Source organism: Streptomyces sp. NPDC006283, from assembly GCF_040613325.1.
GTDB lineage: Bacteria > Actinomycetota > Actinomycetes > Streptomycetales > Streptomycetaceae > Streptomyces.
The window spans coordinates 57,370-97,754 of record NZ_JBEXRZ010000004.1; the positions used below are offsets into that span (position 1 = coordinate 57,370).

General features: G+C 71.5%; 34 protein-coding genes and 1 pseudogene. 20 read left to right on the forward strand and 15 right to left on the reverse strand.

Annotated features, from left to right (window positions below; genetic code table 11):
* Positions 1 to 108 precede the first annotated feature (108 nt).
* The 3 genes from ABZ070_RS01915 (at position 109) to larB (ending at position 3,061) form a co-directional block, all read left to right on the forward strand.
* Positions 109 to 1,413 carry a lactate racemase domain-containing protein gene (locus tag ABZ070_RS01915; RefSeq protein WP_356628845.1) on the forward strand — a complete coding sequence of 435 codons (1,305 nt, stop codon included), beginning with the start codon at positions 109 to 111 and terminating at the stop codon, positions 1,411 to 1,413.
* 72 nt (positions 1,414 to 1,485) lie between these two features.
* Positions 1,486 to 2,361, forward strand: a complete 876-nt coding sequence (gene larE, locus ABZ070_RS01920; protein ID WP_356628847.1) for an ATP-dependent sacrificial sulfur transferase LarE — start codon at positions 1,486 to 1,488, stop codon at positions 2,359 to 2,361.
* A complete protein-coding gene (larB, locus tag ABZ070_RS01925) occupies positions 2,354 to 3,061 on the forward strand; it encodes a nickel pincer cofactor biosynthesis protein LarB (RefSeq protein WP_356628848.1) in 708 nt (235 codons plus the stop codon). Before larE ends, larB begins: the two co-directional genes overlap by 8 nt.
* A gap of 34 nt (positions 3,062 to 3,095) precedes the next feature.
* Here larB and larC read toward each other — a convergent pair whose 3' ends face one another.
* Together larC and ABZ070_RS01935 are read right to left on the reverse strand one after the other, a co-directional pair.
* On the reverse strand, positions 3,096 to 4,334 hold the full coding sequence (gene larC, locus ABZ070_RS01930) for a nickel pincer cofactor biosynthesis protein LarC (RefSeq protein WP_356628850.1): 1,239 nt from the start codon (positions 4,332 to 4,334) through the stop codon (positions 3,096 to 3,098).
* Positions 4,335 to 4,469: 135 nt separating this feature from the next.
* A pseudogene (locus ABZ070_RS01935) lies at positions 4,470 to 4,658 on the reverse strand (hypothetical protein); the annotation flags it as partial.
* 234 nt (positions 4,659 to 4,892) lie between these two features.
* On the opposite strand from ABZ070_RS01935, the gene ABZ070_RS01940 reads away from it, so the two are divergent.
* A complete protein-coding gene (locus ABZ070_RS01940) occupies positions 4,893 to 6,296 on the forward strand; it encodes an MFS transporter (RefSeq protein ID WP_356628852.1) in 1,404 nt (467 codons plus the stop codon).
* 284 nt (positions 6,297 to 6,580) lie between these two features.
* Here ABZ070_RS01940 and ABZ070_RS01945 read toward each other — a convergent pair whose 3' ends face one another.
* The 6 genes from ABZ070_RS01945 to ABZ070_RS01970 all read right to left on the reverse strand — a co-directional run bounded on the left by ABZ070_RS01945 (position 6,581) and on the right by ABZ070_RS01970 (position 13,290).
* Complete coding sequence (locus ABZ070_RS01945) at positions 6,581 to 8,509, reverse strand: GAF domain-containing protein (protein ID WP_356628854.1); 1,929 nt, start codon at positions 8,507 to 8,509, stop codon at positions 6,581 to 6,583.
* A gap of 56 nt (positions 8,510 to 8,565) precedes the next feature.
* Entirely contained in the window at positions 8,566 to 9,387 is an 822-nt protein-coding gene (locus ABZ070_RS01950; RefSeq protein WP_356628856.1) for a 3-hydroxybutyrate dehydrogenase, read from the reverse strand.
* 61 nt (positions 9,388 to 9,448) lie between these two features.
* Positions 9,449 to 9,931, reverse strand: coding sequence for an NUDIX domain-containing protein (locus ABZ070_RS01955; RefSeq protein ID WP_356628858.1), 483 nt, complete (start codon positions 9,929 to 9,931; stop codon positions 9,449 to 9,451).
* A gap of 195 nt (positions 9,932 to 10,126) precedes the next feature.
* Positions 10,127 to 11,761, reverse strand: a complete 1,635-nt coding sequence (lnt, locus tag ABZ070_RS01960; protein WP_356628860.1) for an apolipoprotein N-acyltransferase — start codon at positions 11,759 to 11,761, stop codon at positions 10,127 to 10,129.
* An 87-nt stretch (positions 11,762 to 11,848) separates the two neighbouring features.
* Positions 11,849 to 12,409, reverse strand: a complete 561-nt coding sequence (locus ABZ070_RS01965; RefSeq protein ID WP_356628862.1) for a hypothetical protein — start codon at positions 12,407 to 12,409, stop codon at positions 11,849 to 11,851.
* Between the two features lie 83 nt (positions 12,410 to 12,492).
* Positions 12,493 to 13,290, reverse strand: coding sequence for an aspartate/glutamate racemase family protein (locus ABZ070_RS01970; RefSeq protein WP_356628864.1), 798 nt, complete (start codon positions 13,288 to 13,290; stop codon positions 12,493 to 12,495).
* A 58-nt stretch (positions 13,291 to 13,348) separates the two neighbouring features.
* Between ABZ070_RS01970 and ABZ070_RS01975 the strand changes: the two genes are divergently transcribed.
* Positions 13,349 to 14,617 carry a glycosyltransferase gene (locus ABZ070_RS01975; protein WP_356628866.1) on the forward strand — a complete coding sequence of 423 codons (1,269 nt, stop codon included), beginning with the start codon at positions 13,349 to 13,351 and terminating at the stop codon, positions 14,615 to 14,617.
* Positions 14,618 to 14,620: 3 nt separating this feature from the next.
* On the opposite strand, the gene ABZ070_RS01980 is transcribed toward ABZ070_RS01975, so the two are convergent.
* Positions 14,621 to 15,889 (reverse strand): TerD family protein, encoded by a 1,269-nt coding sequence (locus tag ABZ070_RS01980; RefSeq protein WP_356628868.1) that lies wholly within the window; start codon positions 15,887 to 15,889, stop codon positions 14,621 to 14,623.
* Between the two features lie 251 nt (positions 15,890 to 16,140).
* Between ABZ070_RS01980 and ABZ070_RS01985 the strand changes: the two genes are divergently transcribed.
* The 3 genes from ABZ070_RS01985 (at position 16,141) to ABZ070_RS01995 (ending at position 20,135) form a co-directional block, all read left to right on the forward strand.
* Positions 16,141 to 16,593, forward strand: coding sequence for a DUF6643 family protein (locus ABZ070_RS01985; protein WP_356628870.1), 453 nt, complete (start codon positions 16,141 to 16,143; stop codon positions 16,591 to 16,593).
* Between the two features lie 370 nt (positions 16,594 to 16,963).
* Positions 16,964 to 17,557 (forward strand): hypothetical protein, encoded by a 594-nt coding sequence (locus tag ABZ070_RS01990; protein WP_356628872.1) that lies wholly within the window; start codon positions 16,964 to 16,966, stop codon positions 17,555 to 17,557.
* 163 nt (positions 17,558 to 17,720) lie between these two features.
* Positions 17,721 to 20,135, forward strand: coding sequence for a right-handed parallel beta-helix repeat-containing protein (locus ABZ070_RS01995; protein ID WP_356628874.1), 2,415 nt, complete (start codon positions 17,721 to 17,723; stop codon positions 20,133 to 20,135).
* Here ABZ070_RS01995 and ABZ070_RS02000 read toward each other — a convergent pair.
* The gene (locus ABZ070_RS02000) at positions 20,105 to 22,624 is read right to left on the reverse strand and encodes a hypothetical protein (protein WP_356628876.1); all 2,520 of its coding nucleotides are present in this window, start codon (positions 22,622 to 22,624) and stop codon (positions 20,105 to 20,107) included. The two genes, ABZ070_RS01995 and ABZ070_RS02000, sit on opposite strands and share 31 nt — an antisense overlap.
* Positions 22,625 to 22,843: 219 nt before the next feature.
* On the opposite strand from ABZ070_RS02000, the gene ABZ070_RS02005 reads away from it, so the two are divergent.
* The 3 genes from ABZ070_RS02005 to ABZ070_RS02015 all read left to right on the forward strand — a co-directional run bounded on the left by ABZ070_RS02005 (position 22,844) and on the right by ABZ070_RS02015 (position 24,688).
* Positions 22,844 to 23,686 (forward strand): DeoR/GlpR family DNA-binding transcription regulator, encoded by an 843-nt coding sequence (locus ABZ070_RS02005; RefSeq protein ID WP_356628878.1) that lies wholly within the window; start codon positions 22,844 to 22,846, stop codon positions 23,684 to 23,686.
* Entirely contained in the window at positions 23,683 to 24,132 is a 450-nt protein-coding gene (locus ABZ070_RS02010; RefSeq protein ID WP_356628880.1) for an SRPBCC family protein, read from the forward strand. The genes ABZ070_RS02005 and ABZ070_RS02010 overlap by 4 nt, the downstream gene beginning before the upstream one ends.
* A 73-nt stretch (positions 24,133 to 24,205) precedes the next feature.
* Positions 24,206 to 24,688, forward strand: coding sequence for an SRPBCC family protein (locus tag ABZ070_RS02015; RefSeq protein WP_356628882.1), 483 nt, complete (start codon positions 24,206 to 24,208; stop codon positions 24,686 to 24,688).
* Positions 24,689 to 24,735: 47 nt separating this feature from the next.
* Here ABZ070_RS02015 and ABZ070_RS02020 read toward each other — a convergent pair whose 3' ends face one another.
* Complete coding sequence (locus tag ABZ070_RS02020) at positions 24,736 to 25,872, reverse strand: PLP-dependent cysteine synthase family protein (RefSeq protein WP_356628884.1); 1,137 nt, start codon at positions 25,870 to 25,872, stop codon at positions 24,736 to 24,738.
* A 180-nt stretch (positions 25,873 to 26,052) separates the two neighbouring features.
* Between ABZ070_RS02020 and ABZ070_RS02025 the strand changes: the two genes are divergently transcribed.
* Both ABZ070_RS02025 and ABZ070_RS02030 read left to right on the forward strand, forming a co-directional pair.
* Complete coding sequence (locus tag ABZ070_RS02025; RefSeq protein WP_356628886.1) at positions 26,053 to 26,376, forward strand: hypothetical protein; 324 nt, start codon at positions 26,053 to 26,055, stop codon at positions 26,374 to 26,376.
* 182 nt (positions 26,377 to 26,558) lie between these two features.
* A complete protein-coding gene (locus tag ABZ070_RS02030; protein WP_356628888.1) occupies positions 26,559 to 27,095 on the forward strand; it encodes an ATP-binding protein in 537 nt (178 codons plus the stop codon).
* 60 nt (positions 27,096 to 27,155) lie between these two features.
* Here ABZ070_RS02030 and ABZ070_RS02035 read toward each other — a convergent pair whose 3' ends face one another.
* Entirely contained in the window at positions 27,156 to 27,440 is a 285-nt protein-coding gene (locus ABZ070_RS02035) for an SHOCT domain-containing protein (RefSeq protein ID WP_356628890.1), read from the reverse strand.
* Between the two features lie 166 nt (positions 27,441 to 27,606).
* On the opposite strand from ABZ070_RS02035, the gene ABZ070_RS02040 reads away from it, so the two are divergent.
* On the forward strand, positions 27,607 to 28,188 hold the full coding sequence (locus ABZ070_RS02040; RefSeq protein WP_356628892.1) for a TetR/AcrR family transcriptional regulator: 582 nt from the start codon (positions 27,607 to 27,609) through the stop codon (positions 28,186 to 28,188).
* A 14-nt stretch (positions 28,189 to 28,202) separates the two neighbouring features.
* Entirely contained in the window at positions 28,203 to 28,784 is a 582-nt protein-coding gene (locus ABZ070_RS02045; RefSeq protein WP_356628894.1) for a DUF4865 family protein, read from the forward strand.
* A 41-nt stretch (positions 28,785 to 28,825) separates the two neighbouring features.
* On the opposite strand, the gene zwf is transcribed toward ABZ070_RS02045, so the two are convergent.
* Genes zwf through tkt form a run of 3 tightly spaced genes read right to left on the reverse strand, consistent with a single transcriptional unit; the run spans position 28,826 to position 33,413 of the window.
* On the reverse strand, positions 28,826 to 30,292 hold the full coding sequence (zwf, locus tag ABZ070_RS02050; RefSeq protein ID WP_356628896.1) for a glucose-6-phosphate dehydrogenase: 1,467 nt from the start codon (positions 30,290 to 30,292) through the stop codon (positions 28,826 to 28,828).
* Complete coding sequence (gene gnd / locus ABZ070_RS02055; RefSeq protein ID WP_356628912.1) at positions 30,289 to 31,302, reverse strand: phosphogluconate dehydrogenase (NAD(+)-dependent, decarboxylating); 1,014 nt, start codon at positions 31,300 to 31,302, stop codon at positions 30,289 to 30,291. Before gnd ends, zwf begins: the two co-directional genes overlap by 4 nt.
* 20 nt (positions 31,303 to 31,322) lie before the next feature.
* Positions 31,323 to 33,413: a transketolase gene (tkt, locus tag ABZ070_RS02060; RefSeq protein ID WP_356628898.1), complete on the reverse strand. Its 2,091-nt coding sequence runs from the start codon at positions 33,411 to 33,413 to the stop codon at positions 31,323 to 31,325.
* 143 nt (positions 33,414 to 33,556) lie between these two features.
* Here tkt and ABZ070_RS02065 point away from each other — a divergent pair, with 143 nt between their 5' ends.
* The 5 genes from ABZ070_RS02065 to ABZ070_RS02085 all read left to right on the forward strand — a co-directional run bounded on the left by ABZ070_RS02065 (position 33,557) and on the right by ABZ070_RS02085 (position 40,266).
* Complete coding sequence (locus tag ABZ070_RS02065; protein WP_356628900.1) at positions 33,557 to 34,300, forward strand: beta-phosphoglucomutase family hydrolase; 744 nt, start codon at positions 33,557 to 33,559, stop codon at positions 34,298 to 34,300.
* Positions 34,297 to 36,690, forward strand: coding sequence for a glycosyl hydrolase family 65 protein (locus ABZ070_RS02070; protein WP_356628902.1), 2,394 nt, complete (start codon positions 34,297 to 34,299; stop codon positions 36,688 to 36,690). Before ABZ070_RS02065 ends, ABZ070_RS02070 begins: the two co-directional genes overlap by 4 nt.
* Positions 36,691 to 36,794: 104 nt before the next feature.
* On the forward strand, positions 36,795 to 37,220 hold the full coding sequence (locus ABZ070_RS02075) for a helix-turn-helix transcriptional regulator (RefSeq protein WP_356628904.1): 426 nt from the start codon (positions 36,795 to 36,797) through the stop codon (positions 37,218 to 37,220).
* 5 nt (positions 37,221 to 37,225) lie between these two features.
* A complete protein-coding gene (locus ABZ070_RS02080) occupies positions 37,226 to 37,642 on the forward strand; it encodes a VOC family protein (RefSeq protein WP_356628906.1) in 417 nt (138 codons plus the stop codon).
* Between the two features lie 218 nt (positions 37,643 to 37,860).
* A complete protein-coding gene (locus tag ABZ070_RS02085; RefSeq protein WP_356628908.1) occupies positions 37,861 to 40,266 on the forward strand; it encodes an excinuclease ABC subunit UvrA in 2,406 nt (801 codons plus the stop codon).
* Positions 40,267 to 40,385 lie beyond the last annotated feature (119 nt).

The window sequence follows — 40,385 nt, forward strand, 5'->3', positions numbered from 1 at the left end:
AAGGCACGTGGAAAATTGTCCGCACCAGCGGTGATGCTTGGCAACCGGTTGCACGAAATTCGGTACGCGCACTTGCGGTCGGGGCGACAGGCTGGGCATCGTGCAGTCATGACGGAGAGCGCACGCGGCAATTCCGCCCGGAGTGTGGATGGTTCGGCGAAGCGGGCGGCCGTTCTCGGCGGGCCGCGGTCACTTCTCGACGAGGACGAGGTGACCGACTTCGTCCGGCGGCAGTTGGCGGGCGTCGACCTCGACGGCCGGAGTGTGTGCCTGCTGGTGCCCGACGGCACGCGCAGCTGCCCGCTTCCGCTGCTGCTGACCGCCGTGCACGGCGCCGTTGCCGGGCGGGTGAGCCGGCTGACCGTACTGGTCGCCCTGGGCACACACGCGCCGATGAGCGAGGCCGAACTGGCCGCACATCTGGGTCATCCGGCGGGCGGCATCGACACGCGCTATCCGGGCATGACCGTGCTCAACCACGAGTGGTGGGAACCGTCCGCGTTCGCCTCCCTCGGCACGATCTCCGCGGACCGGGTGGCCGCGATCTCCGGGGGCCTGCTGCGCCAGGAGGTCGAGGTCAAGCTCAACCGAGCGGTCGTGGAACACGATGTGGCGCTGGTGGTCGGGCCGGTGTTCCCCCACGAAGTCGTCGGCTTCTCCGGCGGCAACAAGTACTTCTTCCCCGGGGTCGCCGGTGCGGACATCATCGACCTCTCGCACTGGCTGGGCGCTCTGATCACCAGCGCCGAGATCATCGGTTCCCGGGGCGTCACCCCCGTGCGCGCGCTGATCGACGAGGCATCGTCCCTCATCCCGAGCCGGCGCCTCGCCCTGTGCGTGGTGGCCCGATCCGGCTCGGGGTCGCTGCACGCGGTGTCGTTCGGCAGCCCTGAGGACGCGTGGGCAGCGGCGGCCGACGTGTCGGCCGAGACCCATGTCCGCCGTCTTGACGCGCCGGTCAGACGGGTGCTGTCGGTGATCCCGGAGAAATACGACGACATGTGGACCGCTGCCAAGGGGTTCTACAAGCTCGAACCAGTCGTCGCCGACGGCGGCGAGGTCATCCTCTACGCGCCTCATGTGCGGGAGCTTTCGGCGATGCACCCCGAGATCGCCGAGATCGGCTACCACTGCCGCGACTACTTCACCCAGCAGTGGGAGCGGTTCGAGAACCTGCACTGGGGCGTCCTCGCCCACTCCACCCATCTGCGCGGCGCCGGCACCTACGACCCCGTTCACGGCGAGCGGTTCCGCGTGACGGTCACCCTCGCCACGGGCATCCCGGAGGACGTCGTCCGTGGGGCGAACCTCAACCATCTCGACCCGGCCGAGGTGGACATCGAGGCGTTCGCCGCCGAACGGGACGCCCTGGTTGTCCGACAGGCCGGCGAGGTCCTGTACCGGCTGCGCTGATCCGGTTCCCGCGGCGGCCCGCGCGCTCGGCGGGTCCGTCGCCACACCCTGACGCACGACCAGGAGGACCGCATGACCACCACTCCCCCACCCACCCTCAACCTCACCGACGCCGACGCGGAGGCGGCGGGACGCGTCGCTGCACAGCTGCGAGGGGCGTCCCCGCTGGGGGTCGCCTTCTCCGGCGGTGTCGACTCGTCCCTCCTCCTCGCGCTGGCGGTCCGCTTCCTCGGGGCGGACGAGGTGGTGGCGGTCCTTGGGGTCTCCCCCAGCCTGGCGGCGGACGAGAGGGTCGCTGCCCACGACGTCGCGGCGTTCATCGGCGCGCGGGTGGTGGAGGTCCGCACCCGCGAGAGTGAGCTCCCGGCCTACCGCGCCAACGGCCCCGACCGCTGCTACCACTGCAAGGACGAGCTGTTCACTCGGATCTCCGACGAGGTCGTCACCGCGCACGGGCTCGCCGCGATCGCCTACGGCGAGAACGCCGACGACGTCCGGCGCCCCGACCGCCCGGGCAGCCGTGCGGCGGAGGAACACCGGGTGCTGCGTCCCCTCGCCGCCGCGGGCCTGGACAAGGCCGCGGTTCGGCGCATCGCCCGCGCCATGGGCCTGCCCAGCGCCGACAAGCCGGCCGCGCCCTGCCTGGCCTCGCGCGTCCCGCACTTCGAGGAGGTCTCGCCGGAGAAGCTCGCCCAGGTGGAGCAGGCGGAGAAGGCCCTGCGGGAGCTGGGGTTCTCCGACTTCCGGGTCCGCCACCACGGCGACGTCGCCCGGATCGAGGTGCCGGTGGCGGAGATTGCGCGCGTCGTCTCCGACACCGCGCGCGAAGGGGTGCTGGCGGCCGTGAAGGCCGCCGGCTTCCGGATGGTCGCGGTGGACCTCGCCGGCATCCGGTCCGGTGCGTTCACCCTGCCGTTGGTCGGCGGCGCGGGAGGCTGCCGTGACTGACGCTCCGGCACCGCCCGCGTCCCTCGCCCGTCTCGCGGACTTCGCCGATCTCGACCACGACCGGGCCGAGCGGCGCGGCTACCCGGAAGCCGTGTACTGCGAGGGCAAGACGCCGGCGCAGGTGGGCGCCATCGCGGCGGCGGTCCGTGATTGTGGCACGGCCACCACGCTGTTCACCCGTGCCTCGCCCGAGCACGCCGAGGCGGTACTCACGGAGGTTCCGGACGCACGGTACGACAGGGAGGCACGGATGCTGGCCTGGCCGCCGGAGCCGCCCGATCCGACGGGCGGACCCGTGGTGGTCGTCGCCGCGGGCACCTCCGACCTGCCGGTGGCCCGGGAAGCGCTCCTGACCGTCACCCACTTGGGCCGGGCCTGCGACTTGGTGGTCGACGTCGGGGTGGCCGGGCTGCACCGCGTCCTCGCCCGGCTGGACCTGCTCCGCGGTGCCCGGGCGATCGTGGTGGTCGCGGGCATGGACGGGGCCCTGCCCAGTGTGGTCGCGGGCCTCGTGCCGGCTCCGGTCGTCGCCGTACCCACGTCGGTCGGCTACGGAGCCGCGTTCGGCGGCATCGCCCCGCTGCTGGCCATGCTCAACGCATGTTCGCCCGGCGTGGCCGTCGTCAACATCGACAACGGCTACGGAGGAGGCCATCTCGCGGCGCAGATCGCAGCGCCTGCACCCCGGGCGGGTGCCTGAAGCAGGCGGGTGGCGCCTGCCGCACACCGGCCTGTCACTGCCGTGTCTGTCCCTGCGGCACCGTCGCCCCCGACACGAGACCGGCGGCCACCGCCCCGGCCACGGCCGCATCCAGCACCGTGCGCACAGGGAGGGCCAATTCGGCGGCGAGCGCAGCGACGTCGTCGAACTCCGGCGTCGCCTGCATGACCAGCCCCCCGCGATGGGCGACTTTGACCGGGACGGTCCCGCCGAGCACGGGTACCGGAACCCACATGCGTTGCAAAGCGGTCTTGAGCACCTCCGACTCCCGCACCCCGATAGTGCTCGTCTCCCGGAGGACCAGCTCGCGCACCGCCCCGGCGCGCTCCGTCGGAGCGAGGACCCGCAGGGTGTGGGCGGGCCTTCCCTTCTTCATCAGGATCGGCACCAGCCAGGCGTCCGACGCACCGGCGGCCAGCAGTGAGGCCAGCACACCAGGCCAGACGCGAGGATCGAGGTCGTCCACGTTGGCCTCCAGAACCACCGCCTGCGCGATGTCGGCACAGTGGTGGCCGGGCTCTCGTGCGTCGGTGCCGACCACGACGCGTACGACATTGGGCCGCCTCGGAGTGTCCTTGGTGCCGGCGCCCACGCCCGAGGCCTCGACGCACATGCGCGGCAGCCCGGCGGACACCTCCGTCAGCGCGGTGACCAGCGCCATGCCCGTGGGGGTGGCCAGTTCTCCGCTCCCACCGCCGAATATCTCCCGCCCGGCGGCCAGTTCGAGTACCGCGGGGACGGGCACGGGTATCTCACCGTGTGCCGTACGCACCCGTCCGGACCCGACCGCCACCGCACCGGCCGTGAGCCGCGTGACTCCGAGGTCGTGCAGTGCGGCACAGACACCGACCACATCGGCGATGGAGTCCCACGCGCCTACCTCGTGGAAGTGCACCTCATCGGCCGGTACACCGTGCACCCGCGCCTCAGCCCGGGCCAGCCGCTCGAACACCGCCAGCGCAGCGGCGCGTACGGGTGCCGCCAGCTCGGCACTCGACAGCAGTCCCCGAATGGTCCGCCAGGTGCGATGCGGCTGGTCCTCGGCCAGGACCTCGACTCCGGCCTTGACCGCCCGCATCCCGCACCGGACCACCTCCGTCCGTGTCAGCCGTACGGACGACGGGGCAACCGCGTCGACAGCTGCCTGGGCCACGTCCAGCGACGCCCCCGCGTCGAGCAGCGCGCCCAGCAGCATGTCACCGGCGATCCCCGAGGTCGCGTCGATCCAGGCGACTCGGCCGGACGCTTTCATGCTGCGGGCCTCCTGAGGGTGCGCGGCGCCGTTCCTTGTCGTCGATTGCGCAGTCTACGGCGGAGAGCACACGGCTGGACGGGGATGATGGCAGTCGTCCCCCGGGCCGAGGACGCGGCCCGATCGATGTCGCCTTCAGCCGGCCACGTCGCTTCCCGATCCGGCATGTCTCGTCGAGCTCATCAACGGGCCCTGGTTCGGCGCGGCCGCAGCCGAGAGCTTCCACAGCCGCGCCGCCTGCCCGGGGTCCGTCGCGTAGGCGCATACGCCCCCGATGAACTCACCCTCGCCCGCGGGCTCCACGATGGCGCAGTCCTCGCAGTAGGGAAAGCCGTTGCACACCGTACCTCCTCATCGGGCGGGAATAGCACAACTCGGACAGCGGTCCTTCGCGGCCCCCGTCAAGCACCTCGCAAGACCGCGGCTGCACCCCAATGGTGGGCACGCGCACTCCGGAAGATAGAACTATGGTGTCCCACCACATACACCCCTGACCTGCGTGTTTCTACGGTGTGGCGACACACAAACGTCCCCGCCAACTGTCCGGAAGTGGTGTCCATGGCCGCCCCCGCAAGCGCTCCACCCGCGCCGAACTCGCTCAAGCGCATCGTCGCCGCGAGCCTCATCGGCACCACCATCGAGTGGTACGACTTCTTCCTCTACGGCTCGGCCGCCGCGCTCGTCTTCAACAAGTTGTTCTTCCCGGAGTCCGATCCGCTGGTCGGCACGCTGCTCTCCTTCCTCACCTACGCCGTCGGGTTCGCGGCACGGCCGCTCGGCGCGCTGGTGTTCGGGCACTACGGCGACCGGCTCGGGCGCAAGAAGCTGCTGGTGCTCAGTCTGCTGCTGATGGGCGGCGCGACCTTCGCGATCGGACTGCTGCCTACGCACGCGACCATCGGCTCCGCGGCTCCGGTCCTGCTGACCGTCCTGCGGCTCGTGCAGGGCTTCGCGCTGGGCGGCGAGTGGGGCGGCGCCGTGCTGCTGGTGTCGGAGCACGGTGACGCCAAGCGGCGTGGCTTCTGGGCGTCCTGGCCGCAGACGGGCGCACCGGCCGGGCAACTGCTCGCCACCGGTGTGCTGTCGGCGCTCACCGCGCTGCTCTCGGATGCCGCGTTCACCTCATGGGGCTGGCGCATACCGTTCCTGTTGTCCGGTGTGCTGGTGATCGTCGGCTTGTGGATTCGTCTCTCTGTCGATGAATCGCCGGTCTTCAAGGCGGCGTTGGCCCAGGCCGAGCAGCGCAGGACGGAAGCCGGCCAGGTGGAGAAGATGCCGCTCGTCGCCGTGCTGCGCCACCACTGGCGCGACGTGCTGATCGCCATGGGCGCCCGGATGGCCGAGAACATCAGCTACTACGTGATCACCGCGTTCATCCTCGTCTACGCGACGACGGCCGTGGAGATGAGCAAGCAGACCGCGCTCAATGCCGTACTCATCGCATCCGCCGTGCACTTCGCGGTGATTCCGCTGTGGGGCGCGCTGTCCGACCGGATCGGCCGGCGGCCGGTCTATCTGATCGGCGCCGTCGGCGTCGGGGCGTGGATGTTCCCGTTCTTCGCGCTCATCGACACGGGCGGCTTCGGCGCCCTGCTGCTCGCCGTCACGGTCGGACTGGTGCTGCACGGCGCGATGTACGCACCCCAGGCGGCGTTCTTCTCCGAGATGTTCGCGACGCGCATGCGCTACTCGGGCGCTTCCATCGGCGCTCAGTTCTCCTCGGTCGCGGCCGGCGCACCGGCTCCGCTGATCGCGACGGCGCTGCTGGCCGACTTCGACTCGTCGACGCCGATCGCCCTCTACGTCATCGCAGCCGCGCTGCTCACCGTGGTTGCCATCGCCTGCGCCCGGGAGACGAGGGACCGGGACCTGACGGCCCTGGACGCCGGAACGGACCCGGTCGACGGCGCTGCGGCAGCGAAGGCCGCGGACGCCCGCACCGCCGACGTGCCGACCGTCTGACCCGGCACCGCCGATTCGGCGGCGTCGAGCGCAACCGCCTGGACCGCGCGGACTCTCAGGAGTCCGCGCGGTTCCGCGTGTGTCGCGACGCGCGGCCACCAGCCGGCCCTTGAGGCCGGGCTCGGCACATGGTCCGGGTTCAGGGTCCCGCCTCCCGGGCCGGGTCCGGGTCCGGACATGGTCCGGGTACCGGGTCGGGGTCGGGCTTCCAGACTTCCAGACTTCCAGACTTCCTGGCTTCCTGGCTTCCTGGCTTCCTGGCTTCCGACGCGTATGTCACGCGCTCATGACGACACCGCCGACGACATCGCGTGCAACCGCAGCGCCAGCTGGATCTCCAGGGATCTCGCCGGCGACTGCCAGCCAGGGCCGAGCAGACGCCCGATCCGCTCCAGCCGCTGGGCCACGGTGTTCACATGGACGTGCAGATCGTCCTTCGTACGGGCCGGGCTCATGCCGCTGGCGAAGTAGGCGTCCAGGGTGCCGACGAGGTCGGTGCCGCGTCGGCGGTCGTAGTCGACGACTTCGCCGATCGTGCGCTGCACGAAGCCGTCGATGTCGCCGGGGTCGGCAAGCAGCAGCCCGAGGAAGCCGAGGTCCTGCGCAGCCGCTCCCTGTCCGGAGCGCCCGAGGAGGCGCAGGGCGTCGAGGCAGCGCCGTGCCTGGGCGTAGGCATCGGCCACCGGGGTGGGGTCGCCTGCCGGTGAGGGGACGGGGGACGACGCACCGACGGTCACCATCTCCCGCAGTGTGCTGCCGAGTTGCCGGGCGGTCTGGCGTGCCAGGTCGGCCGGGCTGTCGTCGGGGCCGAGCGGCAGCAGCAGGACGGTGCCGCCGTCACGGGCGGCGGCGAGCCCCGACCGGGTCGCGGCCAGGTGGGAGGCGGCGGACCACAGGCGCTGTCGGTCCGCGGTCTCGCGTGCGGACGGGTCGGAGCCGGTTGCCGGGCCGGTGTGAGTGCCCGACGCGTCTCGGGTGGCGGCTTCGCCGACGGGGCCGTCGATACGCGCGGCGAGCACCACGTGCGGCGCGTCGAGGTCCGCGCCCAGCCGGGCCGCCCGCTCGCGCAGCATCCTGGGGTCGCGGTCGGGTGAGTCGAGCAGGTCGTCGAGGAGCTCGCCGCGCACCCGCTGCTCCGCGTCGTGGGCTGACCGCCGGGCGAGCAGCAGAAGTGACGTGACCAGCGCTGCGCGCTCGAGAGTGCGCCGGTCCACCGGGTCGAGGTCGGGGTGGCCGTGCAGCACGAGCGCGCCGAAGACCTCACCGCCGGCGGAGACGGCCGCGACCCAGTCGTCGCCGTGCCGTGCGGCGTGGCCGCCGGCGCGGGTGGTGTCCGGGCCGCTCTCGGTGAACTCGACAGTGCCGCCGAGGACTTCGGAGAGCGCGGCGGCCACGTCGTGGACGCCTCCGCCGCGCAGGACGAGCTCGGTGAGGCGGTCGTGGACGTCGGAAGCCCGCTCGAGCACGCTGCTGTGGTCCTGGATGATCGCGTTGGCCCGCTCGAGATCGGCGAGCGCGGAGCGGGTCTCGGCGAGGAGGTTCGCGGTGTCGATGGCGACGGCCGCGTGCGCGGCGAAGGACGCGAGCAGCGCGACCTGTTCCCGCTCGAAGACTCTGGCGCGCCGGTCGGCGGCGAACAGGACGCCGATGACCTGGCTGCCGAGCATGAGCGGCACACCGAGGATGGCGACGAGCCCCTCGTCCCTGACCGCGGCGTCGATGGTCCTGGTGTGCTCGAAGCGGGCGTCGTCGAAGTAGCTGTCGGTGACATAGGGCCGGGCGGTCTGGGCCACGAGACCGCCGAGCCCCTCACCCATCCCAAGCCTCACCTGCTGGAAGCGGGCCGACACCGACCCTTCGGTGACCCGCATGTAGGTGTCGCCCGCGGCCGGGTCGTTGAGGCTGAGGTACGCGACCTCGGTGCCCAGCAGTGAGCGGGCGCGCTGCACGATCGCCCTGAGGACGGCGTCGAGGTCGCGCAGACCCGCGAGGTCGTGCGCGGTCTCGAAGAGGGCGGACAGCTCCGCCTCTCGGCGGCGGCGCCCCTCGAGCTCGGCACGCACGCGCAGGGCCAGCTGCTTGGCGTGCTCGAGCGCGGCCAGCTCCTCGGGCGCCGCACCGTCCGCGCGCGCGACCAGCAGCGGCCGGTCGTACGCCTCGGCGGCGGCGCCGCGGGCGAGGAGCTCCAGGTAGGGAGCTTGATCGTGGGACATGGACACAGGATTACCTGCCGTACGGGTGGTCGCACCAGCCCTGTGGACAACGATCCCTAGTGAGCCGTCCATCCGCCGTCGAGGGTCAGCGAGGTGCCGGTGATGAAGGAGGCGTGCGGCGAGCACAGGTAGAGGGCGGCGTCCGCGACCTCCTCCGGTTCGACCAGCCGCTTGATCGCGGAGTCCTTGAGCAGGACCTCGGTGAGGACCCGGTCCTCCGGGAGCGCGTGCGCGGCGGCCTGGTCGACGATCTGCTTCTCGACCAGTGGCGTGCGCACATATCCGGGGTTGACGCAGACGGACGTCACTCCGTGCGGCGCGCCTTCGAGGGCAGCCGTCTTGGAAAGACCTTCGAGGCCATGTTTGGCGGCCACATAGGCGGACTTGTAAGCCGAGGCCCGCAGCCCGTGCACGGACGAGATGTTGACGATGCGGCCCCAGCCCTGTGCGTACATGTGCGGCAGGGCGCCTCTGATCAGCCGGAACGGTGCTTCCAGCATCACTGTCAGGACGGTGTGGAAGACATCGGGCGGGAAGTCCTGGATGGGTCGGACCAGTTGCAGGCCGGCGTTGTTGACGAGGATGTCCGCGTCGGCCGCCGCCTCCTCGGCGGCGTCGAGGTCGGTGAGGTCGAGGACGTACGGCTCGACCGCACCGGCCAGGCTCTCGGCCGGCCCGGCGAGCGCGGCCAGGCCCTCGGCGTCCCGGTCGACGGCTCTGACCTTCGCGCCCGCGGCGGCGAGCCGGAGCGCGCACGCGCGGCCGATGCCGCCCGCGGCACCGGTGACGAGGGCGGTACGGCCGCCGAGATCGACGGAGACGGAAGAGGCCCCGGCTGCGGGGCCCGAGGTGCCGGGGGGTGTGCTGGGCGCGGTCATGTGGGGCACCCTAGGCAGCGATCACCCGGCTACCGATATGGTCCCCACCCATACTTCGCCCTCAGGTGGTGGGTTGGAACCATGCTGGTCCCTCCCTCAGGGCCTGGTTGATCCGGAAGATCGCGAACTCCTTGAGATCCGGCAGCGCGTCGACAGGGAACCAGCCCACCTCGAGGGACTCCTCGTCGTTGACGCGCGCTTCCGAGGCACCGCTCACGGCCCGGCAGCGCATGGTGATGTCCATGTACTGGCACACGTCGCCGTTGGGGTACGTGACGGGCCTGGGCAGTGCCTGCACGAGGGCGACCCGCTCGGCGACGCAGCGCACCGCGGTCTCCTCGTACACCTCACGCTCGGCCGTCATGGCCGGCTGTTCCCCCGGCTCCGGGATACCCCCGATGATCGACCAGTTGCCCGTGTCGGCGCGCATGCCGAGAAGCACCCGCCCCTCGTCGTCGAACACGACGGCGCTGACACCCGGGAGGTAGAGCAGCTGATGGCCGGCGGTGGCCCGGATGTCACGGATGAAGTCGGGAGTTGCCATGGTCAGGACCCTAACCGGCCAACGCCGGGTAGGCCCCGACGGCCTCTCGCCACCCCGCCGCCCGTCTCCCCCGGAGCACTTTTGACAGCACGACGGCCGACCCAACGCCCGTCTCTCCCAGAGCGCTGCCGGCAACACGACGGCCGACCCGCCCGTCTCCGCCGAGGCCTCCGCCTTCGCGGCGGCGGCCCCTCGTCAGCGCTTCGCCGGCTCCGCCGCAGCGTCCGTGCCGGAACCCTCGTCCACGGTCCGCCGCCGCTTCCGCACGGCGCCGGCGGCGACCGCACCCAGGCCGCCCGCCGCCAGCAGCACAAGGAGCAGCTCGGGCCATCCGCCGAGCCGTGTGGCGGGTGTGAGCGACGAGCGCAGCGGCACCTCGGCGACGAGCGCGCCCGGGGTGAACATCCCCGTCCTCTCGACGATCTCCCCGTCCGGCGTGATGACAGCGCTGACGCCGCTGGTGACGGGGACGACGACGGACCGGCTGTGCTCCACGGCCCGCACCCGCGACATCGCCAGCTGCTGGTAGGTCATCTCACTGCGCCCGAAGGTGGCGTTGTTGCTCGGCACCGAGATGAGCTGCGCCCCGTGGGTGACGGTGTCGCGCGCCGCGTCGTCGAACGCCGCCTCGAAGCACGTGACGAGGCCGACCTTCGTACCGGCCAGGTCGAAGACGCCGACCTCGTCCCCGGGCCCGAAGTCGCGGCGGACCCGGTCGACGTCGGAGTTGAAGATCCGCACGAGGGACCGCATCGGAATGTACTCGCCGAACGGCTGGACGTGGCGCTTGTCGTAGGTGTCCACGGGGCCACGGGCCGGATCCCACTCGATCAGGGTGTTGCGGAGCTTGCCGGTTTCCGGGGTGACCACGGCGCCGACGACGGTGGGCACGCCGATCGCCTCGACTGCCTCGTCGATGACCAGACGGGCGTCGGCGTTGCGGTAGGGGTCGAGGTCGGAGGAGTTCTCCGGCCACAGAACGAAGTCGGGCTTGGGCTCCTTGCCCGCCTCGACGTCCTTGGCGAGCTGCTCGGTGCGGCGGGCGTGGTTGTCGAGGACGGCCCGGCGCTGGGCGTTGAAGTCAAGACCGAGGCGGGGGACGTTGCCCTGGATGACGGCGACGGTCGCCGTGCCGTCCTCGGCGGAGTCGTCGACGAGGGGCCGGGCGGCGAGGGCGGCGGCCATGGGCACGAGCAGGGCGAGGAGCGCCGCGGCGGCCGCGCCGCGCGGCAGCGGGCGGGCGCGCCGGAAGGCCATCGCCTGCCGCCCGGTCTCGTAGAGGCCGAAGCCGCAGAGCACCACCGCGAAGCCGAGCACGGGGGTGCCTCCGACGGCCGCGAGCGGCAGGAAGAACCCGTCGGCCTGACCAAAGGCGATCTTGCCCCAGGGGAAGCCGCCGAAGGGCACCCGGGCGCGGGCCGCTTCGCCGGCGATCCAGACGGCCGCGGCCCACACCGGCCAGGCAGGCAGGCGGGAGACGGCGGAGATCCCCATGCAGGACAGGGCGACGAACAGTGCCTCCGCGGCGACCAGGGCCAGCCATGGCCCGGGGCCGACCTCCTCGCCCGTCCAGACCAGCAGCGGCAGCAGGAAGCCGAGGCCGGCCAGGTAGCCCAGCCCGAAGCCCACCCGCAGTCGGCGTCCCCGCAGGGCCCAGCCGAGGAGGGCGAACGCAGGGAAGGCGAGCCACCACAGTGGACGCGGAGGGAAGCTCGCGAAGAGGAGTACGCCACCGAGCGCGGCGGCGCCCGGGCGGGCGAGGCGCCGCAGCGGCCGGGTTGCGGCGGGGGCGGGCCTGGGGGCGTCGACGGATGTCATGGTGGCGCTCACCTGGCGGATTCTACGGCGGGGGTCTGTGAGCGGCGCAGCCGCGCCGATCATCCCCGCCGGCACCGCCCCCACGTCCTGTCGACGCCGTCAGGCCTTGCCGGCCCCGTCCGTCTCCATGTGACTGAGCCTGGCCCGGATGACCCGTACCGCGGCTTCCGCGTCGTCGACGGTGACCGTGAACTTACCGCCGTCGCCGAGGGTGACCACGAGGCCTTCGCCGCGCCGCACGACCACCGCGGTGCCCTGCTCCGGGCGCCAGCGGCAGCCCCAGCCGCCCCACTGCCGGGGCGTCACCCTGGGGGCGAACTCGGCGCTGACCATCTGGGTGAGGGGGATGTGCCGCCGCGGCACTCCGATGTGGCCGCACCGCACGTCCAGCGCGTTCTTGTCGACCTTGACCGTCACGTGCACGAAGGCGAGCGTGCCGTAGAGGATCATCAGACCGGCCGCGACGCATCCGATCACCGCCATCAGCAGCGCGGCGACGCCCGTGGTCCATGTGGCGCCGACTGCCAGTTTGACGCCGAGCGCCAGACAGGCCGCACCCGCCACCGCGAGGACCCACTGCATACGGTTGGTCGCCCGGCCGGTCCAGACCTCTGGGAGGGGCTCCGAGCTGCGCCCCTCGTGGCGGAAGTGGTGCCTCATGTCTAGGACAGTACCCAGCATCCGCAGAACGAGCACTGCTGCGCCCGGTCGGTCGAACCGGGCGAAAACGACCGCGTCGCGGGTCAGCGCACCGGGGTCGCGGTCGGCAGCAGCCGGCCCTCGGCGTAGTTCAGCGCCTCCGCCGGAAGGGTGGATTCCGTACCGCTCAGCAGGACCGTCAGGCCGCTGCTCGGCACCGCGTCGGGTGCGGGCGACAGCCCGATCCTGCGCAGCGCCTGGGCGACCACGGCGCCGGCGGAGCCGTGCAGAACGACGGGCGGCAGGTCGGACGGGCGGTCGGGCTGTGCGACCGCGGCCCGGATGCGCTCGGCGACCAGTTCGTAGTGGGTGCAGCCCAGGACGACGGCCAGCACGTCGCGCGGCGTGAGCGCGGCAGCCGCGGCCACCGCACGGTCGATCGCGCTCTCGTCCGCCTGCTCCACGGCGTCGGCGAGGCCGGGGCAGGGAACTTCGGTCACGTCGACGGAGCCGGCGAACTCCTCGATGAGGCCGCGCTGATAGGGGCTGCCCGTGGTCCCCGGGGTGGCCCAGATGGCGACCGGGCCGCCGCCGGCGGCGGCCGGCTTGATCGCCGGGACGGTCCCGATCACCGGAAGCACCGGCTCCAGCTCCGCCCGCAGCGCGGGCAGCGTGTGCACGGACGCCGTGTTGCAAGCGACGATCAGCGCGTCGGGGCGGTGCGCGGCTGCCGCGCGGGCCACGGCCAGTGCGCGCTCGGTGAGGTCGTCGGGCGTACGCGGGCCCCAGGGCATGCCGTCGGGGTCACAGGAGAGAACCAGATCGGCGTCGGGCCGCAGTCGGCGTACCGCGGCCGCCGCCGGGAGCAGTCCGATACCGGAGTCCATGAGCGCGATCTTCACCCGGTCACCATAGTCGACCGCGGCCACGGCCCGTCCGGCGTGGTGCAGACTGCGGCAGATGAGCGCCCTTGCCTGGATCGCCGTGGGATCACTGACCGCCTGGGGATGGCTGCTGCTGGGCCAGGGCCTGTTCTGGCGGACCGACCAGCGTCTGCCGCACGGTGGCGCCTCTACTCAGCCGCACCCCGACGCCCCCACACACCCGCACCGCCACGCCCCCGAACACCCGCACCACCGCGTCCCCGCACACCCGCACCGCCACGCCCCCGCGCACTGGCCGGATGTCGCCGTGGTGGTGCCGGCCCGCGACGAGGCCGACGTGCTGCCGCTGAGCCTGCCCTCCCTGCTCACCCAGGACTACCCGGGGCGTGCGGAGATCGTCCTCGTCGACGACAACAGCACGGACGGAACCGGGGAGCTGGCCCGGTCGCTCGCCGGACGGCTCGGGGGCCTGCCCCTGCAGGTCGTGACACCGGGCGAGCCGGAGCACGGCTGGACCGGGAAGCTGTGGGCGCTGCGGCACGGCATGGCCGTCGCGAGGACGGGCGAGCCGGAGTATCTGCTGCTGACCGACGCCGACATCGCTCATGAGCCGGAGAGTCTGCGCGAGTTGGTCGCCGCCGCGCGGACCGGGGACCTGGATCTGGTGTCGCAGATGGCGCGGCTGCGCGTGGCGAGCGGCTGGGAACGGCTGGTGGTGCCGGCGTTCGTCTACTTCTTCTCCCAGCTCTATCCGTTCCGGTGGGTCAACAGGCCGGGCGGGAGGACCGCGGCCGCGGCAGGTGGCTGTGTCCTGCTGCGCGCCGAGACCGCGGCGCGGGCGGACGTCCCCCACTCGATCCGCCACGCGGTGATCGACGACGTCTCCCTGGCGCGCGCCGTGCGCCGTGCGGGTGGCAGGATCTGGCTCGGGCTCGCAGACCGGGTGGACAGCGTGCGTCCCTATCCACGGCTCGCGGACCTGTGGCGGATGGTGTCGCGCAGCGCCTACGCGCAACTGCGGCACAGTCCGACGCTGCTGGCCGGGACCGTGGCCGGGCTGGCGCTGGTGTATCTCGCTCCACCGGGGGCGCTGTGCGCGGGGCTGATGGCGCATGACCCGGCGGCCGCGTGGGCGGGAGGTCTGGCGTGGGCCGTGATGACCGGGACGTACCTGCCGATGCTCCGTTACTACCGGCAGTCGCCCCTGCTGGCGCTCACGCTCCCGTTCACCGCCCTGCTCTACCTCCTGATGACGGTGGACTCCGCGGTGCAGCACCACCGGGGGCGGGGCGCGGCCTGGAAGGGGCGTACGTACGCCCGACCGGAGACCGCGCCCGACCAGTGAGGACTATTTACGACCGGGGGTCCAGTTCATGCCCCAGCCGTAGGCGTAATCGATGGTGCGCTGGGGACTGACGCCGCGTTCGGGGACCAGGAAGCGGGCCTCCCGCTGGACGACCAGGTCCGAGCCGGTGTTGGTGATGAGGGCGAGGGCGCAGACCGTGGAGGGCACGGTGCACTCGCCGAGGGAGAAGTCGACGGCCGCGCCGTGCTGGGGCTGGAGGGTCACCGTCGCGTCGAGGTCGGCGAAGCTGCGGGCGCCTTCGTAGATGGTCACGAAGATGACGACGCGGCGGATGTCCTGCCGGTGGTCGAGGTTGACGGTGAGGTTCTCACCCGGGGTGCCGCCGGTGCGGTCGTCACCGTCGAGGTGGATGTACGGGGGCCGGTCCAGCGCTCCGAAGGCGTTGCCGAGGGCTTGGACAACTCCCTTGCGACCGTCGGAGAGTTCGTACAGGGCGCACAGGTCGAGGTCGAGGTCGCCGTGCATCGCGACGGCGCGGCCCAGCTTGGCGCCCCAGCCCTGGAACTGCTTGCGCACCTGCCAGCTGAGGTTGACGCGCAACGCGCCGGAGGTGCCCCCCTGCTTGGTGAGGGAGACGCTCGGCGTCTCCTTGGTCAGCGTCACCTTGGTGAGACGCACCGGAGCCGCCGGCGCGGCAGGCGGTGCGGGCGGCGGAGGCGGCACGACGGCAGCGGGGGCCGGGGCGACGGGGGCGGCAGCCGGGGCCGGGGCGGCTGCGGCCTGCTGAGGTTCGTCGACCGTGATGCCGAAGTCCGTGGCGAGGCCCTCCAGTCCGGTCCCGTAGCCCTGGCCCACCGCGCGGAACTTCCACGCTCCCTGGCGGCGGTAGAGCTCGCCGAGCACGAAGGCGGTCTCGACGGTGGCGTCCTGACTGTCGTACCTGGCGATCTCGGCGCCGGACCCGGCGTCGAGCACCCTGATGTGCAGGCCCGGGACCTGCCCGAAGGCGCCCCCGTCGGCCGAGGCGGCGAGCACGACCCGCTCGATCTCGCCCTCGACCCGGTCGAGGTCGACCGCGACGACGTCGGTCACGGCGTCCGCGCCGGTGCGTTTGCCTTCGTGCCGTACGGCACCGGAGGCGTGCGACGGCTGGTTGTAGAACACGAAGTCGCTGTCCGACCGGACCTTGCCGGACGCAAGGAGGAGGGCCGACGCGTCGACGTCCGGCACCCCCGGACCCCCGCGCCACCCCAACTCGATCCGGACGCGCTGCGCCTGCACCGGAGTATTGGCTCCCTTAAGCATGGACATGCTCGCCCCCATCGCGATTCGGTGCGCCCGGAAACTCATTCATCGTCAACCTATTCGGCATACGTCCCCCACAGGTGGGCCGACCCGTCGGTAACCCTCTCTCAGCTTGCCCTTTACACGATCTCGAGACGTCAGGGAGTCCGTTTTTCCCAAGTTCGCTCACATTGGCGATCCCTAGTCACTCACAGCAGCCAAAACAACCCTCTTATCGGACTCCCCAACCGGCACATCGTGGGCTTAACTTATGTGCCATGACCTCCCCCCGCGCCACCTACGGCGGCGGTTACTACTCCGCGCCGGCGTTTCCCGACACCCCCATCTACGACTCCCTGGTCGCGGAGCGGGGCACCCCTCAGATCGCCCCGATCCGAGTCCCTGCCGCCTACGACACCGGCAACAGCTATCTGCCGGCGCTGCCCTCGGCGCTTCCCGCCCTCCCGGCGGCTCCCTCCCCTTCCGCTCCCGCCTACGGATATCCGCAGCAGATGCACCAGCCCGTGCCGCTGCAGCAGGCGCCGGCGCCGTACATCCCGCAGCAGGCCGCTCCCCGCGGCTATCCCGGCCAGCAGTACCAGCAGCCCCAGCCGCAAAGGCCGGCCGCGACGGGGTACGAGGCCATGCGGCCGGCGGCGGCGCGTCCCGCTCCGACTCCCGCCCCCTACGAGGATCCGTACAACCGCCCGTACCAGGGCCGGGGGTACTGAGAGCGGGCGGCCCGTCCCAAGAGCGCTCCTTGCGCGGGGGATGCGGCCGGGCCGCCGGCTCGATCCGCTCGGCGGCCGAGGACGCCGAAGTCCAAAATGCCGAGCACGTTCCATCGCTCGTTTCCTCGCTTGTTCCATGATCACGCAGAGCGACCGCCGGGTCGGCTCCGTGCGTGGCCGACCATGCCGCTCACCCGATACGGGACGCGCTTCGACGCGCGGGAACCGATCGCGGTGGCAGACTCGTTGGACACATCGCGGAGACTGCTGCCGGGGGTGACGTTCCTCTCTCTTCGCGCCACCCGGGCGTATGCCGTGCCGTATCGGGCTATCACGGACGCGGAAGGGGGTGCGGACAGTGCGCGCAGCAATGGGTCTTTGGCGCTGGCGCCACAATCCCCTGCGTCGTACGACCGATCTGTTCGAGGCATGGCTGGCGCTGGCCGCCGCCGTGCTCATCGTCACGGCCGGGCCCGCCGTCGGATGGATCACCGGCGCGCTGACGGAGGAGTCGTTGCGTCAGTCGGTCCGTGTGCAGCGCCTGCAGCGCCATGCCACCACCGCCACCGTGGTCGGGGCCGCGTCCGCCCCGCGGCCTGTCGCTTTCGACACCGAGGCCGCGGTCAACGAGGAACGCAGAGCGGTCAGGGCGAAGTGGGCCGCCCCTGACGGAAGTACACGCACCGGCACGGTTCCCACCGCCCTGCGGACCGCGAGCCCCGGCGACACGTTCTCCCTGTGGACGGACGATTCCGGCCGAATAGTTCCCCGCCCCATGGACATGGCCACGGTCGAGGTCCATGCCGCACTCGCGGGTGTCGGTGCCTCGATGGCCTGGGGTGTGCTCGTCGAATGCGCCAGAAGACTGGTGCTGTGGCGGCTCGTGCGCCACCGACACGCCGCGCTGGACCGGGCCTGGGCCGCCGCGGGTCCGGACTGGGGACGGACCGGCGCGGGAAGCTGACCTGCCACATCCCGTCAACTCCCACGGGCCGCGCGCGCTACGGTGGTGCGACCCCTTCGGGGCCAGGCCTGTCCGGCCGTGATGCCGGACGGATACTGGGGGCGGCGTCCCCCTCAGCGACGCGACGGTGCACGGATTCACGAGGTGGGGGCAAGGCAGCACGATGGCACAGGGCACGGTCCAGGTGACGCACACCGGCACATCGCGGTGGCGGCGCCGCACAGGCGAGTACGCCTCCCTCGCCGCTGCTCTCGAGGCCGCCGGCGACGGCGACATCCTCACCGTGGCCCCCGGCACCTACCGCGAGAATCTCGTGGTCCAGCGCGCGGTCACCCTGCGCGGACCGGAGGGGGCGGTCGGATCGGTGCGCATCGCCCCGGTCGACGGTGTGCCGCTGACCGTGCGCGCCTCCGCCGTCGTGCGGGACCTGCATGTGGAGGGCCAGGACTCGGCCGCTCCCGCACTGCTCGTCGAGGACGGCACACCCGAGCTTGTGGACCTGCGGATCGTCACCCGCTCCGCCGTCGGCCTCGAAGTGCGCGGCGGCGCCCGGCCCACGGTCCGCCGTTGCACCGTCGACAATCCGGCGGGCGTCGGGATCGGCGTACTGGAGGGCGCGGGAGGCGTGTTCGAGGAGTGCGAGGTGGTGGCGGCCGGCCAGTCCGGCGTTTCCGTGCACGGTGGTGCGCACCCTCGGCTGGAACGCTGCCGGGTGCACCACGCCTCGGGCGCCGGCCTGACCGTCACCGGCGAGGGCAGCGGCCTGGAGGCCGTCGGCTGCGAGGTGTACGAGATCAAGGGCACCGGTGTCCAGATCGCCTCGCGCGCCGCGGCCCACCTCACCGACTCCTCGGTGCACCGCACTTCGGCCGACGGCATCACCCTCGACACGGACGCGGTGCTCACGCTCTCGGACTGCGACATCCACGACGTCCCGGAGAACGCCATCGACCTGCGCTCCCGGTCGGTGCTGACCCTGACCCGCTCCACGGTGCGACGCTTCGGGCGCAACGGCCTGTCCGTGTGGGACCCGGGAACCCGCGTGGACGCCAACCAGTGCGAGATCCACGACAGTACGGGCGACTACCCGGCGGTCTGGGTCAGCGACGGCGCGACAGCCGTGCTGGACGCGTGCCGCGTCCACGACGTGCCCGACGCGCTGTTCGTCCTGGACCGCGGCTCGCGCGTGGACGTCGTCGACAGCGACCTCTCGCAGGTCCGCAACACGGCGGTGTCGGTGAGCGACGGCGCGACGGCGCAGCTCGACGACTGCCGCATCCGTGAGGTCTCCACCGGTGCCTGGTTCCGTGACCACGGCAGCGGCGGCACGCTGAACGGCTGCACCGTCGACGCCGCCCAGACCGGCGTGATCGTCACCAAGGGCGCCGACCCCTTGATCGAGCGCTGCACCGTCACGTCGCCTGCGGAAGCCGGCTTCTATGTGTCGGCGGAGGGCCGCGGCACGTTCCGCGGTTGCCGGGTCACCGGCAGCGGTGGTTACGGCTTCCACGTGATGGAGGGGTGTCGTACGACGCTGAGCCGCTGCCGCACCGAGCGCTGCTCCCGAGGCGGTTACGAGTTCGGCGAGGAGGAAGGCCCGGTCGTCGAGGACTGCACCAGCGACGAGAGCGGGGTCGCGCGTCAGGGCGCGGAGGCGGCGCCGGCCGTGATGACGGCGACCAGGTCGCCCGGTCTGCTGACGGCCGTCCCTGCGCAGAGCGCCCCGCCCGTGTCCCCGGTCCCGCAGGACGTGCCGGCGGAACCGGCGCGCGACTCCGGCGCCGTGCTCGGCGAACTGGACGCGCTGGTGGGACTGGACAGCGTCAAACGTGAGGTCCGTACGCTCACGAACATGATCGAGGTGGGCCGGCGCCGGCAGGAGGCGGGGCTCAAGGCGGCCTCTGTCCGCCGCCATCTGGTCTTCACCGGCTCGCCCGGCACGGGCAAGACGACGGTCGCCCGGCTGTACGGCGAGATCCTCGCCTCCCTCGGTGTCCTGGAGCGCGGCCATCTCGTCGAGGTCTCCCGTGTGGATCTGGTCGGCGAGCACATCGGCTCCACCGCGATCCGCACCCAGGAGGCGTTCGACCGGGCGCGCGGCGGTGTGCTGTTCATCGACGAGGCGTACGCGCTGTCGCCGGAGGACTCCGGCCGGGACTTCGGCAAGGAGGCCATCGACACGCTGGTGAAGCTGATGGAGGACCACCGGGACGCCGTCGTGGTCATCGTGGCCGGGTACACGGCGGAGATGGAGCGCTTCCTCGCGGTCAACCCGGGTGTGGCGTCCCGTTTCTCACGGACCATCACCTTCAGCGACTACGACCCCGAGGAGCTCCTGCGGATCGTCGAGCAGCAGGCGGAGGAGCACGAGTACCGGCTCGCCGAGGGCACCCCGGAGGCGCTGCTGAAGTACTTCACCGCACTGCCCAAGGGTCCCGCCTTCGGCAACGGCCGCACCGCGCGCCAGACGTTCGAGTCGATGGTGGAGCGGCATGCCGGGCGGGTCGCCGAGCTCGCGGAGGTGAGCACCGACGACCTCACCCTGCTCTACTCGGACGACCTGCCGGAACTGCCCTGAGTCTGCCGGGGAACGACCGGCGTGAGCCTCTCGAGCAGCTCTGCTCGCTCCTTGGCGAACAGCGGGTCGGCCTGGTAGTCGGAGTGCCCGAGGATCGGCTCCGGAAGCGGGTACCGCTCCGAACGCCCGTACACGACGGGATCCTTGAGCGCCTCTCGGTCGACATCGGCCGGGTCCTCGCAGCCACCGCCGTCCCGCACGCGCTCCGAGGCGATCAGCATGGGCCCGCCGATCGGGTCCGTGCGCCGCCACAGGTTGCGCCAGCAGTCGAGTTCGCCGCTGAGTTGCAGCAGGGCCCTGGGCCCGAAGTAGGCGGGGAACCAGCGGCCGTAGAGGCGTTCCAGAGGCGACCCGTACGTCAGGAGGGCCACCCGTTTGCGCGTGGCGGCGGGCAGCTGCCACACGGCGGCCGCGGCCAGCACGCTGCCCTGTGAGTGGCCCGAGATCACGAGCCGGCCGCCGGTGCGCGCGGTCCAAGTGCACATGCGCCAGGTCAGGTCGGGGACGGCCCGCTCGGCGTAGCAGGGCGGCGCGAAGGGGTGCGCGGCCCGCGGCCAGAAGGTACCCACGTCCCAGAGGATGCCGATGGTGCGGCGTGCGGAGGCGTCGCGATAGGCGCGGCGGCCCATGGTGACGAACAGTATGAAGCCGAAGCCGACCAGCCAGGATCCCAGCGCCTGAGCGGTCTCGGCGGCGGACTCCGCGGGGCCGCCGTCACCGAACGACCGTCCCGGCACCTCGCCGCTCAGCCACGCGCCGCCGACGGCCCCCGCTCCGAGCAGCAGTGTGGCGCCCGAGACCACACCGACGATCAGCGGCGCGACATCGGTGAGGGCGGCGCGGGCGCGGGTTCCCGCGATCCGCCGCGTGCGGACGACGTCGCGGCTGCCTTCGCCGGGCTCCCCGTCGAAGTACTCGGCCTCGACGGTCGGAGCGAGGCGGCGGGCGGCGATCCAGGTCCGTACGGCCAGCACCAGGGCGGGAATCAGCAGGACGACGAGCAGCCCGGGAATGACCGATGCCTGCCAGCTGAGCAGCACCGGGGGCCCGGGGATGGTCCCCTCCCCGTCCATGCCGGGGGTGCCGGGCCCGTCGAGCCAGTCGGCGACGCGCTGGGCGACCCCGCCGGTCATCACCCCGCCCAGGGCGCAGGCGAGCATGGCGACGGCCGGCCCGCCGAGTCCGTGCAGCACGGTGCGCGGATGGCGGGCGTGGCGGTGCAGTATCCGGGCGGTGACGGCGAGGGCGACGACGAGGCCGCCCTGGGCGAGGACGATGACGCGGAAGGTGACGTCGCCGGGAAGGGTGGCGCTCGAGGCCCAGCCGGGCCGCGACCACGAGGCGTAGAGCAGAGCCAGGACGAGCAGCACCAGGGCGGCGCCCGGCAGCAGGCGGACGGCGGCGCGGTCGAGGCGTGCGTCGATCCGCCGCTCGCTGCGGCCGCGGCGGAAGACCACCCACAGCACGGCCGCCGCTCCGACGACGAGGGCGGCTTCGAGGAGCACGCCGCAGATCTTCAGGAGGGTGTCGTCGGCGGCCCGGTCGTGACGGGCGGCGGCGCCGGCGACCGCGGCGGCGACGGTGAGGAGGCCGGCAGCGGTGTGGGCGGCGCGCAGCCGGGCGACGAGCCGGCGGCCGTACCAGAAGCCGGGCCTGCCGAGAGCGGGCCGTACGCGCGGCTTCGGCGGCTCGGTGGCGTCGGGACCGCAGCTCAACTGCCCGAAGTCGTCCCGGCCGTCCGGTTCGCCGGTCTCGCGGTCTGCGGCCTCGTCCTCGCCCCCGTCCGTGCCAACCGCCTCGTCCTCGCCCCCGTCCGTGTCGGCGTCCGCGTGGACGTCCACGACCACCGAGTCGTCGCCGGTCGGCGGACGATGGGACTCGTACGCGCTCCAGGTCCGCTTGGAGAGGTACCAGAGCAGCCCGACCAGCGCCGCCGGGATCACCGCGGCGAGCGCCAGGCGCCTCCCCGGCTGCGACCACCAGCCCCCCTGGGCGCTCGACATGAAGCCGAGCCAGGACCGCTCGCCGCTGCACTGCCGGGACCCGGCGCACTGCCAAGCGAGCAGGTCGAGCGCGACTTCGCAGGCCGCGGCTGTGAGGAGCACGGTCAGACTGAGCGCGACCAGCCGCACCAGCGCCCCGTAGAGCCGTGTGGTCCGGCGCCTGCCCCTGGCCCTGGGCCGCATCCAGTGCGCGAGGTTGACGACCATGAACGGCAGCAAAAGCAGCCACAGAGCACGGGCGCCGTTGCCCGAGGTGAGGTTGGACCAGCAGTACGCCTCCGGGATCGGCCGGTCCCGGTACTCCTGCGGGCGGCTCTCGGCCTCCGCGTCGTCGGTGCGGCGGTACACGGCGGCCTTCTCGTCACCGGTTATCCGCACCGTACGGGGATCCTTGAGCATGTCCTGCGGGGTGGCTCCGCCGACGCCGTGAACGAGCAGTTCGAGCGCGGGCCCGCCGCTTCGCGGCGCCGGGGTGTCAGGGGACACAGCGGGGACTCCCTCTCTCGGGACCCGTTACCGATCGGGAATCGGCCGGGAGGCGGTTCGTGACCAGAATTGCGGATCATGGCGGTTCGCGGCACTGCCCACACGGAATCTCCCCGAGCCCGCCCGGCAATACGCGTGCGAGGATGAGAAGCCTTGGCCACCAGGGCTGTACGGCGGCCTGGACGGCCGACGACAAACAAGGAAGGACCGGCCCGAGCGGTGAGCGACAACCAGAACCTCCTCGCGGAGCAGCGGCGTGCTCTGATCCTCGACGAGGTCCGCAGGCGCGGCGGGGTCCGGGTCAACGAACTCACCCGCAGGCTCAACGTCTCGGACATGACCGTGCGCCGGGACCTGGACGCCCTCGCACGCCAGGGCGTGATCGAGAAGGTGCACGGCGGGGCGGTGCCGGTGGTCGAGGCGAGCACGCACGAGCCGGGGTTCGAGGCCAAGTCGGCGCTGGAGCTGAGCGCCAAGGAGGACATCGCGCGGGCGGCGGCCCGGCTGGCGGTGCCCGGCAGTGCGATCGCCCTGTCCGGCGGCACGACGACATACGCCCTCGCGCACCATCTGCTGGAGGTGCCGGACCTCACGGTCGTCACCAACTCGGTGCGGGTGGCCGACGTGTTCCACACGGCGCAGCGGGCCGGCGCGCCGGGCGGTCGGCGTCCCGGGGCCGCGACGGTGGTCCTCACCGGAGGGGTACGCACACCGTCGGACTCGCTCGTGGGACCGGTCGCGGACCAGGCGATCCGCTCGCTCCATTTTGATGTCCTCTTCATCGGTGTGCACGGCATCTCGGTGGAGGCCGGCCTGTCCACGCCGAATCTGGCGGAGGCCGAGACCAACCGCCATCTGGTGCAGGCCGCGCGCCGTGTGGTGGTGGTCGCCGACCACACCAAGTGGGGCACGGTGGGCCTCAGTTCGTTCGCCGAGCTCGCCGAGGTGGACACCCTGGTCACGGACTCGGGTCTGCCGGCCGCGGCCCGTGAGGAGATCGCGGAGCATCTGGCCGGTGTCGTGGTGGCGGGCGGACCGGAAGCCGTGGACGGCCAGGCGTGAGTGCGTTCCGTATCGGCAGGGTCACGGCCCTGCCGGCCGAGGAGTGCTGGCGGCGGGTCACCGACTGGCCGGCGCACGGGTCTCAGGTGCCACTGACCACGATCTCGGTGACGACGCCCCCGCGGAGCACCGGTGTGGGCACGGTGGTCGTGGCACGCAGCGCGCTGGGCGGGTTCGGTTTCGACGATCCGATGGAGGTCGTGCTCTGGGAGCCGCCCTCGCCCGGCCGGCCGGGCCGCTGTCGACTGGAGAAACGCGGCCGCGTGATCACCGGCTGGGCCGAGATCACGGTGCACGCGAAGGGCTCCGGCTCGGTGGTGCTCTGGGTGGAGGAGCTGCGGCTACCGCTGGTGCCCAGGGTGTTCGACCCGCTGGTCGCGCGGGTGGGCAGGCGGGTGTTCGGCCGCGCACTGGGCGGCCTCCTCGGCACGGGATCCGCCCGCTGAGGGGCGGACATCGAGCCGCACCACGACTATGGTTGCGGGCCCGCCCCTCGCCCGCCGCTGGAGGTACGATCCCATGGCACGTCAACTCCGCCGCGTAGAGCTGGAGTTCGTCGAGAGCGCCCCGCTGCGCCTGGTCTTCTCCGCGCAGGTCACCGCGTCGCCGAAGGCACTGTACGCGGCACTCGCCGACGATGTCTCCGGCTGGCCGGGCTGGTTCACCGCCGTGACCGCGGCACGGTCCACCGACGCGGGCGCGGGCCGGGAGATCCGGTTGAAGGGTGGCACCGTGTTCACGGAGACAGTCCTGGCCAGGGAGCCGGACACCCGCTACGCATACCGTGTGGACCAGACGAACGCCCCTGGTCTGCGGGCCCTGTTGGAGGAGTGGCGGATCACTCCGACGGCGACGGGCGCCCGGGTGCAGTGGACGTTCGCCGCGGACGGGCCGGCGCCGCTGCGGATCGCGCTGCGGCTCGGCCGACCTGGTCTCGGCCGCGCCTTCAGGGACGCCGTTCGCAACCTCGACCGCAAACTGACCCGCTCCGCCGGCTTCTGACGTCCGGCGGGGTGGACACACCGCCAAGGCAGGGGCCGGCGGCAGCGTCAGCAGGGCCAGTCGCCGGTGGCGAGGAAGTGCTCGATCGCCGCCGTGTACGGCCGGACGTCGAGCCCTTGCTCGGCGAGCCAGTCGTCGGAGTAGTACTTGTCGAGGTAGCGGTCGCCCGGGTCGCAGATCAGGGTGACCACGCTGCCCCTCTCCCCCACGGCCACCATCTCGGCCACGATCTTCAGCGCGCTCCACAGTCCGGTGCCGGTCGAGCCGCCCGCCTTGCGTCCGATGGCGCCTTCGAGGGCCCGGACGGCGGCGACGCTCGCGGCGTCGGGCACCTTCATCATCCGGTCGATCGCGCCCGGCACGAAGCTCGGCTCCATACGGGGCCGGCCGATGCCCTCGATACGCGAGCCGCAGTCGCTGGCGGCGTGCGGGTCGCCGTGCGTCCAGCCGTCGAAGAAGCAGGAGTTCTCCGGGTCGGGGACGCAGATGCGGGTGTCGTACTGCATGTAGTGCACATAGCGGGCGATGGTCGCCGAGGTGCCCCCGGTGCCCGCCGTGGCAACGATCCAGGTGGGCTCCGGATAGCGCTCGAGGCGCAACTGCTGGTAGATCGACTCGGCGATGTTGTTGTTGCCGCGCCAGTCGGTGGCCCGCTCGGCGTAGGTGAACTGGTCCATGTAGTGGCCGCCGGTCCGGTCGGCGAGCGCCGCGGACTCCTCGTACATCTTCCGGGAGTCGTCGACGAAGTGGCACCGGCCGCCGTGGAACTCGATCAGCCGGATCTTCTCGGCGCTCGTGGTGCGTGGCATGACGGCAACGAAGGGGACGCCGATCAGTTTCGCGAAGTACGCCTCGGACACGGCGGTCGAACCGCTGGACGCTTCGATGACGGGCTTGCCGGGTCTGATCCAGCCGTTGCACAGGCCGTACAGGAACAGCGAGCGGGCGAGCCGGTGCTTGAGACTGCCGGTGGGGTGGGTGGACTCGTCCTTGAGGTAGAGGTCGATCCCCCACTCCTCCGGCAGCGGGAAGCGCAACAGGTGGGTGTCGGCAGAGCGGTTGGCGTCGGCCTGGACCTTGCGTACGGCCTCTTTGAGCCATGCCCGGTAGTGCGGATCGCTGCGGTCCACGTCGGCGGTCGCCACCGCCCGGCCCGGTGCGGTCCGGTCCGCCGTGCTGTCCATTGCGTTCCCTTCGTCGTGCAACTCTGCCGCCACTTTCAACAGTAAGCCCCTCACCTGCGTAAACGTTCGCTTTGGGTATCCATAGGCGTCGCTTGTGGCGGAGCGGCGACAGGCGTACTGGCATGTGCGGCGCGAGTTGTGCACACTTCCAGGAGAGTCGCTGCGAAGGGGGCGGACACGATGGCCATGGCAGAGCCCGATTTCAGCGCCACGGGTGTGCGGATCGAGCGCTGGCCCCGCTCGCTCACCCGGGCCGGGCAGGTGCTGATCAAGGACGGCAGGCTGGCGCTGATGACCAGTTACGGCCGCGTCATCGAGAGCGCGCCCGTGCGGGCGGTGACCGCGGGCAGGCCGTGGTTCGCCGGCGACGACAGCACGGTGGCGACGCTGAACGGCAAGCGGTACCGCCTGACGATGGGCCAGCGCAGCCGGCGGCCCGAAGGGCGCGCACTGGCCGGGCGATTCCTGGAAGCGGTGCGCGGAGCGGGCGGCTCGGAGCACTGAGGACGCGCGTACGGGCCCTGTGAGTTGCGGGGCATGGGGCGATGGTTCACGCTGGTTCCACATCACTCAGGGTTCACCGGCGGTCACGCTGAGATCCAGCCCCGCCGGTCTGATCAGCAGGTCGGCCGACTGCTGGATCGCATTTCTCGTCTTCTTCCGGACTATTTCGGGGAGTCGCAGCCGTGATCAGCCAGCCAAGCAGGCACTGCACGGTGGAGCTCCAGGCCCTGCCGTCGCGGATCGGTCAGGTCCGCAGAATCATCTCGGCGCAACTGCGCTACTGGCATCTCGATCCTCTGATCGACCATGCCGCGCTGGGCGTCACCGAGTTGCTGACCAATGTCCACCGTCATGCCCAGCCGGACAAGATGTGCACCGTGGACGTCGAGCTGCTGCTCGACCGGCTCACGGTCTCCGTCCACGACCACGACCCGCGACTGCCGACCGTGCGCGACCCGGGCATGGCCTCCACATCCGGGCGCGGACTCGCGCTGGTGGCGGCCATGAGCGAGAGCTGGGGCGTTCGGCCCCAGGGCGACACGGGCAAGGTCGTCTGGTTCACGCTTCCCGCCTCGGCGTCCCCCGTCACGCTGCCCGCATACCGGGCGGTGTACGGAGCGACGACCATCGGCCCCTTTTCCGCCACCCAGGAGGCCGAGGCCGTGCTGGTCGTGCCGGAGACGGAACCGGCTTCCGCCCGGTCGGCCGTCGCCGGCTGACCGGGCGGGCGCGGCCCGTCTCCTGGTGCCCCGCCACGCCGCCACGAGCGGCGAGCGAGGTCATGCCACGCCGTCCCGGGCCAGGCGGCCGAACTGCTCGTCGAGGACGGACAACCGACGCCAGTACTCCTCCTCGTCGATCTCGCCCGCCGCGAAGCGGCGGCCCAGTACGGCGATCGGCGAACTCTCCGGGATCGCCGGGCGGGCCTCCTGCCCGTGGACGGGGCGGCCGCGCCGAAGACCGGTGCGGCGCAGGGCGGTGACGACGCCGATGACGACGACCGCCCAGATCAGCGGAAAGAACAGGATCCACGGGCCGGGCCCGTCGTAGGCCAGTGCGTTCATCTCGGCTCAACTCCTCGGTGACGTCGGTCTTGCTGTCCCTTGTCGCTGTCGAGACTCCCGCCGGCAGGGGGTGCGAGTCGTCGTACGGGCAGCGGCAGTGCGCCTACCACCCGGGGAGTACGCCCGGCGAGCGAGGATGCTTCCGCTGGATTCTGTACCTACTGGTATGTACAGTCATGTCATGAGCACTCCGGAGCGGTTGATCGAAGCCACTCGCGAACTGTTGTGGGAGCGCGGTTACGTGGGCACGAGCCCCAAGGCGATCCAGCAGCTGGCGGGAGCCGGCCAGGGCAGCATGTACCACCACTTCACCGGCAAGCCGGACCTCGCGCTGGCCGCCGTGCGGCGCACGGCCGAGGAGCTGCGGGCGGCCGCCGCGGCGTCGCTCGACGGGCCGGGGACGGCCTACGAACGCATCGCCGCCTATCTGCTGCGCGAGCGGGACGTGCTGCGCGGCTGTCCGGTCGGCCGGTTGACCATGGACCCGGACGTCGTCGCGGACGACGAACTGCGTTCCCCGGTCGACGAGACGCTCGGCTGGCTGCGCACGCGACTGACGGCGCTCGTCCAAGAGGGCCAGGAGCGAGGCGAGTTGCGCGCGGGGCTCACGCCGGAAGACACCGCCGCGACGATCGTCGCGGCCGTACAGGGCGGTTACGCCCTGGCCCGTGCGTCCGGCTCGCCGGACGCCTTCGACAGCGCGGTGCGGGGGCTGCTCGCTCTGCTCCCGCCCGCCCCGGCCGTTTGAGGACGTACGACGCCATGCATGCGATGCAGTACGAGATCACTCTGCCCGCCGATTACGACATGGGCATCATCCGCAAGCGGGTGGCGACCAGGGGGCACCTCCTCGACGACTTCCCCGGCCTCGGTCTCAAGGCTTATCTGGTGCGGGAGCGCGGTGCGCTGTCGCCGGTGAACCAGTACGCGCCGCTGTATCTGTGGTCGACGCCCGAGGGGATGAACAGCTTCCTGTGGGGCACCGGCTTCCAGGGCATCGTCGACGACTTCGGACGGCCCGAGGTGCAGCACTGGGCGGGCCTCGCCCACCACGAGGGCCCGTCGTCGTCCGCCGCACCGCGGACCGCCGTCCGGCGCAGGCAGCGCATCCCTGACGGTGTGCCGCCGGGACCGCTCGTCGAGCAGGCCGTGGCGGAGTCCCGACGCCTCGCGGCACTCGACGGGGTGGTGTGCACAGCCCTCGCCGCCGATCCGCGCCACTGGGAGCTGCTGTACGTCACGCTGTGGGACCGGGACTCGCCCCAAGGCGTCGGCGACCGCTACCAGGTGCTGCACCTCTCGCAGCCGGAGCGCACCGCGCTGCGGAGTGGCAGGCACTGGTGAGCACGCGGGCGGCGCCGAGACCGATCAGGGCCGGCCCCGCGTCAGCGTTTGTCCGGCAGGAACCAGCGGTGCGGCGCGATGAGGCGGTGTACCCTTTCGGGGCCCCAGGAGCCGGGTGCGTAGGGCTGCACCGGCGGCGGGTTGTCCAGCAGCGGGGTGGAGGCTTCCCACAGTCGCTCGATGCCGTCCGAGCGCGTGAACAGGGCCTGGTCGCCGACCATCGCGTCGAGGATGAGCCGCTCGTATCCCTCCAGGGCGTACCGGGTGTTGAAGGACTCCGCGTAGCTGAACAGCATCTCGGCCTCGCCGAGCCGCATGTCGGGGCCCGGCTCCTTGACCAGGAAGCGGGCGGCGATCCGGCCGGGGTCGTCGAAGTCGATCACCAGCTCGTTGTTCCGGGGGCCATGAGCGCCACTCGAGACGGCCGGGAACATCCGCAGGACCGGTTCCCGGAAGCCGAGCGTCACGACGTGCCGCCCCTGCTCCAGGGCCTTGCCGGAACGCAGGTAGAAGGGCACTCCCGACCAGCGCCAGTTGTCGACGTACACACGCAGGGCGACGAACGTCTCGGTGTCGGAACGAGGGTCGACACCGGGCTCGTCCCGGTAGCCGTCGTACTGGCCGCGGACGACGTGGGCGGGGTCCAGGGGCCGCAGGCTCTGGAAGACCTTCTCCTTCTCGTCCCGAAGGAGCTGCGCGGCAAGGGTGGCCGGGGGTTCCATGGCGACGAACCCGAGGAGCTGGAACAGGTGGGTCACGATCATGTCCCGGAAGGTGCCGGTCCCTTCGAAGAACTTGGCGCGGCCCTCGATGGCGATCTTCTCCGGAACGTCGATCTGCACATGGCTGATGTGGTCGCGGTTCCACACCGGTTCGAAGAGCCCGTTGGCGAAGCGGAGGGCGAGGATGTTGTCCACCGACTCCTTGCCGAGGAAGTGGTCGATTCGGAAGACGCGGGACTCGTCGAAGACGGCGTGGATCGTCGAGTTCAGCGCCTGGGCCGAGCGCAGGTCCGTGCCGAAGGGCTTCTCCACGATCAGCCGGGCGTTGTCCGCCAAGCCCGTTGCGCCGAGCATGTCGACGACGGAGGTGAACGCGGCCGGCGGAACGGCGAGGTGGAACAGTCGCCGCGGACTGCCGCCGACGGACCGCTCGGCACGCTCGACCGCTGTGAGAAGCGGCTCGGTGGCGTCCGGGTCGGCCGCTCCGAAGGACAGCGCGTCCTCGAACTTCTGCCAGGCCGGGCCCTCCGGCTTCGATCTGCCGAACTCGGCGACCGCGTCCCTCGCGTGTGCGCGAAAGCCCTCGTCGCTGGGTGCGACAGCGGCGGGCGCCGAGCCGACGATGCGGTACCGGGCCGGCAGCAGTCCCGCCTTGGCCAGGTGGAAGAGGCCGGGCAGCAGTTTGCGCCGGGCGAGGTCGCCGGTCGCGCCGAAGAGCACGATGACATGGTCGTCGGGCAGCGGGCCGTGCCTACCCGCCTCTGAGCCGGAGTTCGGCACAGTCACCCCGCCTTCTCGGCGTGGCCGCCGAATTCGCCGCGCATCGCGGACAGCACCTTGTCGGTGAACTCCCCCAGACCGCGCGACTCATAGCGCTGTGTCAGGGCGGCGCTGATGACGGGCGCGGGCACGCTCTCGTCGACCGCCGCCAGGACGGTCCAGCGTCCCTCTCCGGAGTCCGAGACCCGGCCGGTGTACGTGTCGAGTTCCGGGGAGCGGGCCAGGGCGTCGGCGACGAGATCGACAAGCCAGGAACCGACGACCGAGCCACGGCGCCACACCTCGGCGACCTCGGCCACGTCGATCTCGTACCGGTAGGCCTCGGGCTCGCGCAACGGGGCGGTCTCCGCGTCCACCGAACGCTTGCGCAGGCCGGCGTCCGCGTGCTTGATGATGCTGAGCCCCTCCGCGATGGCGGCCATCATCCCGTACTCGACTCCGTTGTGGACCATCTTCACGAAGTGGCCGGCGCCGCTGGGTCCGCAGTGCAGATAGCCCTCGGGGGCGGTTCCGTCGGTGCGGGTCCTGCCCGGGGTGGCTTCGGCGCTGCCGGACCCCGGGGCGATGGTGCGCAGCACCGGGTCCAGCCGGGCCACCGCGTCCGCGTCGCCGCCGACCATCAGGCAGTACCCCCGCTCCAGGCCCCAGACTCCACCCGACGTGCCGCAGTCGACGTAGTGGACGCCGTGCCGGGCGAGTTCCTGCGCGCGGGCCATGTCGTCCCGGTAGTACGAGTTGCCGCCGTCGACGACGATGTCGTCCGCGTCCAGCAGGCCCGTCAGCTGTTCGAGTGCTCCCTGCACCACGCCGGCGGGCAGCATCAGCCAGAGATTCCGGGGACGCTCCAGTTTCTCGACGAAGTCCTCGAGGGAGGAGGCGGCTGTCGCTCCTTCCTTCTCCAACTCCCGTACGGCGGCGGTATCGAGGTCGTACACGACGCACCGGTGGCCGCCGCGCGTCAGCCGGCGTACGAGATTGGCTCCCATCCGGCCGAGCCCGATCATGCCGAGCTGCAGTGTGATGCCGGTGTCAGTGGTCATGGCCGAACTCCCCGTTCTTCGCGGCTGATCCCCGCGTGGGTGCGCGCTGCCAGCAACTCGCGCGCCACTTCGGTGATCCGCTGGGTGGTGAAACCGAACTTCGTCAGCAGTTGCTTCAACGGTGCCGACGCGCCGTAGGTGTGCATGCCGATGAGGGCGCCGCCGTCCCCCACGTACCGGTCCCACCCGAACGTCGAGGCCTGCTCGATGCCGATCCGCGCGGTCACCGCCGGCGGCAGGACCTGGTCGCGGTACTCCCGCGGCTGACGGTCGAACAACTCCCAGCACGGCAGGCTGACCACCCGGGCCTCGATGCCCTCCCCGGCGAGTTCGTCGCGGGCGGACAGCGCCAGGGACACCTCCGATCCGGTGGCGAGGAGGATCACCTGCGGCTCTCCCGAAGGCGCGTCGGCCAGGACGTAGCCGCCGCGTGCGACTCCGGAGGCGGCGGCGAGCCGCGACCGGTCGAGCGTGGGCAGAGCCTGGCGGGACAGGACGAGCGCCGCCGGCTCGTGGCGGAGCGCGGCGACCACTCGCCATGTCTCGACCACTTCACCGGCGTCGCACGGCCGGAACACCAGCAGACCCGGCATCGCGCGGAGTCCGGCGAGCTGTTCGACGGGCTGGTGGGTGGGCCCGTCCTCGCCGACGCCGATGGAGTCGTGGGTGAAGATGTGGACGGCCGGGATCTCCATCAGCGCGGACAGCCGGATGGCCGCCTTCGCGTAGTCGGAGAAGATGAGGAACCCCGACCAGAACGGTCGCAACTTGGTCAGCGCCATGCCGTTGACGACGGCCGCGGAGGCGTGTTCCCGGATGCCGAGGTGCAGATTGCGTCCGGACGGGTCGTCGGGTTCGAAGTCGCCCGCGCCGTCGAAGGTGAGCCGGGTCTTGGTCGACGGCGAGAGGTCGGCGGAGCCGCCGATGAGCCACGGCACGCGCTGCGCGAGAGCGTTGAGAACCTGGCCGGAGGACTCCCTGGTGGCCAGCCCCTTGGGATCGGCGGGAAAGTCGGGCAGCCCACTGTCCCAGCCGTCGGGGAGTTCGCGGCGCTGCATGCGCTCCAGTTCGTCGGCCAGGTCGGGCCAGGCGGCCCGGTAGGCGTCGAACCGCTCCTGCCACGCGGTGCGCAGCGCGGCACCACGGGCGCCGATGCCCTGGTCGAACCAGTCACGCACACCGTCGGGAACGAAGAAGTCCTCGTCCGCCGGCATACCCAGGAAGCGCTTGGTGGCGCGTACTCCGTCGGGCCCGAACGGCGAACCGTGAGCCTTCGGCGAGTCCTCGACGGGTGAGCCGTAGCCGATGTGGCTGTGCACGACGATCAGGGTGGGGCGCTCGCTCTCCGCCCGGAAGGAGTGGAACGCGCGCTCGACGGCCTCGAGTTCATTGGCATCGGCGACCGTGGTCACGTTCCAGCCGTAGGCGAGGAACCGGGCGGCGACGTCCTCCGTGAACGTGATGTCCGTGTGGCCCTCGATGGTGACCCGGTTGGAGTCGTAGATCCAGCACAGGTTGGACAGTCCGTGGTGCCCGGCGAGGGAGGCCGCCTCGGAGGCGACGCCCTCCATCATGCAGCCGTCGCCGGCCAGCGCGTACACGTCGAAGTCGAAGAGCGGGAAGTCGTCCCGGTTGTACCGCCCGGCCAGCCACCTGCCCGCCATCGCCATGCCCACGGAGGTGGCGACCCCCTGACCGAGCGGCCCGGTCGTGGTCTCGACACCGCTCGTCCACCGGTACTCGGGGTGGCCGGGGCAGCGGGAGTCGAGCTGGCGGAACGACTTCAGGTCGTCCAGCCCGACCGACGGCCGTCCCAGCACCTCGTAGTCGGGGTCGACGGCACGGACCCCGGTCAGATGCAGCAGCGACCACAGCAGCACCGACGCGTGCCCCTCGGAGAGAACGAAGCGGTCGCGGTTGGGCCAGATGGGGTCCTGCGGGTCGAACCGCAGGAACCTCTGCCACAGCGTGTACGCGACGGGCGCGATGCCCATCGGCGTCCCCGGATGGCCGGAGTCGGCCTGCTGCACGGCGTCCATACAGAGGCCTCGGACGGTGTTCACCGACAGAGCGTCCAGGTCGGTCATGGGCCTTCCCTGATGTTCGGCAAGATCCGGCCAGTCCAGTACACGACGCCTCACGACGACCTGCATTCCGGCGCCCGCCCGGGGGCTCCACCGGGTGGCCGTACCGCCGTGCCGGGTGGCGTAGCCGCTCCTAGACTCGCCGCATGCTGGGGCTCCCGGATCATGTGCGTGCGTGCCTGTTCGACCTCGACGGCGTCCTCACCCGGACCGCGACCGTCCATGCGGCGGCGTGGAAGGAGATGTTCGACGATTTCCTGCGCCGCAGAGCGGAACGCGACGGCACGCCGTTCGTGCCGTTCGACGAGGTGCGTGACTACGACGAGTACGTGGACGGCAGACCGCGCGCCGACGGGGTCCGCACCTTCCTCGCCTCGCGCTCCGTGGAGCTGCCCGAGGGAACGCCCGACGATCCGCCGGACGCCGAGACGGTGTACGGGCTGGGCACCCGCAAGAACGATCTGGTGCTCCGGCTGATCCACGAGCAGGGAGTGCAGCCGTACGAGGGCTCGGTGACGTTTGTCCGGGCGGTCCGGGACGCAGGTCTGCGGCGCGCGGTGGTCTCCTCCAGCGCCAATTGCCATGACGTGCTGGTCGCCGCGGGCATCGCCGACCTGTTCGAGGAGCGCATCGACGGCATCGTCGCCGCGGAACAGCACCTGCGCGGGAAGCCGTCGCCGGACACCTATCTGGCGGCGGCTCGCGCGCTGGGCGTCGAACCGGGCGCGGCCGCCGTGTTCGAGGACGCGCTGGCCGGGGTGGAGTCCGGGCGGGCCGGCCGGTTCGGGCTCGTCGTCGGTGTCGACCGGGCCGGGCAGGCCGACGCACTGCGCCGGCACGGCGCCGACACCGTGGTCGGCGACCTCGCCGAGCTTCTGGTGGTCCGATGATCAGCCACCCGAGCTTCGCGGTGGAACCGTGGCGGCTGCGCGAGACCGAGCTGAATCTGGAGGTCCTGGCCCAGAGCGAGTCGGTCTTCGCCCTGGCCAACGGGCACATCGGCTGGCGCGGCAACCTCGACGAGGGCGAGCCGCACGGGCTCCCGGGCACCTACCTCAACGGTGTGCACGAGCTGCACCCGCTGCCGTACGCGGAGGCCGGCTACGGCTACCCCGAATCCGGCGAGACGATGATCAACGTCACCAACGGGAAGATCATCCGACTGCTGGTCGACGACGAGCCGTTCGACCTGCGCTACGGCGAACTGACGGCCCATGAGCGGGTCCTCGACTTCCGCTCCGGACTGCTCACCCGTACCGCCGAGTGGACCACCCCGACCGGCCGCTCACTGCGCATCACCTCCACCCGTCTGGTGTCGCTCACCCAGCGGGCGGTGGCAGCGGTGGCGTACGAGGTGGAGCCGCTGGACGGTGACGCGCGTGTCGTCCTCCAGTCCGAACTCGTGGCCAACGAGAAGCTGCCGGCCAGCGGAAACGACCCGCGGATCGCCGCCGCCGTCGACTCCCCGCTCCGCTCGCAGGAGCATTACGCGCAGGGCACCCGCCTTCGGCTGGTGCACTGCACCGAACGCAGCAGACTGCTCGTGGGAGCGGCGGCGGACCACCTGGTCGAGGGGCCGGAGGGCACCACCTGGGCCGCCCACAGCGAGCCGGACATCAGCCGGCTCACCGTCATCAGTTCGCTGGCACCCGGCCGGCGGCTGCGCCTGGTGAAGTTCGTGTCGTACGGGTGGTCCGGCCAGCGGTCCCTGCCGGCCGTCCACGACCAGGTCGATGCCGCGCTCGCAGCCGCGCGCGCCACCGGCTGGGAGGGCCTGCTCGCCGAACAGCGCGCCTACCTCGACCGCTTCTGGGCCGGCGCCGACGTCGAGGTGGACGGAGACGCCCAGATCCAGCAGGCCGTGCGGTTCGCCCTCTTCCACGTGCTGCAGGCGGCCGCTCGGGGCGAGGAACGAGCCATCCCGGGCAAGGGGCTGACGGGGACGGGCTACGACGGCCACTCGTTCTGGGACATCGAGTCCTTCGTTCTGCCGGTGCTCACGTTCACGGCGCCGAAGGCGGTCGCTCCGGTGCTGCGATGGCGTCATTCGACGCTCCCGGTCGCCCGCCGGCGGGCCCGTCAGCTCGGTCTCGCCGGTGCCGCCTTCCCGTGGCGGACCATCACCGGGCAGGAGTGCTCGGCGTACTGGCCGGCCGGCACGGCAGCCTTCCATGTCAACGCGGACATCGCCGACGCGGTGCGGCGCTATGTGAACGCCACCGGCGACGAGGCGTTCGAAAAAGGGCCGGGGCTCGATCTGCTGGTGGACACGGCCCGGCTCTGGCACTCGCTCGGCCACCACGACTCCCAGGGCACCTTCCACATCGACGGCGTCACCGGGCCCGACGAGTACAGCGCCGTGGCGCGCGACAATCTCTACACCAATCTGATGGCCCAGCAGAATCTGCTGGCGGCAGCGGAGGCAGCGGTCCGGCACCCGGACCGGGCCCGTGAACTGGGCGTCGACGAGGAGGAGACCGCGGCCTGGCGGGACGCGGCGGGGGCGGTCGCGATCCCGTACAACGAGGCGCTCGGAGTCCACGAGCAGGCGGAGGGCTTCACCCGCTGCCAGCAGTGGGACTTCGACGCCACGGAAGCGGAGCAGTATCCGCTGCTGCTGCACTTCCCCTACTTCGACCTGTACCGCAAGCAGGTCGTCAAGCAGGCCGACCTGGTGCTCGCCATGCAGATGCGCGGGGACGCCTTCACCGCCGAGGAGAAGGCCCGCAATTTCGCCTACTACGAGGCGCTGACAGTGCGCGACTCCTCCCTCTCGGCCTGCACGCAGTCCGTGATGGCCGCGGAGACCGGCCATCTTCGGCTGGCCTACGCGTATCTGGGCGAGGCGGCCCTGATGGACCTGGAGGACCTGGAGCACAACACCCGCGACGGGCTGCACATCGCCTCCCTGGCCGGCAGCTGGATCGCCCTGGTCCTCGGCTTCGGCGGTCTGCGACTGCGGGACGGGGCGTTCGGGTTCTCGCCCCGGCTGCCCGAGCAGCTGTCCCGGCTGGCGTTCAGCGTCGTCGTGCTGGGTCGGCGGCTGCGCGTGGAGATCGGTGGCGGCCTCGCCCGCTACACCCTCGTCCACGGCGAGCCGCTGGACATCCACCACCACGGCGAAGCGCTGACGCTCACTGCCGCCGCACCCGCCGAGCGGCCGCTGCTCCCGGTGGCGGCCCACCCCGAGCCGGAACAGCCGAGAACACGTCGCCCCGCGGACAGGCAGGGCGACCGCTTCGGCGGAGTCCTTGGCCCGGAGGGCGACACACCTGCCTAGAGACCTGCGGGAGAGGCCGGCCCAGGATTGCCTGCACCGGGAGTACAAGCCCAACCTCCACTGACCCGGCCCCGCGGCGCGCGGCGCTGTGGGATGGTGGTCGGGTGACACTGGAGGACCTCGTCCGGCTGCGCCGGGCCCGTGACCTGATGGACCGCGCATACGCCGAGCCGCTCGACGTTCCGGCGCTCGCGCGCTTCGCCCTCATGTCGCCGGGCCACTTCTCCCGAAGCTTCCGTGCCGCCTTCGGGGAGACGCCGTACAGCTACCTGATGACGCGGCGGATCGAGCGGGCCAAGGCGCTGCTGCGGCGGGGCGACCTGACGGTCACGGAGGTCTGCTTCGCGGTCGGCTGTACCTCGCTGGGATCGTTCAGCTCGCGTTTCACGGAGCTGGTCGGCGAGAGCCCGAGCTCCTACCGGGCCCGCCCGCATGACGAGGGCGCCGCCGTCCCGGCCTGCATCGCCAAGATCCACACGCGTCCGGTCAGGAATGGAGAAGCACAACCCGTCCATCCGACCGTAGCGTGAAGCGCATGGACATCACACTGACGCAGTGCTTCATCGCCGTCGACGACCACGACAAGGCGCTCGCCTTCTACCGGGACGTTCTCGGCCTGGAGGTGCGCAACGACGTCGGATTCGAAGGAATGCGGTGGGTGACCGTCGGCTCGCCGTCGCAGCCGGATGTGGAGATCGTCCTCGAGCCGCCGCTCGCGGACCCGAACGCCTCGCCCGCCGACCGGGAGGCCATGGCGGAACTGCTGGCGAAGGGTCTGCTGCGCGGTGTCATCTTCAGGACCGACGACTGCGACGCCACCTTCGAACGCATCCGCGCCGCGGGCGGCGAGGTGCTGCAGGAGCCGATCGACCAGCCCTACGGCGTCCGCGACTGCGCCTTCCGCGACCCGGCCGGCAACATGCTGCGCTTCACTCAGCCACGCAAGCAGTGAGCTCCGGTCCCGCGGGCCGGCCCGCCCTGCCGGTGAACCGCGCCCCCCGTCCAGGCCGCGCGTGAGGTGAAGGAGCCTCCCCGCCGGTGCAACGCCCCGGCCGGGAGGCTCCGGCGCAGGAGAACAAGACGTGCTGCTCGAAGCCGGGCAGATCGAGCCAGGCGACGCCCAAGAGCCCGCGAAGGCGGCTCCGACCGACAGATGGAGACACAAAGAGCATGACCAAGAGGACGAACACGCAGTCGCCTGCGCCGCACGCTGCCGACAGCCACGATCTCATCCGGGTACACGGTGCGCGCGAGAACAACCTCAAGGACGTCAGCATCGAGATCCCGAAGCGCCGCCTGACGGTGTTCACCGGCGTCTCGGGCTCGGGCAAGAGCTCGCTGGTGTTCAACACGATCGCCGCGGAGTCGCAGCGGCTGATCAACGAGACGTACAGCTCCTTCGTGCAGGGCTTCATGCCGACCCTCGCGCGGCCCGAGGTCGATGTCCTCGACGGACTGACCACCGTGATCACAGTCGACCAGCAGCGGATGGGCGCCGACCCCCGTTCCACCGTCGGCACCGCCACCGACGCCAACGCGATGCTGCGCATCCTCTTCAGCCGGCTCGGCAAGCCGCACATCGGCCCGCCCAGCGCCTACTCCTTCAACACCGCCTCGGTCCGGGCGAGTGGCGGGATCACCGTCGAGCGCGGCTCCGCCAAGACGAAGACCGTGAAGGCGACCTACAACCGCACCGGCGGCATGTGCACGCACTGCGAAGGCCGGGGCAAGGTCTCCGACATCGACCTCACCCAGCTCTACGACGACTCCAAGTCCATCGCCGAGGGCGCGTTCACCATCCCCGGATGGAAGTCGGACAACGTGTGGACGGTGGGGATCTACGCCGAGTCGGGCTTCCTCGACCCGAACAAGCCGATCCGCCGGTTCACCAAGAAGGAGATGCAGGACTTTCTTTACCGCGAGCCGACCAAGGTCAAGGTCAACGGCGTCAACCTCACCTACGAGGGGCTGATCCCGAAGATCCAGAAGTCCTTCCTGTCCAAGGACAAGGAGGCGATGCAGCCGCACATCCGGGCGTTCGTGGAGCGGGCCGTCACCTTCACCACCTGCCCCGAGTGCGACGGCACCAGGCTCAGCGAGGGGGCCCGGTCGTCGAAGATCAAGCAGATCAGCATCGCCGACGCCTGTGCGATGGAGATCCGCGACCTGGCCGAGTGGATCCGCGGGCTCGAGGAACCTTCGGTGGCGCCTCTGCTCGCCGCGCTGCAGCGGACCCTCGACTCGTTCGTGGAGATCGGCCTCGGCTATCTCGCACTCGACCGGCCGGCGGGCACGCTGTCGGGCGGCGAGGCGCAGCGCGTCAAGATGATCCGCCACCTCGGCTCCTCGCTCACCGACGTCACCTACGTCTTCGACGAGCCCACCATCGGCCTGCATTCCCACGACATCCAGCGCATGAACGACCTGCTCCTGCGTCTGCGGGACAAGGGCAACACGGTGCTCGTCGTGGAGCACAAGCCGGAGGCGATCGCGATCGCCGACCACGTCGTCGACCTCGGCCCCGGTGCCGGAACGGGCGGCGGCACCGTCTGCTTCGAGGGCACCGTCGAGGGGCTGCGGGCCGGCGGCACGGTCACGGGCCGCCATCTCGACGACCGGGCCACCCTCAAGGAGACGGTACGGAAGCCCACCGGCGCGCTGGAGATCCGCGGCGCGTCGGCGAACAACCTTCGGGACGTCGACATCGACATCCCTCTCGGGGTGCTCACCGTCGTCACCGGCGTCGCCGGCTCCGGCAAGAGCTCGCTCCTGCACGGGTCACTGCCGAAGCAGTCGGTGGCCGCCGACACGGGCGTGGTGTCGATCGACCAGAGCCCGATCCGCGGCTCGCGGCGCAGCAACCCGGCGACGTACACGGGACTGCTCGACCCGATCCGCAAGGCGTTCGCGAAGGTCAACGGTGTGAAGCCGGCGCTGTTCAGCGCCAACTCCGAGGGCGCCTGCCCCACCTGCAACGGCGCGGGCGTCATCTATACCGATCTGGCGATGATGGCGGGTGTCGCCACCCCCTGCGAGGACTGCGAGGGCAAGCGGTTCCAGGCATCGGTGCTGGAGTACCACCTCGGCGGCCGGGACATCAGCGAGGTGCTGGCCATGTCGGTGACCGAGGCCGAGGAGTTCTTCGGTTCCGGCGATGCGCACACACCGGCCGCGCACAAGATCCTGCAGCGGCTCGCGGACGTCGGGCTCGGTTACCTCAGCCTCGGCCAGCCGCTCACCACCCTGTCCGGCGGCGAGCGGCAGCGGCTCAAGTTGGCCACGCACATGTCCGAGAAGGGCGGCGTCTACGTCCTCGACGAGCCGACCACCGGCCTCCACCTCGCCGATGTCGAGCAGCTGCTCGGCCTGCTCGACCGGCTCGTCGATGCCGGCAAGTCGGTCATCGTGATCGAGCACCACCAGGCGGTCATGGCGCACGCCGACTGGATCATCGACCTCGGCCCCGGCGCAGGCCACGACGGCGGTCGGATCGTGTTCGAGGGCACGCCCGCCGACCTCGTCGCCGACCGTTCCACCCTCACCGGCGAGCACCTCGCGGACTACGTCGGCGCCTGACGACTGGAGTGTCTGCGATCCGGACCCGCCGAGTGGGCATCCACTCACCGGGGAGAAGACACCACAGGACGTGGCCACCCTCGACGAGGCGCTCGCGCACTACGCGTCCGTTCTCGGCC

Coding starts and splice junctions, on each gene's coding strand:
- ABZ070_RS01980 (WP_356628868.1), bottom strand. CDS start 15,889: ATGTCCATGCTTAAGGGAGCCAATACTCCGGTGCAGGCGCAGCGCGTC.
- ABZ070_RS02025 (WP_356628886.1), top strand. CDS start 26,053: ATGGCCATGGCAGAGCCCGATTTCAGCGCCACGGGTGTGCGGATCGAG.
- ABZ070_RS02035 (WP_356628890.1), bottom strand. CDS start 27,440: ATGAACGCACTGGCCTACGACGGGCCCGGCCCGTGGATCCTGTTCTTT.
- ABZ070_RS02015 (WP_356628882.1), top strand. CDS start 24,206: ATGGCACGTCAACTCCGCCGCGTAGAGCTGGAGTTCGTCGAGAGCGCC.
- ABZ070_RS01940 (WP_356628852.1), top strand. CDS start 4,893: ATGGCCGCCCCCGCAAGCGCTCCACCCGCGCCGAACTCGCTCAAGCGC.
- ABZ070_RS01950 (WP_356628856.1), bottom strand. CDS start 9,387: ATGACCGCGCCCAGCACACCCCCCGGCACCTCGGGCCCCGCAGCCGGG.
- larC (WP_356628850.1), bottom strand. CDS start 4,334: ATGAAAGCGTCCGGCCGAGTCGCCTGGATCGACGCGACCTCGGGGATC.
- ABZ070_RS01995 (WP_356628874.1), top strand. CDS start 17,721: ATGGCACAGGGCACGGTCCAGGTGACGCACACCGGCACATCGCGGTGG.
- ABZ070_RS02065 (WP_356628900.1), top strand. CDS start 33,557: ATGCTGGGGCTCCCGGATCATGTGCGTGCGTGCCTGTTCGACCTCGAC.
- ABZ070_RS01945 (WP_356628854.1), bottom strand. CDS start 8,509: ATGTCCCACGATCAAGCTCCCTACCTGGAGCTCCTCGCCCGCGGCGCC.
- larE (WP_356628847.1), top strand. CDS start 1,486: ATGACCACCACTCCCCCACCCACCCTCAACCTCACCGACGCCGACGCG.
- ABZ070_RS02045 (WP_356628894.1), top strand. CDS start 28,203: ATGCATGCGATGCAGTACGAGATCACTCTGCCCGCCGATTACGACATG.
- ABZ070_RS02085 (WP_356628908.1), top strand. CDS start 37,861: ATGACCAAGAGGACGAACACGCAGTCGCCTGCGCCGCACGCTGCCGAC.
- ABZ070_RS01975 (WP_356628866.1), top strand. CDS start 13,349: ATGAGCGCCCTTGCCTGGATCGCCGTGGGATCACTGACCGCCTGGGGA.
- tkt (WP_356628898.1), bottom strand. CDS start 33,413: ATGACCGACCTGGACGCTCTGTCGGTGAACACCGTCCGAGGCCTCTGT.
- ABZ070_RS01985 (WP_356628870.1), top strand. CDS start 16,141: ATGACCTCCCCCCGCGCCACCTACGGCGGCGGTTACTACTCCGCGCCG.
- ABZ070_RS02080 (WP_356628906.1), top strand. CDS start 37,226: ATGGACATCACACTGACGCAGTGCTTCATCGCCGTCGACGACCACGAC.
- ABZ070_RS01965 (WP_356628862.1), bottom strand. CDS start 12,409: ATGAGGCACCACTTCCGCCACGAGGGGCGCAGCTCGGAGCCCCTCCCA.
- ABZ070_RS02040 (WP_356628892.1), top strand. CDS start 27,607: ATGTACAGTCATGTCATGAGCACTCCGGAGCGGTTGATCGAAGCCACT.
- ABZ070_RS02020 (WP_356628884.1), bottom strand. CDS start 25,872: ATGGACAGCACGGCGGACCGGACCGCACCGGGCCGGGCGGTGGCGACC.
- ABZ070_RS02070 (WP_356628902.1), top strand. CDS start 34,297: ATGATCAGCCACCCGAGCTTCGCGGTGGAACCGTGGCGGCTGCGCGAG.
- ABZ070_RS01990 (WP_356628872.1), top strand. CDS start 16,964: ATGGGTCTTTGGCGCTGGCGCCACAATCCCCTGCGTCGTACGACCGAT.
- ABZ070_RS01955 (WP_356628858.1), bottom strand. CDS start 9,931: ATGGCAACTCCCGACTTCATCCGTGACATCCGGGCCACCGCCGGCCAT.
- ABZ070_RS01915 (WP_356628845.1), top strand. CDS start 109: ATGACGGAGAGCGCACGCGGCAATTCCGCCCGGAGTGTGGATGGTTCG.